Source organism: Providencia sp. PROV269 (genome assembly GCF_028477785.1).
GTDB classification, from domain to species: Bacteria; Pseudomonadota; Gammaproteobacteria; order Enterobacterales; family Enterobacteriaceae; genus Providencia; species Providencia rettgeri.
In genome coordinates this window covers 230,686-288,356 of sequence record NZ_JAMPLV010000001.1, presented here as the reverse complement: position 1 = coordinate 288,356, position 57,671 = coordinate 230,686, and the positions used below count along the sequence as shown (strand labels likewise).

Genomic DNA, 57,671 nt, shown 5'->3' with positions numbered 1-57,671 from the left:
CGGATATGCTAAAACTTTCACAGCTTTCTCTACCTGGATTAACAATTACAGCAGAAAGTGCTAATAGCGATTATGACTTTGTTTCTCGTTATTTTGCCCCTGCAAAAGGGGTTGATGAAGACCCTGTAACAGGCACTTCACATTGTGCTATTGCACCAATATGGGCAAATCGGCTAAATAAAGTGCAGTTAGTTGGCCATCAAATATCATCACGCGGAGGAGTAGTTCATTGCGAGCTAGCCTCTGGTCGAGTAAAACTAACAGGTAACGCCGTTTTGTTTCTAACAGGCCAAATCCTAATTTAAGTTTTATAAATCAATAAACTAGAATAAAAGCCATTTTTTCCTGCCTGTTTCTCCTACTTCAATTCCGCCAGCGCCATTATTTTTCTTGAAATATTGGCGCCCATTTCATATTAGAAAAAAATTTTTTTTAACATTTAACTAAAAATTTTAATTCCAACTCAATTTAGTTTACAATCATAATCATTATTAAAGATATAATTACAATTATAAATATTTCTAATTGAAGCTTTGGTCAATAGTGAAAAACTCATTCGATATAAGGAACTTTATAAGATGGCTATTACTAGAAGAAAATTTTTGATTGGTGGTGGCGTTGTTGCCGTTGCTGCAGGGGCCGGAATTTTAACTCCAATGTTAACTCGTGAAGGTCGATTTGTTCCTGGTAAACCGCGACATGGTTTTGTCGCAGGAACAGAAGGTCCTCTACCACAGCAAGCTGACGTCGTTGTTATTGGTGCTGGAATTCTAGGAATTATGACAGCAATTGAGCTGGTTGGGCGCGGTTTAGATGTTGTTATTGTTGAAAAAGGTAATATTGCAGGCGAACAATCATCCCGCTTCTATGGCCAAGTCATCACTTATAAAATGCCAGATGAAACCTTCTTACTCCACCACTTAGGCAAACAACGTTGGAGAGAGATGAACGCGAAAGTCGGTGCAGATACAAGCTATCGTACTCAAGGGCGCGTTGAAGTACCGTTCGATGAAGAAGATCTTGTTAATGTTAGAGAATGGATTGATACTCGCAGTAAAAACGTCGGTTCAGATATTCCATTCAAAACACGCATCATTGAAGGCGCAGAACTCAACCAGCGCTTAAATGGTGCACAATCTAAATGGACTATCGCAGGTTTTGAAGAAGACTCCGGTAGCTTAGATGCTGAAATTGCGACCTTCGTCATGGCAGATTACGCGAAAAAATTAGGTATCAAAATTTACACTAACTGTGCTGCTAGAGGCTTAGAAACACAAGCAGGCGTTATTTCTGATGTCGTCACCGAGAAAGGGCCTATTAAAACCTCGCGTGTTGTTGTTGCAGGTGGTGTCTGGTCAAGACTGTTTATGCAAAACTTAGGCGTTGATGTCCCAACATTACCAGCTTATCAATCTCAGCAACTGATCACCGGTTCACCAACTGCGCCAGGTGGTAACGTTGCTTTACCAGGCAATATTTTCTTCCGTGAACAAGCGGATGGTACCTACGCAACATCTCCTCGCGTGATTGTTGCTCCGGTTGTTAAAGATTCCTTCGTCTATGGCTACAAATACATTCCACTGCTGTCGATGCCAGATTTCCCTGTCCATATTTCATTAAATGAACAGTTAATTAATTCATTTACTGAACCAACAAGCTGGAAAATGGATGAAGTTTCACCATTCGAAAAACACAGAAATATGACTGCATTACCTGACTTGCCTGAGCTGAATGCATCATTTGAAAAATTAAAAACAGAATTCCCTGCATTTAAGGATTCTAAATTGATTGACCAATGGAGTGGTGCTATGGCCATCGCACCAGATGAGCACCCAATCATTTCTCAAGTCAATGAATACCCAGGTCTAGTTATCAATACTGCGACAGGCTGGGGAATGACAGAAAGTCCTGTTTCTTCCGAGCTCACCGCTGACTTGTTATTAGGCAAAGAACCCTCACTGAATGTGAAACCATTTAGTCTATACAGATTTAGTTAATACTTGTTTGTAAAATTTGCTCACAAAAAACCCTTCAATATGAAGGGTTTTTTATTACCTATTGTGGCTCTATTGCTTAGTATTCGAAACTTAAATCAAATGGAGTGATTATGAATAAATCACTATTGGCAATAGCAATTTCACTGTTAAGCGCCAAAGCTTTCGCTGAAAAAAGTTACACCGTAGGGCAATTAGAGGACATGATTGCTGATAACAACAAACCACAAATTGCAGCCCCTGTTTTAGATGGTTCTATCGCAAAAGCTGTTCGTATGAGTGCAGAGTATTTAGATAATTAATTCCATGCCTCATTAGAATTTAAAAGCTCATAATTTGAACTCTGGGCCTTTAATATTCCCTCTTCTGATTTTATCTACAGCTGACATTCTCAAAAATTTCCCTGCCGGAACGATTCACTTCACATTTATTGCTGAATTAGTTTGAAATGAGTATTACACTTAGCTTTTAACATTATTGCTTTTAACAATTACTAGCATACTAAGTAACAATTGTAAGGTAGACCATGAGTTCCATCGCTGACGATGTCATCACACAAAAAATTGAGCAATCCATTTCTCGCGTATCTAAAGTGGTATTTCCAACAACAACTAACCACCACAGCACCCTATTTGGCGGTACTGCTCTCGCTTGGATGGATGAAGTTTCTTTTATTACCGCAACACGTTTTAGCCGTAAGCGCCTTGTTACGGTCTCCACTGAAAAAATTAATTTTACTCATCCAATCCCTTCAGGAACCATTGTTGAGTTGGTGGGTAAAGTCATTCGAGTTGGAAGAACCAGTTTGACGGTCAATGTATCGATTTTTTTAGAAGATATGTATTCAGAAGGTCGTGAAGAAGTGATACATGGCCAGTTTAATTTTGTTGCAATTGATGACAATGGTAAACCTACCCCACTATTTGAGTCATAAGCTTTTTTAAGCCATCAACATAAAGGTTTTTTTTATATTGCTAAAGGTGCGAATTCTGTAAACTTTAATTCACACCTTTCTAATAACACATCAGCCGCCCTTATTTAATTCACTTTTCTCACTTCTGATGTGTTTTATATCGAAAATTTATTCGTATTAAATGTTTTTATAAAATAATCACCCTAACGCCTTAAACCACACTTAAAATATCAATTAATATTCCATTCCCTTATCTTTTCATCTGCCTGGCATGACTTCTTAATCATTTCTCTTATTAATATCTTGTTACAACAAACACATAACGTGGCTAAAAGATAGGAAATCCCATACCCTAATATATTGTATATTTTTATTATATATTGATATTTTTAAATTAAAATCGTAGAGTATAGATGATGCCAATAACTCTAAAAATGCGTAAAGTCCTCAGGCTTATAGCTTATTTTATATTACGTATTTTGATGTAAACTTTTCTTTATGTAATATACTTTGTTGGTAATAAATCTCATTGAGACATTTTATTAAAAATAGAAATAAACAACGCTAAAATAAGATATCAAATTATGCTTAGAATTCTTTCATTTATTATTTTATGTGCCTTTTCAATTAACCTAAGTGTCGCTGCGGTTCCCAAAGAAACTATCAAACGTATCGAGCAAGAAGCGCAAAAAGGCGATATAAAAGCGCAAGTCATGTTAGGAATTGGCTATTACCTTGGTAACGAGCTTAAACAGGACTATGGTAAAGCAAAAAAATGGTTAACGATGGCATCGAATAAGGGCAATTCTGATGCTCAGTTGTTTTTAGGGGACATGTATTTAAATGGTAATGGGGTTGAGGCCAACCTTGAAACAGCCATGGATCTATTCGAAAAATCAGCCAATAAAGGCAATGTTGAAGCCCAAAATTATATGGGCCAGTTTTACTATCAAGGTATTGGTGTAAAACAAAATTATATTACGGCTTTTGAGTGGTTCAAAAAATCTGCTGATAAAAAATTTCCACCCGCACAATACCAAGTCGGTAAAATGCTAGAAAGTGGAGAGGGAATTGAAATCAATGAAAAATCTGCAGCTGAATATCTAGCTCAAGCCTGCAAAGCTGGCTTAAAAGAAGCTTGCGTAAAAAAATAAATCTACCCCAATATTTCCTGCATTTTACCTGATGTTATTCATTATAATGGCATCAGGCTCCCCTCTTTTTTTGATGAAAAATCTTATTACGGCTACTTGCTCACACCCTTCCACCAATAAATTCATTACTATTAATAATCAATTTCACAATGTATGATATTGTTCTAAACTTATAATATAAAAGAGAAAGGGAGATATTATGTACAATACAATCTTAGTTCCGATCGATGTAACCGAAGATGCTCTCACTAACTTATTAGTTCCTCATGTTAATTCGCTACAAAAATTGAATGATGCAACAGTGTACTTTCTTGCCGTAACCGCACCAATTTCAAACTATTTACGCTATGGTGGCACCATCTTACCAGGAGACTTTCCTGACGACGAAAAACAAGCTGAAATTATCCTTACAGAATTAAAAGAAAAAATTAAACTATTTGATATCCCTGCAGATAAAATAAAGGCGAAAGCAACCGTTGGTTCTGTTAAAGACGAAATTTTGGCAACCGCAGAAGATATCAACGCCGATATTATTCTATTAGGTTCACGCCGCCCGAGTATGTCAACCTATTTGCTGGGTTCTAATGCCGCCTCAGTAGTTCGTTATGCAAAAACTAGTGTATTAGTGGTTAGATAATAAAGACTAAAGTGCTATTTGGAGCTTAAGCAAACACATTTTACAAACAAAAGGTTTAGCCTTAATGATTGTTACAAAAAACAGCAAAGACATACACTTTATAGGGCTATTTATGTGTTCATTTAGGGTAAATTAAAGGCTCATAAACATTTTCGTGATTTTCACGCCCTGCTTTTTTAGCGGGGTTTTTTTATGCTATAAAACTGATGAATGGCTTAATCTAAAGCGTTTAAAAGGAATACCATCAAAATCAACAATGCGTTCTTCAGTAAAACCATAACGTAAAATCGCGGATACTTTCTTGCGTGTTAACGGTAAATGTATTGTAACTGACTCAACCTTCAGTGATGTAAAAGCTTTATTAATAATATTCTTAACAATAGATTTTCCCTTTCCCCAAAACTTAGGATGTAACACTAAAGCTAAATCTGCATCACCCGCTTCATTTTGTAACCCTCCCCAGCCGGCAAATTGGTCATCAATCATAATGGCCCATACTCCATAGCCATGTTGCTCCCAATGCAGCTCTTTTCCTGAAACCCACTGCTGGCAGGCCTGTTCATCGAAATGGCTGCTGCCTAGAGGCATATGTTCAAGTACAGCTGGATGAGTATTTAATGCGATAAGATCTGCGGTAGCAATTTGATTTAGCTGAAAAAACTGAATAGGCATAGTGACTATTTTGTCCACATAAGATATTAATAAACCCAATATATAATTTGGCTATCTTCCCAAAAAATGATGCCCCGCTCAAGTTTGTAGGGCATCAATATACCGTGATTACTGTTCTAAGGCTGTCGCCATGACTTTTTGAAAATCTTCCCAAGAACAATAGCCGCTTTTATCAATTGGACACCCTTTTAGCTCTAATGTGACATGTTTAGGCGGTGTTTGTAATGATAAATACGTATTATCTCTAAGCTGGTCTGCAGTTTGGTAAACATATTCGACTTTCATAAAATCTTTATTCGCTTGCTTATCTGTCCAGCGTTGGAACACTAATTTACCTCCAATCGGGGTATGTTCATACTGCTCTGGTAATTGATACGGTTTAAAATCCATTGCTGACATGAGTGACGCAATATTCGAGTCATGACCGACTAAGAATATAAATTTTGCTGTTTCTCCTTTATCGACCGAAACAAAGCCTTTATCGATATAATTGAGTATTGGATGTGCGACATTTTTTGCAATGATTTTTGGCGTAAATAACGTTTCTTGGTAAGCATTTTTTAGCGTATTCAGTTTTTTCCATTTTTCAGGGGTATTCACAAGCCCCCAAGCCACTTCATTAGCAGGAAAACCTTCATAATATTGAAGGTCTATCGCATCCACCGCTGAATTCGCAATTTTTAATGGACCACTGACGCCTGGTTCTTTTTCAGCTTCAATAATAAAGCTGTTTTTTTGGTTATTTAAATTACATAATTTGTCTGTTTTACATTTCTGAGAATCTTTAATATTCAGAACACTATCTAATTCGTCATAACCCGCAGTCAGTGATAACCCTTTAAAATATTGTTCCATCTCAGCGAGTGCCTGCTGTTTAAATTCAGGGGAAGCATTGGTAATAATTGGGTTAAAAACAGGGTCCATTTTACCAATTTCAGGCTGATGATGAATACTTACCTTGCATCCTGGAAATGCGCCTGCAGCAAAGAATTGGGCAGTTGCTATCGTTCTTTGGAGACTATTTGTATAAAGGTATACATCCTCATTACTTGTTGGACACAGTTCATCTGCAAGTAATTTGTTTTGGTCTATCCACTCCCTAAAATAATGCCCCATGTAGACTTCAAGTGCGCCGCCTTTAGTAGTGAGATAACCACTTTGTGCATCCCATGCAGGCCATTTTTTATCAGTCACTTCAGTAAGAATACCGGTATTTACGATAGGTGTACGTAAATTATGGCGGCTAAGGACTAAAACTTGATCTAAAACCATATCTGTTTTGCTATCTGTACTCGCTAATACAGGCGCAATAGGTGTTAATAATGCCGTAGATAAACAGAGAGTTAGCAATTTATATTTCATTAATATACCCCTACAATTAAAGCAACAAAGAAAAATACGTTCATCGCTATATAAAGAACTTAGCGAAAAATCACACCGCAACTTATCTAATAATGACGAAGTTGACTTTTTTTTCTGCGATAAATATCTCAAAAACAATCTTAAGGTAAATTAAAAACAAACGATTGACAGAAGAAAACCAGCAGTTAAGATTTTCCAATCAATACACGGAGATAATATAATGATAGTCCAAAGCGCAACACGTGCACACGATGATGATATTATTCGTGTTTGGGAGTCTTCAGTGAGAGCAACTCACCATTTTTTAACTGAAGAAAAAATTGCTGAACTAAAAATTGCTATCAAAGATATTTATTTGCCGTATTTAGCTGTTTTTGTGACATTCAATAGCGCAGGCAATATGACCGGTTTTCTAGGGTGCGATAAACACCGCCTTGAAATGTTGTTTATTTCCCAAGAAAGTAGAGGCCAAGGTACAGGGAAAAAACTGCTTCAATATGCCATTGATACCTTAGGCATTACTGAGTTGGATGTTAACGAACAAAATCCTCAAGCTATCGGGTTCTATCAACATATGGGTTTTACACAATATGCACGTTCTGAATTAGACGGCGAAGGTAATCCATTCCCTATTCTTCATATGCGTCTTAATAAAAAGTAGCCATGAAAATCATTGAGTTAGAAACAATACGTTTACGGCTACGTGGGTGGCAAGAAGAAGATAAACAGTCATTTTACCAAATGAATAGCCATCCCGATGTCATGCATTATTTTCCTTCTGTGCTTAATGAGCAGCAAAATGCACAATTTATGCAAGCCATCATAGATAAATTTGCTCAACAAGGAGGATGGGGATTATGGGCTGTTGAATTAAAATCCAATAGACAATTCATTGGGTTTATTGGTTTAAATATTCCCGCCTCTAATTTACCTTTTTCCCCTTGTATCGAATTAAGTTGGCGTCTGTTACCGGAATATTGGCACCACGGCTATGCCACTGAAGGAGCGAGTCGTGTCATCGAATATGCTTTTGATAAACTAAATCTGCCCGAACTGGTTGCATTTACGGCAGTGGTTAATTCACCATCAGAATCCGTAATGAAAAGACTAGGAATGATAAAACAACTAAATAACTTTTATCACCCAGCACTCCCTGATGGCCATTGGTTGCAAGAGCATGTGTTGTATCGCATCAAGGCCAGTGACTTTTTAAACAAATCTCATCAATAAGAAACCATATAAGCCCAAATACCCACAAAAAAGCCATCACAATGTGATGGCTCAGATTTGCAGCCAAACATATTATGTTTAGCTGCAAATCTAATAGGTTTTGAAAATAAATTAGGAAAATCAATTTATTGATTTTCGGCTGATAACACAAAGTGGGAAAAACCACGCTTTTATCCCGCTTTGTCAACAACCTAAGCCATCACAATGTGATGGCTTAATGTTATTTAGCACCTACTGCGTAAATTATTTTTTACTTTCAGCTTCGGCTTTGGCTTCTTTCGCTTCTACGTCACGGTACCAACGAGGGTGATGTTTTCGCGCCCAACGGCGGCTAACTTTCCCTTCGATCATTCCGTTGATTGAACCTTTAACCCAGAATGCCATGTACATATGAATTAAAATGGCATGGATCAATACAATCGCAGCAACGGCATGAATCAACAACCCCCACCGCACAACCCACATTGGGAATAAATGTGCAAAATAAGGGCGCCAAATGATAATACCAGTTATCAAGAGCACAAAAATCAGGCTCATGATGCTCCAGAACATCATTTTTTGACCGGCGTTATATTTACCTACATCAGCCACTTCATGTTCATTACCCTTCAATACTTCGACAATATTTTTAATCCAAGGTAAGTCTTTCTTATCTGGAATATTGTGTTTCACAAAGCGAACAAACATAAACATCAGCACAACGAAAATCAACACACCAAAGAAGGGATGTAAAATCCGTCCCATTTGCGGTGTACCAAAGGTTTCCGTCAACCATTTCAATGTTGGGAAAAATAACGCGATCCCCGACAAAGCAACCAAGAAGAAGCTGATGACAACCGTCCAGTGACACGCGCGGTCAATAAACTTTGTCCGCACAATCATTTTGCTTTTCTTACTCATGGTCATCTTTCTCCTCTTCATCACTCACTTCTTTGTTTGGACCAATTCCCACATAGTGGAAAATCAACCCTGCAAAGGTCGCGATAAATCCAACGACAGAAAGTGGTTTCAAGATGCCCTGCCACAGATTGATTGGTGTATCAATTTGCGGGTCTTTAGGCAGGCCATGATACAGTTCAGGTTTGTCAGCATGGTGAAGCACATAAACAACATGCGTACCACCCACACCTTCAGGATCATAAATTCCCGCTTGCGCATACCCCCGATTTTGCAATTTAGTTACGCGCTCTGCACCGTATTCCAACATCTCTTTTTTCGTGCCGAAACGGATAGCCCCCGTTGGACAAGTTTTCACACATGCTGGCTCTTGACCAACACTCACCCTATCAACGCACAAGGTACACTTGTACACTCGATTGTCTTTCGGGTTTAATCGAGGAATGTTGAATGGGCAACCCGCGATACAATAACCACAACCAATACAGTGCTCTGATTGGAAATCCACAATACCATTTGCGTACTGAATGATTGCTCCAGCTGATGGGCAAGATTTCAAACATCCAGGGTCGGTACAGTGCATACAGCCATCTTTACGGATCAACCATTCTAGCTTACCCATTTCAGTGGTTTCGCTAAAACGCATCACCGTCCACGATTTTGCGCTTAAATCCGTTGGGTTATCATAAACCCCAACGCAATGACCAACTTCGTCACGGATATCATTCCACTCAGAACATGCCACTTGACAAGCTTTACAGCCGATACAAGATGACACATCAATGAGCTTACAGACTTCAAGCTTATCATCACGCGCTTGTGGCGGAGGCGTAATGCTATTGGTCGCGGAACGTTTAATAATGTCTTGAGATTGCATGGACATGTTCCCTCCCTTACGCCTTCTCAATGTTAACTAAGAATGCCTTATACTCAGGTGTCTGAGAGTTAGCATCGCCGACAGACGGCGTTAACGTATTGGTGATAAACCCTTTTTGAGTCGCGCCTTCAAAGCCCCAGTGAATAGGTAGTCCAACTGTTTCAATTGGTTTGCCATCCACCATCAGCGTTTGTAATCTAGGAGTGACAACTGCAACAGCCTTGATAAACCCACGTTTACTGCTGACTTTGACCTTATCGCCTAACGCAATTCCTTTGGCTTTTGCTAATGTTTCGCTGATCTCAACAAATTGCTCAGGCTGAGCAATTGCGTTCAAGCGAGCATGCTTAGTCCACGTATGGAAATGCTCTGTTAAACGGTATGTGGTTCCGACATAAGGGAAATCTTTGTGGTCGCCAAGACGTTTCTTGTCTTCATCAAAAATCCGCGCCGCTGGGTTAGAAACCACATTCGGGTGCAACGGGTTAGTGCCAAGTGGTGTTTCAAATGGCTCATAGTGCTCAGGGAATGGCCCTTCAGCCATCTTATCGATAGCAAATAAACGACCTAAACCTTCTGGTTGCATGATGAATGGCCCAGTTCCGACTTCAGGAGCAGAAGCATTGAAGTCAGGAATATCATTACCGACCCATTTTTTACCATTCCACTCGATAAGCACGCGGTCTTTATTCCACGGTTTACCTTGGGTGTCACAAGAAGCACGGTTATAAATCACACGGCGGTTCAGAGGCCATGCCCATGCCCAACCAAGTGTATTACCGATACCGGATGGGTCGCTATTATCACGATTTGCCATCTGGTTGCCTTTCTCAGTCCAGCTACCAGTGTAAATCCAGCAAGAAGATGCCGTTGAACCATCTGCACGCAATAAAGCAAATGAGCTGAGTAGTTCGCCTTTTTTCGCTTGTAAATTGCCATCGGCATCATAAAGATCAACCAGTGCAACACCGTTGTTTTCTTTCGCCACTTCTTCTGATTCCGGATGGAATTGTTGTTTATAATTCCATTTCATTTGCATCAGAGGATCTTGGCCTTGGCCGCCTTCTTTCTCATACAGTTCACGGATTTTATACAGAATACCGGTCAATATTTGGCCATCATTACGCGCTTCACCTGGAGCATCTGCCGCTTGCCAGTGCCATTGTAACCAACGGCCTGAGTTGGCTATCGAACCATCTTCTTCCGCAAAACAAGTGGATGGTAAACGGAACACTTCGGTTTGAATCGAAGCTGTATCAACGTCATTCATCTCACCATGATTTTGCCAGAAATTAGCCGTTTCAGTGACTAACGGGTCGACAACAATCAGGTATTTCAACTTACTAAGGCAGCTAACCACTTTATTTTTATCAGGGAATGACGCTACTGGGTTAAACCCTTGACAGATATAGCCAGTCACTTGGTCTTTGCTCATCATGTCAAAATACTTCATCACATCATAAGCTTGGTCCCATTTAGGTAACCAGTCATAACCCCATTGGTTCTCAGCTTGAGCGGAATCCCCATAGAAAGACTTCATCAAACTCACAAAGAACTTAGGATAGTTGCTCCAGAAATTTACCTGATTTGGCAATGTCGCTTTTGGCGTATTTGCAGTAAGGTAGCTATCAATGTTCTGATGTTTTTCAGAAGGTAGTGTCAAGTAACCCGGTAAACTGGTTGATAGTAACCCTAAATCTGTTAAGCCTTGAATATTCGAGTGCCCACGTAACGCGTTCACACCACCACCAGCAACCCCCATGTTACCTAGCAGTAACTGGATCATGGCCATGGTACGAATATTTTGTGCACCAACAGTATGTTGTGTCCAACCTAACGCATACAGGAAAGTCCCGGCTTTGTCTGCCGCACTTGTTGTCGCTAAGATTTCACAAACCTTCAAGAAGTCTGCTTTTGGTGTTCCACAAATTTGCTCAACAATATCAGGCGTATAGCGTGATACGTGTTTGTGAAGTAAATTCCACACGCAACGTGGGTCTTGTAAAGTGTCATCGCGTAATGCGTGACCATTTTCATCAAACTTATAGTTCCAACTGGTTTTGTCATAACTACGCTTATCAGCGTCATAGCCACTAAATAAGCCATCGTTAAAGTCAAAATCATCTCTAACAATCAATGATGCATTGGTATAGTTCTGAACATATTCAGCATTGATTTTTTGATTTTCAATCAGGTACAGTAAAACGCCCGATAAAAAGGTAATATCGGTACCTGAACGAATTGGGACATAATGGTCAGCAACTGATGCGGTACGCGTAAAACGCGGGTCTATGACAATCAGTGTGGCATCATTATTATTTTTCGCTTCAATTGCCCAACGGAACCCAACAGGATGTGCTTCCGCAGCATTACCGCCCATAACGACGACAACATCGGCATTTTTGATATCAACCCAGTGGTTGGTCATCGCACCGCGACCAAATGTTGGAGCAAGACTTGCTACCGTTGGTCCGTGTCAGACACGCGCTTGGTTGTCAACCGCTAGCATTCCTAGCGATCTGGCGAATTTTTGTGTCAACATTCCCGTTTCGTTACTGGCAGCTGATGCGCAAAGCATTCCTGTTGATAACCAACGGTTTACTGTTGTTCCTTCAGCATTTTTTTCGATGAAATTCGCATCGCGGTCATCTTTCATTAAGCGTGCAATGCGTGTGAAGGCATCATCCCAACTAATGCGCTCCCATTTATCAGAGCCTGGTGCTCTATATTCAGGATAACGTAAACGATTTTCGCTTTGGATATAATCGAGCAGACCAGCCCCTTTAGGGCATAAAGCACCACGGTTTACCGGGTGGTCTGAGTCACCTTCGACATGGAATATCGCGGATTTAGCATTCATGGCGCCATCGCCCATGCTATATATTAGTAATCCACAACCGACAGAACAGTAGGTACAAGTATTACGCGTCTCTTTAGAGCGAAGTAATTTATATTCACGTACATTAGCTATTGCCATTCCAGGCATAAAACCTAACGCAGCTACAGTTGTACCTGCCATCCCGCCAGCGCAGATTTTAAAAAACTTTCTGCGACTAACGTTCATTGCTACCTCTTTATATTTTTTGTATAAATCGGTGAGAGAATAGCAGCCTAATATGATTAGATATTGCCTAAAATCAATGAAAGTGAAAATAAAAGTTTAATTAATATTAACTGAGTAGTTAAACATCAATTAAAATTACTACCAATAGAGTATTTATTGTTAAATTGATTTAGATCAAATGTTACATTTAAACTATTTTAGTTAAATTCCATTTCAATTAACATTTCGTAAAAGAGAATACGTCTATTTTTTAGAAAAAATAAATTTTAAATTTAATTTAAATATAGATTTAGTATTTATCTGATGAAATAAACATAAAGGAATCATTTTGTGATCGCCTTAAATGCACGTCATCTTAAAATAAACAAATATTTTTTTTCAAGGTGACGTGATAACACTATCGTCTATTTCCAACCACTAATTATGATCCCTGCTCCAAGGAGCACAACTAGAGCACCTACCCAGTCAGTCACGGTAAGAGACACACCATCAACCACTTTCAGCCAAACTAATGCGGTGGCAATATATATCCCGCCATAAGTAGCATAAATTCGGCCACTTGCTTCCGGATGCAATGTCAATAACCAGACAAATAGCATTAAACTTAACGCCGCAGGGATCAATAACCAAGCCCCACCTTGCTTTTTCATCCAAAGATAAGGAAAGTAACAGCCTGCAATTTCAGCCAACGCAGTGATAAAGAATAAAGCAATAATTTTTATCGACATAAAAACCCATTCAAAATAGTCCCCATAAATTTCACCTTGATATTAGCAAATTTCATCAACACTGTTATGTGGTTTTCACTAATATCAGTGAAATACGTCTTGCAATCGGTAAGACAAAAAATACATTCTGCAGCGCAATCATCCAAGGAAGCATCCACTAACTCAATCAAGGAGAAAACACGTCCCTAGTAAAGGCTAAGGCTTTTATCGTGCTAATTAGCGAAACATGCAATTCACAAGGAAAATTACACTGAAGCACTAAAAATTCTTTTAAGAAAAGCGATAGGTTATGATTCAATATGATTAGCTTTTAAGCTAATAAAACTCCATTCTCTTAAACTTTTAGTTTAAATTTTAAGACCTATTGCTGTTACTATAATAGTCACCTTTTCTATCATCTTATTGGCTAATAAAATTATTATGAGAGCAACATCTGAAGAAGCCCGTGTATTTATAGAAGTGGTAGAACAAAAAAGCTTTAGTAAAGCGGCTGATAAACTTAATTTAGCAAATTCAGCAGTGAGCCGAATCGTCAAAAAATTGGAAGAAAAACTGGGGGTCAATTTACTTAACCGTACCACCAGGCAAATTGACCTAACTGCAGAGGGCGAAATTTATTTTCAACGCATGAAAATTATCTTGCAAGAAATGCAAGCGGCAGAAGATGAATTATATGACACACAAAGCTCTCCAAAAGGCCTATTACGAATTGATGCAGCAACACCGATTGTATTGCATATATTAATTCCTTTTGTTGCTATTTTTCGCAAACAATATCCAGACATTCACTTGTCGTTAGTTTCATCGGAAACCTTTGTTAATTTAATTGAACGGAAAGTTGATGTTGCTATTCGGGCAGGGCATCTCACCGACTCCAGCTTACGTGCTCGCCCATTATTTAAGAGTTATCGCAAGATTATTGCGTCGCCAAATTATCTGAAACAACATGATGAGCCTAAATCTCCTCAAGATCTTTTGCATCATACATGCCTGACCTTTACTGAACCTGCATCATTAAATATGTGGCCAGTTAAAGGCATTGATGGGCAACTAATGGAAGTTACTGCAGGGATATCATCAAATAGCGGGGAGACACTAAGACAGCTTTGTTTAGCTGGAAATGGGATTGCATGTTTGTCTGACTTTATGGTGAATAAATATATTCAAAATGGCCAATTTGTCGAAGTATTAAAGGATGAATTGCAGCCTGTTCCTTTACCATTCCATGCCGTATATTACAGTGACCGCGTTGTCAGCCAGCGTATTCGGGTTTTTATTGATAGCTTAACTCAATATCTTGCAGAAATTCAGAGGCCATAACAAATCCTAGCCTCTGAGCATATAGAATAATCAATTAGTCCCAGTTTGGCGCTAAACCTTCTGGGCTAACTAAGCGGTCATTACAATCTAATGCTGCAATCGCCGCTTTATCGTCACTATCTAACTGTAATTGAGTTGCTTGCAAGTTACTTAATAAATTTTCACGTTTTGTTGATGATGGAATAACAGAATACCCTTCACCAATCGCCCACGCTAAAATAACCTGAGCGGATGTTGCATTGTGTTTCTGTGCAATACTCGCAATAACCTCATCCTTTAATGCTTTGCCATACGCTAATGTCATATAAGAGGTAATATGGATATTATGTTGTTTTGCCCACTCTACAACTTTTTTGTTTTGCAGATAAGGTGAAAGCTCTATTTGGTTTGTCGCAATATTTTCAACACCGACTGCCGCGATTGCTTTTTCCATTAATGGAATAGTGAAATTAGAAATACCAATTTCACGTGTTAACCCTTGTTTTTTGGCTTCCAATAATGCTTGCATGAACTCTTCAACAGAAACCGCATCATTTGGAGATGGCCAATGCACTAGTGTTAAGTCCACATAATCCATTTGCAAATCACTTAAACTTTGTTTAAGACTTGGGATAAGTTTATCTTTACTTAAATTCTCAATCCAAATTTTTGTTGTGATATAAAGCTCGCTGCGCTCAACGCCACTTTCTGCAATAGCCTGCCCAACCGCAGCTTCATTCTCATAAATTTGTGCTGTATCAACAGCGCGGTACCCAACATCTAATGCATTTTTTACTGAAGCAATCACGACATCATCTTTTAAACGGAATGTACCCACACCAATTACAGGAATCGTCATTATGTTACCTTTCTTAAATTTTTTACATTAAGCTTCACGGGTAATTATCTGGATAGTCCATGTTCATTCGCTACGAACTAACCCATAATTACTGCGACAATTTGAATACGACAAAGAATACGATGGGATAATGCAGAGAAAAATAGCCGTAAGCTCAATAGACTTTTGCTAAAAAATCAATAATCTCTATTATTAATAGTTTTAACTATAAAAATAGTCTTTATAGTGATATTTGACTAAACTTCGCCTAATCAAATCATAAATATAGACAATAAATCCATTAAAGTAACAAACTCTGTTTTATTACTCTACTTTTTATCTTTATTTTAGTTTGTTAGCCTAAATATAACTTAGCAATTAACGAATAAGGCAATACAAATGAAAATTCTTCTTCTCAATGGCGGACAAACATTTGCTCACTCGGCAGGCCAGCTTAATCGTACATTACATGATGTAGCCAAAACCACGCTAAATGAGTTAGGGCACACTATGCAAGAAACCCATATCGAGTCGGGCTACGATATCGATAATGAAGTTAAAAAATTTCTTTGGGCCGATACGATTATTTACCAAATGCCTGGTTGGTGGATGATGATGCCTTGGATGGTAAAAAAATATATGGACGAGGTTTATACCCTCGGTCATGGTCATTTATATACAAGCGATGGTCGTACTCGCCAAGATCCAAGCAAACAATATGGTACTGGAGGCCTACTTCATGGAAGAAAATATATGCTTTCGGTGACTTGGAATGCCCCTCTTGATGCATTTGATGAGTTTGATAATTTTTTTGATGGTCGAGGTGTCGATGGTGTCTATTTTGCCTTTCATAAATCACAACAATTTCTCGGATTGAAAAAATTCCCAACCTTTATGGTAAACGACGTGATCAAAGAACCCAATATTAAAAAATATATTAACGATTACAAAACACATCTCACCGAAATTTTCGGGTAATCAAATTAAAAAGGAATACATTTGTATTCCTTTTTGTTATTTAGCCATTATTAATTAATATTATGCAATTTTGCTTATTAATTTCACATCTAATGAATCAATTTTATCTTCTATCTTCTCAATGAAATCTTTCAAATGTTGTGTTCCATTATGTTTATCTAATGATTTTTGGTCCTTCCAAATCTCAAAGAAAATAAAAATGTTTGGATTAGCATTGTCTTGATGTAATTCATACTGAAGACAACCTTCATCCTTATTGCTTGGCTCAACAATTGATTTAGTTGCTGCTTTCACAAAATCAACTTCATTATCTTTTGCAATTACTGTTGCAACAATTCTTATTTCTGACATAAGCTCACCCTGTTATAAATAGATAATTTTAACTCATCTATTTATATCATAACTCGAAGTTAGAATTTAACTTTTATTATTCTATAAATTAGAAAACACTTTTCTAACTTTAATCATGTTGTTATATTGCAAAAATAGTGTAACTTCAAAATATAATACAATCAATTTTATCGTTTCATTACATCTTATTTTTCCTGACGAGAAAAGGCTGAATTTTAGCACGTCATGAGATGGGAATTTTCAATTTATACTCATTACCATGTTGTGCAACATATTAACAATTCATTCACATTAATGGATTTACTATACAGATAATACTAACCAGCGTAGCATGATGAAATCATCATATATGAATGAGGCCACAATGAAAAATCATATTCAATTGGATATTCAAGACAATGAAGCCATTTTATCTTACCTATCGGATAAAAAAATTTTACCTATTGGCATTAAGAATTTTAATGGCTTTACGTTTCAGCATTCCCCTATTACAGCTTATGAAGCTGAAATGGCAATTGAACATATCGAAAATGCAATTATTCCGATAAAAAAACAGCTCCCTACAGGAGAAATATTGCTTTTTAGTCATGATAAAAAATTAAATTTACTGATAGAAAGTAGGCATATTAATGGTAACTTTATCACGACATCGCAGATTGAAGACGCTTTTAATGAATTGGTCGATGTGATTAATGGCAGCCCCATTCATTCAACACAATTGCCGACAAATAGCGAATTCAGTGCTTTTTTATTAATCATTAGAGAGATTACTCATCATTGGAGTTTGCATGGTATTACATATAATTAACCACAATAGCGAAGGAGGATAAAGACCTCCTTCTTTTTCTATCAACTCTATTAATTTAGTAGCTCTTTCATTAACAATGCTCTTTTTTCTTCTGCAATAAAACTCGCCAGTAATGCATTTACATTACACTCAGTAAAGTCAGCAATACTCCAACCAAATATATCATGCAATAATTGGTACTCTTTATTTAATGTTACATCCGCAACTGTTCGCGCATCTGTATTTATGCTTAATTTAACGCCCTGCTGTTTCAACTTATTAATAGGGTGGTTTTCGATACTATCAAAGACATTGCACACCAAATTGCAACTTGGGCAAACTTCAAGTAATACATTTAACGCTTTGAGCTTTTCAATCGTATTTGAATTTTCAATACTTCTAACCCCATGTCCTATACGAGAAACTTTTAATTTATCTAATGTTTCAATCACACTTTCATAGCCTAAAGCCTCTCCAGCATGTGCGATAACATTGCCGCCATGCTCTCTGACATAGTTAAATGCAATTTCATGATTGTCTAATGAAAAGCGAGCCTCATCGGCAGCTAAATCTAGTGCTACAACACCACGAGATTGATACTCTACAACTAATTTTGCCGTTTCAAGACTTTGAGAGGCAGTAAAATGCCTCAAAGTACACAAAATCAAGCCAGCTTCTATTTCGTACTTTACAACTGCCGAATTCATCGCATCTAATATTATATCGACAACCTCTCGGCTTGAAAGACCATGTTGAGTATGTAATAAAGGAGCAAACCGAATTTCTGTATAAATTACATTATCCATTTTTAATTGCTCAAACAAATCATCAACTGCTAGCCCAATAGCAGATTTTGTCTGTAATATATTAAGTTGCGGTTCAATGCAACGTAGAAAATCGCCAAGATCTTCGCATCTTTCTGGTGCAATAAAGCCTTGTTTAAACTCATTAAACGTTAGTATTGGAATGGTTTGTTTAACATAAGAAAAACTTAAACATGTATCTAAATGTACGTGTAGTTCAACTTTTGGCATTATGTTAATTGCTGCTTTTATGCTTTTAGTAAATACGCTTGACGGTTTTAAAGGGACTTTCATGTTAATATCCTGCGAGTTATTTTTTAATAAGCTAGCAAGGTTATTACCATTTAAAAAAGGACATATGTCCTTTTTTAAATGAAAAAAACGAGTATGATTTAAGTATAATTTCAAGCGAAAAATGGTTATAACAATGAAAGCAATAAACTCTACAATAAAGCGTGCAGAATTTATTACTCATCATCAACTTGATAAAATCATTTCTGACGAAACTCTCAAAAATACAAAACTTATCCACATAAAGGCCAAAGAATATTTAATATTTCAAGATAGCCAAATCAGTCACCTTTACTTCCTTGTTAACGGGAAACTGCAAATTGAACGTTATGAAACTAACGGTTGCAAAGTCATTTTTTCATTTGAAAATACATTTTCTATAATTGGTGATTTAGAACTTTTTCAAAGCAATCTTGAAAATGACTGTATCTATAATACGATCCAAGCAGTTACAGATGCAGACTTACTTGCGCTACCTTTATCTATGATCCGAAAAAAAGAAATTTACTCACCATTATTTTTGCAATTTATCTGTCAGCACCTTAGTAAAAAGCTTTATAACACATCACAGTTACACTCCAGTGCATCATATTCAGTTGAATATAAATTAAGACGCTATCTTACTTTTGCTGAAAAGCAGAATGGAGAAAGTTTTCAATTAGAAAAGCGTGACTCTTTAGCCGCAATGCTAGGAGTCTCCGTTAGGCAATTAAATCGAACACTATCTAAACTTGTCAGTGATAAATTGATTGAAAAAAAAGGCAAGAAAATTAAGATATTAGATACTAGTCAGCTCTTAATTTCATGTCGGAAATAGAAAAGGCGGCCACTTCATTTACAATGGCCGCTTTTTATAAAATAAGAACACCATTACTTTTTGGTTGCTAAAATAACCGAAGAGGCTTTAACTATGGCAGTTACTTTACTGTTCACTGCTAACCCCATTTCAATTGTACTGTTATTCGTTACTACTGCTGATAATAATGTTCCTGCATCCGTTTTTACATTAACGACTGAGTTTACACTGCCTTTTTCAATAGACTCTACTTTGCCATCGAATTGGTTACGTGCTGAAAATTGGTACTCTTGTGCATCAGAAACAAGAACAACCCAAGGTGCTTTAATCACCGCAACTACTTGTTTACCTTTTTCTAACCCTAACTGTTTAGTGCTGTTTTTAGTGATGATTGCAGCAATGCTTTCTCCATTACCTAAATTTAAAATAATTTCATCATTTACTGAGCCGATAACAACCGACTCAACAACACCTGTAAGTTGATTTCTTGCAGAAATAGCCATTAAACATCTCCTATATTTAATAAAAATCGACTTCAGTAATGCTATTTTTTAGTAATTTAATATTATTACCATTCGAATTAAGATTTAAAGTAAAGTTGCATTTATAGGCAATATTTTTAGTATTATAATCGCACTTAGAATTGACTAATAATATCGTTTGTCCCAATGCACGGATATCCATTGTATGATCAAACGGCTTACTCATATCTTTCCCATAAGTGACTATAGTCTCTGAGATGAGTGCATTATCTTTAAAATATTTTATCGTTGTTGGAAGTTTAAATTCATTATAATCATTTTTGCTATATTGTTTTTTCGTGTCAGCAAGCAATGAGCCAGCAATAATGCCATCTTTGTTATATTGGTAGATTAATTCACCATTTGAATCTTTTTTAGATATTATTTGACAGTTATCACCTATCACCATTTCGACAGGACCACTAACATCCCTACCAATCAATTTATTTTTAACTCGTTTTACAAAAAGATAGTTATGAGCACCATTTAAATACTCATCTTTCTTTTGATCAAAAGTAAAACTTTCCACACAGCCATCCTAGCCAATTTTTAACATTGATTCATAATTAATTGATTTATCTTCATTATAAACAACTGATTTTATTTGCTTAACAGCACCTCTAACAGGATTGAAATCATAAAGTTGAGCCAGATTAAACACGACTGGGTTATATTGCTGTTCTTGAAACGCTAATGATACAAAAGAAATAGGGAATAAACTTAAAAAAACGATTCCCAATGGGTATTTTTTACTCATTTCTATCGTCCACCTCTAACAGCTACGGCTTGCTTTGACTTAAAAATAGCCTTTTGTATACATATTATCAGTTTTTCGATAAAAGTCAGGTTATGAACCCATAATATGAGTATAAAAATGAGTCTTAAATTAAATCCAAAGCCATTTTCGGCTAAAGACAAATATAAATATGAAAAAATAATAGAGAATAGCAATGGCTGTAACTCCTTTTTTATAAAATAATAACAAAGGAGTTACTTAAATTGATTATGGCATAATTGGAGCTGGTGTTGGCTCGCGCTCATCGTTAAAAACACGACCAAAACGTGGGTTTCCTTGGTTCCATTCCTCAACTGCGGCATGAATATCGGCTTTAGTTCGACCAATAAAATTCCACCACATTAGTACTGACTCATTTAAAGGCTCACCACCAAGTAATAAAATGTGGCTATCTGAAGCTAGCTCTATAGAAGTTTCTGTTATATTTTTGCCTAAATAAACTAATTCATTACTCTTAATTTGCTGTCCTTCAATAGTAGCACTTCCACTTATGGCAAAAATACCGTATTCAAATTCAGGTCGTAAAGTTAAAACTTGTCGGGCTGTTTTCTTCGCAATAATATCAAGCCCGATCAACGGTGAAAATGTCAATGTTGGTGCTTTATAAGTGCCATATTCCCCAACTAATAAATGGAAATGGATCTCGCCTTCAGCCCAACGAGGTAATGTAGGATAATGGTCAAAGCGTGGGGAAATATCTTTAACTGCTTCGGGTAAAGCAATCCACAGTTGCACAGCATGTAACTGGCGGCTCTCTCCATAGGTATCTTCAGAATGACTGATCCCATAACCTGCTGTCATTAAATTAACCTGCCCTGGTCGAATAACCTGTTCATAGCCAAGGCTATCTCGATGCAATACTTCACCTTCAATCATCCAAGTGAATGTTTGTAAAGCAGTATGAGGATGAGGTGATACCTTCATTCCCTCTGAGTCGCCTTTAAAAACCGTCGGGCCCGCGTGGTCAAGAAAACACCAAGCTCCTATTAACCTACGCTCCCTTGTAGGCAAAACTCGTGCAACAGGAAGCCCACCAACATCCTTCGAACGTGCGGTAATCAACTGTAAATCAGGTATTTTATCATTAAATTGAATACTCATACTTACCTCATCAGTAATTAGCAAATGTTATTGGCGGATATCACTGTATTCAGGTGTTCTATCGAATATTGCTTTTGCAAAAGGGCATAATGGAATAATTTTTCGGCCTTCATTTCTCATTCGATCAACAACCTTAGCAACTAATAACTTTGCAATGCCCTGTCCTTTTAAGCTTTCATCAACCACAGTGTGGTCAATAATCACCAGTTCATCGCCAGTATAAACAAAGGTTATCTCGGCAAGACGAGTTTGCTTGTCATCGGATAAAATAAAAAAGCTATTGTGGTCAGATTGGATATTCATCATAAATAACACCCTCTAAGTTAAATCAATTTAACTTAGAGTATGTGACGTATACTAAAAAGACAATATTATACAATTGTCGATGTGATCCAAATATTTTGAAGTTAGCAAGATAACAACACGAGAAAAGATGCCGAGACAGCGCTTAACTAGAGATTAAATTTAGTTTAACGCTGTTTTTCAATTGGTTAATTAATGCGACATACATTAATTGTCAGAAAAATTGCTTATCACTGTATAGGTTAATGAATTTTCTGAGCTATCAATAACTTTTAATTTTACATTTCGATAAGAAATAATGTCGCTGTTTTTAAGATTATACTGAATCGTATCGCCAAATCCTTGGTTCTCAATATTCGAACCTATTTTCTGATAACTAATATCGACAACCTGGTCATTTATCCCATTGAAAATTAAGGCTTGTTCAAATGAATTACCATCAGAATTATTTAATTTTACCTGTTCGATTTGTGCTTTATCGCTACAAACAGCAACATTGACATCCGTTACGATACAAATGTCATTAGGACTAGACCCTTTTTTAATTAAAAGTGAATTCCAAGGTTGCCCTAAAACCTCAACAACGACCGAACCAGAGTCAATTATTTGGTCTGGCATATAAAAATCGCCTTTATCACTTGAGCCCACTTTTTTGAATACACCCGGAATAATTTTGTATGCCAAATCTATCTGCACAGGGTTTAATACTTTAATTCCGTCTATTTCACTAATATTGCCTTCTCTTACTAAGGGTTGCCCTACTGTAATATGGTTGACCTGACCTATTTTAGGCTCACTGATTTTTTGTGAGTCAGGAACATAATTATACTCAGTCACCGCACATCCTGATAAAGAAGCAATACAAAAAATTGGAACTAATAATTTATTCATCTTGATAAAATCCATGGCATTAAGATATTAAATATTATATTTATAAAACAATTTCAACAAGTTACTATCTTTCTATCCACTGAAATTTTTTGATGAAACTAACCTTGATGATTTACTTATAACCCATGGTATTAATCATTATTTAGTTATGTGGGATGGTAACTCAAAACTGCATGCTATTTACTCTCATGTCTGATTAAGCCAAAAAATACAAATAAAAACGCCATTAGATCAACAAAAAACACCTTATATTATTAACGTTTCGTTAACGTATATTCTGCCTAGCAACCATCATATAAGCATTAGTACAACTGGCTTTATTACCATGATTTTTTCATTTGGTGAGCCCTTTAGTTGATAAAGCCAATTATACATAACCGCCTCGGCTTATGCTTTGGCGGTTTTTTCGTATTTATATTTTTTGATTAAATTTATTGTTATTTGCGTAAGGCATTTTATTATCTAGTAATTTAAAGCTAAAGCTCTCTCTATCTATATATCCAACAACATTGTTTGAGTCATATAGCTGAATGAAGAAATCAGCTAGTTCCTCGCTAGAATGATATGTACCAAAAACTTTATCGTAATCATAATATTCTACTCCGTTAGCAATTCGACCAAAATCTGTTTTGGTCGCTGCAGGAGCCAGTAATTTTACTTTAATCTTAGCATCCAAGTTCAATAATTCATGAGCCAATCCCTCAGTAAAAGAGCTAACAAAGAATTTCGAAGCACAATAGGTAACGGCTGTAGGTACGATAGTATATCCTCCTGCAGAACTTACATTGATCAACTGTGAATCATCAATATTCTGATTATCACGCACGAACATTAACGATAGAACTGCGAGTGTATTGATATTCAAATTTAATAAAGTTTGTGCATCTTTTATTGGCTGAGAGAATGCTTCCCCATAATATCCAACACCGGCGTTATTTACCCATACCCGAATATCAAAAGCTTTCAGTTCCTCATAAAGTGAAATAGCATCATCTGTAATAGATAAATCACATGATTTTGTTACGACCTCAATGTATTGATTAATCTTACGCAATTCGATTTTCAATTGGTTCAACAAGGAATCTCGCCTTGCTACAGCAATAATATTAAATCCACGCTCAGCTAATTTTATTGAAATTGCACGACCAATACCTGAACTCGCACCTGTAATAACCGCATAATGTTTATTTCTCATGACATACCCTCTTTGACAAAAGTTTCAAAAGGGTAAAGGATAGAGTTAACTCTAGGTCAAGAAACTTCTAGGTAATACATGAATTATTCAATCAGTCAGTTTGCACAACTAACCGGATTCACCATATACACCCTTAGATACTATGAAAAAGAAGGAATATTGAAATCATCCAGACAAGCAAACAATCATAGGTACTATTCTGAAGATGATATTGAATGGGTTAAGTTTATCACTCGTTTAAAAGAAACTGGCATGCCTTTAAAAAAGATTAAAGAATACGCAGCACTAAGAAATATAGGAACATCAACTTCATTTGAGAGAATGAATTTGCTTACTGAACACTACGCTAATCTTGAAAAGCAAATTTTATCTCTAAATGAACACTTAAGTAACTTAAAGCTTAAAATTCAGCATTATCAAGAACAATTAAAAATGAATACCAATTAACTTACACGGCTAATTCACAAGCACCATATCTTATGGTGAATTATGGTGCTTAATAAATTCCCCTGCTATTTTTTAGCCCATTCCACCAGCTTTTGTTCTTTGGGTTGTTGGTTTGGGTCAATTCCCTCCACCAGTAATCTCTTTGCATCATCACGCTTTCTTCTGGCATCAGCTAGTATAATGATTAGCTTCATTTGGGGGTACTCAAATCATGGGGTATAAATGTACCACCTAAGGGGGGTAGTTTTTAATAGACGTTAGTAGACATTGGAATAATGGGATTTAGTTGGAATGCTTGATTTACTTGGGATTGGAAGACTTTACTAGAATTGAAGATGGCGGAGGAGGAGAGATTCGAACTCTCGGATGGTTTCCCATCGGCGGTTTTCAAGACCGCTGCCTTCAGCCGCTCGGCCACCCCTCCGCAATGACGTGCACTATAAACATCCTCTCATTGGATGTAAACCCCTAATTTGATCATTCGCTTTAAAAATATACGTCTTTCATACTGTTAGATGAAAATATCGACATTCTAACGACTTTACTTGGGTTATATCCCAATTTTTGCTAAATTTACGTTCTAATTTTATTTGAGTTGAATAAGAGTATGTTGGTTTTTAATAATCAAGAAATAGAAACAGATGCGCAAGGTTACCTGCTTGATAGCCAACAATGGAGTGAAGAATTAATCCCTTTACTCGCGCAGCAAGAAGATATTGAAATTACTAATGAACACCTAGAAATTATCCGTTTCGTCAGGAATTTCTACTTGGAATTTAATACCTCACCGGCTATCCGTATGTTGGTTAAAGCCGTTTCTCAACAATTTGGGGAAGAAAAAGGCAATAGCCGCTATTTATACCGGCTATTTCCAAAAGGCCCAGCTAAGCAAGCCACTAAACTTGCTGGCCTGCCAAAACCGGTGAAATGTATTTAATTTCTTGCTAATAGCGGACACTAAAATCCGCTATTGGCTCAGCTTTCCAATTTTCGGTGAAAAAATGGTCTATCTTTGCTCCCGGAGGACCACCCGCTTTCAGCCAGTCATCAACAAACTCAATATCTTGCTCTGAGCCATAAACAGCTAACTTAACGCTGCCGTCATCCCGGTTACACACAAAGCCTTTTATGCCATTCTGATTAGCCCAATGATAGGTTTGGTAACGAAACCCAACCCCTTGAACACGACCATAAATATAAAAATAACGACCTGATGCAGTCATGTGAGCCTCCATTGTCAGAGCATATTGTATTGATACCTTCTTTTAACAGTTGTTTTTTATTCATTGAACAGATAATCTGCTAAATGAGGCACTGCTTTTGATAGTTACGTATAAAGACAGTGTATTGCGTTATTGATAATTGTCCATATCTTAGCTTGAAAACGCGTAGCACTGCCCATATATAGTTTGAAGTATAAGCAAGGCTTTTAGGAGGTCGCTATGATGATCACCAGTAAATATGGAATCGGGCAACAAGTTAGACACAAACTTCTCGGCTACTTAGGCGTTGTTGTAGATGTAGACGCTGAGTATTCGCTCGAACAACCACATGATGATGATATTGCCGCTAACAGCACACTACGCGATCTACCTTGGTATCATGTTGTTATGGAAGATGACAATGGGGATGCTGTTCATACTTATTTGGCCGAAGCTCAAATTACCTATGAAACCGCAGAAGACCATCCAGAACAACCATCAATGGATGAACTAGCGGAATCAATAAGGTCTCAGTTGCAAGCACCTCGCCTTCGCAACTAACCTGCAAATATCGATATTGTTATTTATGAACGCAACCGTAAAGCAGCTAACTAGCTGCTTTACTTTTTAACGCTAAAATGTAGTTTATTTTTCAAGGCCTAATGCGGGAATTTCTTGTTTTGGGCATTTATCCATAACAAACTGTAAACCTGCCTGCAAAGCGATTTTTTGCGCTTCTTCGCTAATCACGCCTTTTTGTAACCACAAAACTTTAGCTTTTACTTCTACCGCTTCCCTGGCTACTCCTACTGCAGCTTCTGCATTACGAAATACATCGACCATATCAATAGGAACAGGTATATCACTAAGCTTTTCGTATACAAGCTGCCCTAATAAAGTTTGCCCTACCAATTTTGGGCTCACTGGAATAACGGTATAACCTTGGCGCAAAAGATATTCCATAACTTCATAACTCGGCCTATTTGCCTTATCACTCGCCCCGACTAAAGCGATAGTTCGGACACTCTTTAAAATTTCAGCAATTTCTTGATCTCTCATCAAAATATCTCCCAAAATCTATAAACTATTCATTAGCATTATGATATATGTTGTATATCTTTGCTCATTCAATTTTTAAAGATGTCTATCTCGCATCTTATTTAAGGGAATATCATGGAATCAACTACCCGTAAAATTACAGCCTCAAAAAATATTGCTTTGGTTGCCCATGACCACTGTAAACCCTCATTATTATCTTGGACTAAGAAAAACAATGAACGGCTTCAAACTCACAATTTATATGCAACTGGAACAACAGGTAATTTAATCAACCAGCACACTGGATTGCCAGTCACCAGTATGTTAAGCGGCCCAATGGGGGGAGACCAACAAATTGGTTCAATGATTGCGGAACAAAAAATCGACCTATTGATTTTCTTCTGGGACCCTCTTAATGCAGTACCTCATGACCCAGATGTTAAAGCTTTGCTGCGCTTAGCCACAGTATGGAATATTCCTGTCGCAACCAACCCTGCAACTGCTGATTTTTTAATTACTTCCACCTATTTTGATAATGCGATAGACATTGTTATTCCTGATTACCAAAGCTACTTAACTAAACGAACTAACTAATCTATCAATATTAAGCGCCACAGCATTCTGGCGCTTAATATAAAATAAGTTTACCTTACGGTTTCTTTTGCTTTGGAACGCCCAATTGCTTGAGTTCATCAACAAATTCTGACGGCTTTTCTGGGTGATAAAGCAACCAAACTTGCTGCTTAGCCCGTGTTAATGCGACATATAGCAAACGTCTTTCTTCTGCATGGTCAAAATCTTCTGGCTTAGGCAGTAATACTTGCTCAATAATTGATTCGCGGGCAGGAGCAGGGAAACCATCCTTTCCACTATTCAAACCACAAATTATCACATGGTCTGCTTGCTGCCCTTTTGAGGCATGAATAGTCATAAACTGAATATTTAATTTTGGCCAACGGGTCTTGGCTTTACCTAATATATTAGGTTTTAAATAATGATAGCGAGCGAGCACTAATATCGTTTCATCATCAAGAACATAACCACTCATTTTATCCAATAAACGTTCCAGTGCATCTTCATACAGAAGAATAACGGATTTTTTATTTCCTTTAGTTAAGCTATTCAATGGCTTATCTAACTGCATAGGGTTTTGTAAAATAAACTGATTAGCAACCTCACCTATACGCTCATTAAAACGATAAGTTGTGTCTAAAGCGCAAAGTTCTCCAATACCAAAGTTATGTTCAAACGATGTGGTTAAGTCTAATTCTGCGCCACTAAACCGGTAGATAGCTTGCCAATCATCTCCAACAGCAAATAACGTCGTTTGCTTATTCTGCTTGCGTAGTACTTGCAATAACTTAGCGCGAAGAGGAGAAATATCTTGAAACTCATCAACTAAAATATGTTTCCATGGGCTAATAAAACGCCCTTTTTCTAGAATATTGATGGCCTGATGAATTAATCCTGAAAAATCAATTGCACCTTCATCTTTCAATGCGCTTTTCCACGCTTTCAATAACGGCGCCATTAAACGAATACGTTTTTGAAAAAGATCTCTTATTTCTTCCGCCGTATTCTCAATCATGTCCTTTTGGCTACCACCATGCATACGCATTAAGCTTAGCCAACGGTCTAACCGAGTAGCGACTTTAGTGCTAATTTTTTCGTCTTTCCAGAATTCACCGTCTGGAATTTCCCATTGTAACTCTTCAGAAAGCCATTCTCGCCACCCTTTTGCTTGCGCTTTCTTTGCTGAACATTGTTCTCGCCATTCATTTAATAATAATGTTTGCCGTTTTTGAGTATCTGTTTCTAACTCACTAATCACGGGCGATTTTTTGCTACCTTCACGAATAATGTGTAAAGCAAGAGCATGAAAAGTTTTTGCTTCAATATCTTGTTGTAGGCGTGAGTGAATACGCTCGTTCATTTCATCCGCAGCTTTACGACCAAAAGCCAGCAAGAGAATTTGTTTTGGTTTTGCCAAACCTCGCAAGATAAGCCACCCCGCTCTAGCGACTAGGACTGATGTTTTACCACTTCCAGCCCCCGCCAGCACTAATACATTATCCTCACCATTGATCACAGATAAGGACTGAGAATAATTGAGAGGTGATGTTTCTACTTGCTGGAAAAAATCGTGATAACGAACTAAAACAGACTCACACCAATAGTCATTAATTTGTTTTCGACATTCTTGGCTGTTATTTAGCCAATTCAGGCATTCTTGATACTGTGATGCACAATTTTCAAACAATGAAATGCGTGCTAAAGGCATAGGCAATGATGAGAACTTTTGTGATATTTTATCCTTTATTTCAGCCAATTGATGTAATGTCAACCAATGATCTTGCTGAGTCAATTGTTCAATCGTATTAACTAACTCAGTCAATACATGAGCACTGATTTGACTCATTTCAGTGCTCCATTGCTGCCATTTTTCATTTAAATAATGGTAAAAGCGCTGAGTTTGTTTCCATTCCGTGCCATGTAAACGAACAACCTGTTCATTCACAATTTCAAATTCTAACTCCCCCCAAACAATCCCTCTCTTACAACGAAGATCAATGAGTTCATTAAATGGGATAAGATATTGGTGGTTTTCACCACTGACTTCAATACCTGCGTTGAGTAAGCGAACCCGATTGTAGGGATGCTGAGCCAGACGCTGTCCAATCTGTGTTGATTTCAGTTCCATACGTCCTGCACCTGAGAAAATCAATGACAAAAATACGGTTGGCTTGATTCCAAACGGTTTTTTATTCCTTGCAAACAAGCTATCCTATATAGATTAAGGCTTGTCTTACCTTTGAGGTACTTTGTGTTAACACTGCTTACCAGTTATCGTCGTGTGCTATATAACAGCCATATTTTATATTATATCCGAATATTTATAGCCCTGACAGGCGCAACCTTAGTGCCATGGTTGTTAGGTCAAGAGCCTAAAATCACCATCCCACTCACATTGGGTGTCGTTGCTGCAGCACTAACTGACTTAGATGATAGGCTAACTGGTAGAATAAAAAATTTAATTATTACACTTTTTTGTTTTTTTATTGCATCCGTTTCTATTGAACTCCTTTTTCCCTATCCTTTATTTTTCTTTTTTGGCCTCGCATTTTCTACGTGTGGCTTTATTCTTCTTGGTGCTTTAGGACAGCGATACGCTACCATCGCATTTGGTGCACTATTAATTGCCATTTATACCATGCTCGGCGTACCCATTTTTGATACTTGGTACCAACAACCCGCATTATTACTGACAGGGGCAATTTGGTATAATATTTTAACCTTGATTGGGCATATTTTATTTCCTGTAAGGCCATTGCAAGATGCAATAACCCAATGTTATCAGCAACTTTCAGCTTATTTAGACGCAAAAGCTAACTTATTTGATCCTGATTTAGAAGATGACTACCAACGCTCTGTTTATGATTTAGCATTAGTAAACAGCCACTTGGTTAGCACCATGAACCAAGCAAAAATTGCATTATTGAGTCGATTAAAAGGGGATCGGGGACAAAAAGGTACACGAAATTCGCTACAATATTATTTTGTTGCTCAAGACATTCACGAACGAGCAAGTTCATCCCACATACAATATCAACAGCTTAGCCGCACTTTACGTCACTGTGATATTTTATTTCGTTTCCAACGCCTATTAACCATGCAAGCGAGAGCCTGCCAACAAGTTGCTCAATCTGTTTTATGGCGTAAACAATACCAACATAATCCTCGTTTTGAACGTACCTTCGCTTACATTGAAAAATCGCTACAGCTACTAAAACAGCAATCGCCTGAGCTTCATGAAATTAAAGCCCTGTATAACCTACTTAAAAACTTAAAAGGAATTGATGTTCAACTTAAAGGCCTGAGCCTTGAGCAAAGTGCATGGCAGCAAAATAATAAACAGGTAGAGCAGTTATCTGATGAATCGTTATCAGGTATTAGTGATATTATTTCGCGGGTTAAGCACCATTTAACGCCAAAATCATCTTTATTTCGCCATGCAGTAAGAATGTCAATTCTCCTTTGTACTGGCTATATTATTATCCAACTATTTGATATGGAAAGAGGATATTGGATATTACTCACTAGCTTATTTGTATGCCAACCTAACTACAGCGCCACTAAACGCCGCTTAGCCCTTCGCATAATAGGAACTATTGTTGGTATTCTCATTGGTTTACCTTTGCTGAATTTAATCCCCTCAATGGAAGGGCAACTTACGCTAATCGTTATTTCTGGCTTACTGTTTTTTATGTTTCGCAGTAGCCAATATGCCCAAGCAACATTATTCATCACACTTCTCGTTTTGTTTTGTTTTAACCTATTGGGCGAAGGATTTGATGTTGCACTTCCACGGATCATTGACACATTAATTGGTTGTTTTATTGCATTACTTGCCGTTAGCTTTATTTGGCCAGATTGGAAATTCCGCCAACTCCCCCAAGTCATTCAAAAAACCATGGATAGCAACTGCCGTTATTTAGATGCTATTTTGCAGCAGTACTACCAAGGTAAAGACAACCGCCTTGAGTACCGAGTTGCACGTAGAGACGCACACAATAATGATGCAGAGTTTGCATCGATTGTTTCCAATATGGCTTCTGACCCTAAGTCTTATCGAATCACCCAAGAACAAGCTTTTCGCCTTCTTTGCTTAAACCATACTTTACTCAGTTATATTTCAGCATTAGGTGCACATCGTGAAAAAATGCAAAATGAAAGTAATCTTTCATTACTCAACGATGCTATTTGCTATGTTGAATCATCCTTGCAAATCACAACCATTGACCCACTAGTTATCGATGAAAAATCAGATAAACTTCGCCATAGTCTATTACACCGCATAGATTATATTTCAACCAGTGATGACGAAAAAACGTTGCTTATCATGGAGCAAACTAAGTTATTGCTTGAACTAATACCTGAGATACGGCAAATCATTCGCACTATCAGTGCAACATAAATATACCGATGAGCGGGTATAAAATTCTAAATACCCACTCATCTTCATATAGCGTATATGTAATATTGATTATATTAATAGTAAAAGTCGTTTTCAGTGAGTTTAGGCTGACGTCAACTCAAAACTATTATACCAAGCAATTAGCTCTTGTTTGATATCCTTAGGCAAAACAGCACTATGACACCCTTCTATTGCAGCTGCTAAGCCAATCAGTAGCTTGATACTGGGGTTATTCCTACCATGTTTTTTTAGCTTCATAAAACAAGCCTTTGCGCCCATCATGCGCAAATCGTCAACATGAGATACGCCAATTTTCCCTAGAGCACGCTCAACTGACATATTCATATTGGGTAAATCTTTTATACGCATGGTCATTGATTGCTTTTGTTTTAATTCCTCGATAGCTGAACGGTAAGCCAACTCAATATATTGGAGAAACAAAACTTCGTCATGCCAAACTTGTTCCGAAAGTTGATAGTACCGCATTTCCAATGGAATACCTTTTTTACTATAAACTAACCGATTAAACCCTAACGCTTCAAAGTGGCTCCTCGCTACTAAACAACCTCGTAAATAAAAACATTCATCAAGTACCAGCCCCACAATTGCATCATCGACTAGTAAACAAAATCCACCAAAATGATTTTTACGTTTTAATGCGCCAAATTGACTTAACAAACCGGATAAATAAAAAATTTTTTCTTCTTCTAACAACATTACCAAACTCCTTTTTGGGTATGCTCAATTTTCATCCTTTAGAAAATTAATTTTATAATTTCTTTTTTTACAGATAATTACGCGTAACCAATTTTGAGAGTTTCCATAAAAAATGCCAAGAAGAATGCGGAGAAAAACAACAAAGTTGCGAAGCGCTTTGAAAAAATAGTCTTGATATTGGATGGATATACAGTTACTGTATGTTCATACAGCATTGTAACGAGGTAAATTATGAGCATCTATTCTTGGAACAACTCAACAGAACATTCTCTTAATAATTACGCACAATCAATTCCTGCTACAGGGCTTACCAATAGCTCTATACAACAAGGTATGGTGAGCGAACTTGTTTACGATGAAAAACACCCTATTATGGATTATATTTTATTACCAATGCTTCGTCAGTTTGGGGTTCAATCACGCTGGTTACTTTGGCTAACTCCAAATAAAAGGCTAAGTAAACACTGGTTAGAACAATCAGGTATACCTACTCATAAAGTTATGCAATTAAATCATATGGAAGATATCACTACGATTGATGCTATGGAAAAAGCACTAAGAAGTGGTAATTATAGTGTAGTTCTAGGGTGGCTACCGGAAATAAGCGAGCAAGATTTTGTTCGCTTACAATATGCAGCTCAAGAAGGTCGTTCTATCGGTTTAATTATGCGCCCACAAGAAACATATAATATGGTTAGCGCACATGCAGGACAGCCAAACCACTTAAAAATTCACTCAAATCATTATCACTAGCTAAGATTAAGAATTTTCTTACTAAATTTAACCTTTAGAAATATTTATCTCTAAAGTTAAATTAAAAGTATTGTAGATCAATCAGATAGATAAAAAATAATCATTACGAAAAATATACATATCTCTCTGATTTATACACTAAAAAAATACTTTTTTTAACGATTATTGCTCACTCTACTTGTATCTTTTTAAGTTCGTTGTAGACTTTAGCTTGTTCGGCTTATGGCATTATTTTTTTACTTTTATTATTTTTTTGTAGATAATGTCTGCGAAACCTAGCAAGTAAATTAAACCAATGGCATATAATAAGGCTCAGCGAAGCCAAGCCAATATTGGATGATAACGAGGCGTAAAAATGAAAAAAACAGCTATCGCAGTAGCAGTGGCAGTAGCAGCTTTTGCAACCGTTGCACAAGCAGCTCCAAAAGATAACACTTGGTATACCGGTGCTAAATTAGGTTGGTCTCACTATGAAGACACTAGCCTGAACCCAGCAAAAACTGGTACAGACTATGCAGGTTGGGGCACTGTTGGTAACAGCACTGACCGTGACACAATCGGTGCAGGTGCCTACGCTGGTTACCAATATAACCAATACTTAGGCTTTGAGCTAGGCTACGATTGGTTCGGTAAAATGAAATACAAAGGCGCTGGTAACAGCGGTGACCTGAAATCTATGGGTGTTTCATTAACTACCAAATTAAGCTATCCAATCATTGATGACTTAGACGTTTACACTCGTTTAGGTGGTATGGTTTACCGTACTGAAGCTAAAGCTCACCAAAATGGCGAACGTTTCAAAGAAACTGACACTGGCGTTGCACCTGTATACGCATTGGGTCTTGAGTACGCAATCACTCCAGAGTGGGCGACTCGTTTAGACTACCAATGGGTTAGCAACTTAGGTGACAAAGACAATATCGGTACTCGTCCAGACAACGGCATGCTGAGTGTTGGTGTTGCTTACCGTTTCGGTCAAGCTGATGCTCCAGTTGTTGCTCCAGCTCCAGTTGTAGCTCCTGCTCCAGTTGTTGAAAACAAACGTTTTACTCTGCGTTCAGACGTTCTGTTTAACTTCAACAAAGCAAGCCTGAAACCAGAAGGTCAAGAAGCTCTGAATGAGCTGTACAACGAACTTAGCAGCATCGACCCAACTCAAGGTCGCGTACTGGTAGTTGGTTTCACTGACCGTATCGGTTCACAAAACTACAACCTGCCACTGTCACAAAAACGTGCTCAGTCTGTAGTTGACTACTTAGTTGCTAAAGGCGTTCCAGCTAGCGCAATCGCTGCAGAAGGCCGTGGTAAAGAAGATCCAGTAACTGGTAACAAATGTGACGATGTTAAAGGCCGTGCTGCTCTGATCGAGTGTTTAGCACCAGACCGTCGCGTTGAAATCGAAATCCAAGGTACAACTGAAGTTGTAACTCAACCAGGTGCTTAATTCTTAGCCCTAGTTTGAATTTCGAACTGAACATAAAAACCCCAATTAATATTGGGGTTTTTTTTACTATTAGAATAATAGGAACGATATAAAAATTCACTTTAAAATAAATATCTCGTAATAAAAGCATACTACTTGAATACATACAACAGTAATGAGCCGCTAACCTTTGTTAATTATCCTTTTCCTTTGACGTCCCGAGGATCGCTTGTAAATCTTGCTTTAATGAGCTCATCTGGCTTTCGTATTTATCTTTATGTTCTGCATCTTCAATCAACTGAATAATAGTTTCAGACAACGTTTTATTACGCTTCACTGCAAGATTAGACAAACGCTGCCACACCGAAAAATTTAAATCTATTGATTTCTTACGTGTATGGGGATGTTCTGCATTAAAATGACGTTTACGCCTCGCTCGAATACTCTGTTTCATTCGATTATCAAGCTCAGGATTCATATGCAAAGAGATCCACTTTAGTACATCAATCGGTCTATTTTCCATTTTTAGCAGCAAGTCTATCGCTTCTTTTTCTGCGCTTCTTTCTATATAACGGGTAATAGCTTCACCACCTCTTGCTTTATTGACGAGGTATTCCCATTTCCAGCCACATTCAAGATTTTCAAGCTGCTGATATTTCATAATTTTTCCTGAAGAAAATTGAACCTATCTTTATATTAGCAAGATTATAAACAAAATACTCAAGCAGATATTCGATTTAGTAGAATATTCACTTTTTCAGTAAAGAAGACAACCTACCCTTGTGAAAATAGTGTACAATCTGCCCCTATCTGTTAACAAATTAATAAAACTGCATGTCCACATTTGAATACATACTCGTCATCTATGGGATTGGCGGAGTATGCGCAATGCTATTTACCTTACTCGTTACAAAAGACCCTAACTGTTTTATGCGTTTACTGAGCGCCATACTAATTGGTTTAACTTGGCCAATGACACTACCTATTGTGTTTATGTTTTCGTTATTCTAGTCGATAATTCAACAATTATTGCTGCAAGATTGCCTATCAAAGGCTAATATAACAGGCTTGCCCATTGGGTAATGAATTAGCCTGAATTTTGTTTATAAAACAAACAATGTTATTTAGCAAATTTATTAAATAAACCTTGTTCAGGCATATACGCCCAGCTTATTGGCAGGCATTTTATTTATAACCCTATTAATAGCAGATAATTATAGTGATCAGTCAAGAACTAACATGGCAAGGCCTAATTCCTAACTTATCGTCATTTCAGACGAAATTTGTATCTTCAGAAACGTTGCCCCCTGCAATTTTGTCAGACATTCAGCCTAGGCTGTCTGATGGCATACAACATTTTGTTGATGAATTTGCCCAAACACGCTTTATGTTTATCAAGTCTGATGAAAGTGAGACATATCTTAGCCTTTATGTTAATGCAATTACCCCCCTGCTAGCAGAGATCAACACCATTGATGGTGATTATCAGTTATCTGAAGATAACCGACTTTTTCAGTGGAAAAATGGTGTTAAAAGCCGTTTTTCTTCTCGTGAAAAAATCGCTTACCGTAATTGGATAGAACCTGAACAATTATTCGGCTATGTCACCCCGTCCTTGAATTTAGTGCCTGGCTTACTTCATCAAATCAATGGCGGCATATTAGTTATCGCAGCTAGTGCATTAATTAGCCAGCCTTTAATGTGGGCTCGCCTAAAAAATATGGTTAACCGTCAACAACTTGAATGGTTACCTTATTCTGAAAATCAACCTTTACCAATTGAAATTGAGCCACACCCCTTAGAACTTAAAGTTATTATTGTTGGTGACCGACTCGCTTTAGAAGAATTTGAATTTACAGCACCGGAGCTATTTAGCTGCGCTATTTATGGCGAATATGAGCCTATTATGTTCTTCGAGGATGAAGAGCAATTGGCCTTATGGATGCGTTACATAAAATCCATTATTGATTCGAATAAACTACCGAATATTTCGCCTGAAGGTTGGCTTCCTTTTATCCAACAAGCTGTACGTTACTGTGAAGATAAATTTAATCTTCCTCTTGATATTCTTTGGTTAGTTCGATCTCTTGTCGATGCCAGCCATTACCATGTTAACCATTTGCTAACTCAAGAGTCATTTAATCAAGCAAATGAAAATCGCCAATGGCGCCACAGTTTTCTTGCTGAACGTACTCAAGATGATATTTTACAAGAACAAATCTTTGTTAAAACCGAAGGCGAAGTCATCGGGCAAGTTAATGGTTTGTCTGTTTTGCAATACCCGGGGCACCCAGATGCCATTGGCGAACCTTCGCGAATCACCTGTGTTGCGCATTTAGGTGATGGTGAATTTACAGATGTAGAACGTAAAGCCGAACTAGGCGGTAATATTCATGCCAAAGGTATGATGATCATGCAAGCCTATTTAAATTACGAGCTTAAATTAGAACAACCTCAGCCTTTTTCCGCCTCTATCGTCTTTGAGCAATCCTATGGTGAAGTTGATGGTGATAGCGCATCGCTCGCAGAGCTGTGTGCTTTAATTAGTGCATTAGCTCTACAACCTATTGATCAGCAAATTGCCATCACCGGTGCTGTTGACCAATTTGGTTATGTCCAACCTATTGGTGGGGTAAATGAGAAAATTGAAGGCTTCTTCGATATCTGTGAAAAACGAGGATTAACTGGTAGTCAAGGTGTCATCATCCCAATGGCAAATGTGCGCCATTTATGCACCAAGTCGGCTGTCGTTGAAGCGGTACAAAAAGGTCAATTCCATATTTGGCCTGTTGAACATGTTGCCCAAGCCATTACTTTACTCACTAAGCAGCCTTACTTTGAACAACAAGCTGAAGAGGAAAATGTACACCTGTTAGCTTTAATTCAAGAACGAATCAACCAAGCAAACTCACCTGATAAAGCTAGACTCCCTTGGTTCTTAAAATGGATGAGTTGAGTAAAGATTGCGTAAAAAATAGCAGATCGGAGTTGTTCAGCGTACAAGTGTACGCTATCCTGTAGCCCTACACATAATAAAGGCTATCTTAAGAACATGGTTGAGAAACGCGGATCCTACACAAAAGATGATTTAATTGCTTCTGGTAAAGGCGAGTTATTTGGAGAAAATGGTCCTCCATTGCCATCAGGAAACATGTTGATGATGGATCGTATCGTCAGTATGACTGAAGATGGTGGTACATTTAACAAAGGTTATGTGGAAGCTGAACTGGATATTAATCCGGACCTTTGGTTCTTTGGCTGCCACTTTACAAACGACCCTGTCATGCCAGGCTGTTTAGGCCTTGATGCAATGTGGCAGTTAGTTGGCTTCTACCTTGGCTGGCTCGGTGGTGAAGGTAAAGGGCGTGCGTTAGGCGTTGGCGAAGTTAAATTTACTGGCCAAGTTCTCCCTACCGCGAAAAAAGTCACTTATCGCATCAGCTTTAAACGCGTGATCAACCGTAAACTGATTATGGGTTTAGCAGACGGTGAAGTATTAGTTGATGGTAAATTAATTTATACTGCAACAGACTTAAAAGTGGGTCTTTTTAAAGACACGAGCGCATTCTAAGCTTTGAAATGCAAACCTCCGCAATGGCGGAGGTTCTTAAATTGATTGATCTCTTTAACTTGAAAACCCAAAAATACGCAAGAAAATCAGTACAGGCTATTTAACCTAAAGGATCAAAGAATATGGGGATTATACTACCGCTACGGTTCGGTCCTCCATCGCCTTTCGCCAACCACCTAGCCAATGCGACCGAGCATCTACTGCTTGATATGGGCACATCTCTTTAGAACGCCCCGCTAAACCTGCTTGATAACCTCTTGATAAAGCTCTTTCTAAACGGTCTCGCTTCTGTCTTTTCATGCCTTACTTCCCTCATCATTTAAATGGAAAAGAAAACAGCACCTACTATTTTTTAATAGGTACTCTATAGAAATAGCGCCCGTTGATAAAAAAATCAAGTAAAGATTTTCATATATTTGTCATAAATAGCATAAGTGTGACTTGTATGTGACAATTAGCATAACTCATTGATTTAAATTAAAAATAAAAACATTCTTTTATTTATCATAATATTAGCGAATAAAAGAAGTTATTGTTCACTAATATATAAATTAAAAGAATATCTATATTTGATAAAAATAATAATGCACCTGAAATATATAAAACTACATATATTCAAGGTGCATTTAATATAATTTACTTAAATAGTTGCCAATAACTAGTATTTATCTATTTCTTTCGCAATGCTCTCAGCCACTTGCTGCCACCCCATCGATAACGTACGGACTAACTCTGGATAGCCATCTTCATTTTGATCTAACTGTACATCAAAATTACGGCGGATCACGTTGTTATCATGAGAGTAAGTCCAGAAACCTTGCACTAATACTTTCCCGTCATACCGCCCATTAAAGGCCGTTAAAGTGATATCAAGTGTATCCGGTGAGTTCTGTAATGGCTGCAACGATACCAATTTTTCAGGTAATGCTGCAGATAATTCACTCACCATCGACTGCCCAAGTTGTTGCTCTAATGGGCTAGCCCATAAGTGGGTACTTGCATTGGTATAACTGACATCTGTCGTTTGGTAGGTAATACCATTTGACGTCAGTACATCCGATAACATAATACGCTGCAACCATACTTGGCCTTTATCCATCACCTCGGCAGATTGTATCTGAGGAGTTTTCATTGGCAATTGGTAGTACTTTTTCTCTGGGGTACTACTACAAGCCGCCAATAACAAAACAAATATCGATAATAAATATCTCATTATTTTTTCACTCCTTTAGGCTCAACATCCTTCGTGGGTTCAGCTTCAAAAACTAGTGCATTACTCTTATTATTCAAGGTACGTAAAAGTGGCTGAACTTCTCTCAATACTTGGTCTAAACGCTGCATGTTATCCACCATTTTATTATAAGCTGGTGAACCAGGTTGGAAACCTTGCATTGCTCGGTTCATTTCTTGCAGTGTTTTTTGCAAGTCATGAGGTAAATTCTGGAACTCTTTACTCGCCATCACTTTGTTAAGCTGTGCTAACATAGCATTAGCTTCTTTAACAACTTTTTGCCCTTCTGCCAATGTTTGTGTGGTTTGATTAAGCATCGGTTCAATTGGCATATTGTTAATTTTATCTAACACTGCAATGACTTTTTGTTGAATTTGCGCTAACCCTGCACTGGTTGTTGGGATAATTTTATAGCCAGCAACCACCATTGGGCCTTTATAAGGCTCTGCATTTTGCACAAAATCCAAGTCAACAAATAATGCGCCAGTTAGTAAATTTCCTGATTTTAATGATGCTCTCAAGCCATCTTTCAATGCTAAATTTAATTCATTTTTTAAATTAAAATTCTTGCCAACATCTTTAGAGAAACGTTCTGGCTCAATATGAATCAAAACAGGAATTCTAAAGTCATTATCCAGAGATTGGTCTAAACCTTCCGTATAAAAAGGCACTTGTGCAACAGTACCTAAACGAATACCCCGGAACTCGACCGGCGCGCCTGGTTGCAAGCCTCGCACTGAGTCGGAGAAAAATAAGACAAAATCTTGATACTGTGTATACAAAGAGTTTTGAATACTGCTTTGGTTGTCAAACAGTTGAAATTCCGTATTTTCCTTCACATTTGCACCTGGAACCCATCCCGTTGGAACATCAAAACTCACACCACCAGTAAGCAGTGTAGCAATTGAGCCCATTTCAACGTGAACACCTTGGGATGACATATCAAAAGCAATACCACTGTCTTTCCAGAAACGTACATTTGAACTAATTAATTTATCATACGGCGCATTGATAAATAATTGGTAGCGCATATCACGCTTATCCATATCAAAGTTGCTAGTTTCAACAGAACCGACTCGGTAACCACGGAATAATACAGGGTCACCTGGGTTTAATTGCCCTGCTTTATCACTCACCAGTACCACACGAATGCCCTTAGCATCTGGTGATGCAAGAGGAGGGGTATCCAACAGAGTGAACTCGAAATGCTCTTTTGCCGCTAACCCCGGTTGAAGCTCAATATAAGCACCTGAAAGTAATGTGCCCAGCCCAGTGACACCATCACGACCGATTGTCGGTTTTACAATCCAAAACGCGGAATCGGTACGTAGCAACTCTTTCATTTCATTGTTCAAGCGCGCTTTAATGATCACTCGACTAAAATTATCATCGAGTGTCACGCTTTCCACAACGCCAATATCAACGCTGCGACTTTTAATTTTCGTTTTACCCGCTTCTATTCCTTCAGCATTGTAAGTGATTAATGTCACTTCTGGGCCTTGGTTGCTAAAGTGGTAAAATAAGACCCAAGCACCAAGCAAGAGCGTCACTATTGGGATCACCCATACAGGCGACCAACTTTTTAGCTTGCTAATTTTGGCATTGGCCTGTGGTGTTTCTTTATCAGTCACCCGATGACTCCTTCTTGTTCAACAGTATTTACTGCATTTTTTCTTTCACAGCGGTCCCATGTTAATCTAGGGTCAAAGGTCATCGCTGCAAACATTGTGAGAATAACAACCACACCAAAGAAAATAATCCCCATCGCAGGGACAATATTCATCAATTGCCCCATTTGAACCAAAGAGGCTAAAATAGTGATAACAAACACATCTATCATTGACCAACGGCCGACATATTCCACCAGCTCATAAATAAAGTGCATACGATGCGGGTCGCGATTACCGTACCCTTTAGAATCTAGGCAAAGCCACGCAATTCCTATCATTTTCAATGTAGGTACCATGATACTGGCCACAAAAATCACCATGGCAACAGGATATGACCCGTCTTCCCACAACAAAATCACACCATCAATAATGGTTGAATTTAATGCCGTTCCCAACGTATTAGTAGTCATCATTGGCAACACATTAGCAGGGATATACAACATAATTGATGTGACTAAAAGCGCCAAAGTCCATTGTAAACTTTGGTTTTTACGTACACTGCCATGGGAGTGACAACGTGGACATTTTGATTGTTCGGCAGGTAAAATCGCCGTACACACTAGGCATAAACGTACGTCTTGTTTAATACCTGTCTGGCCCACGATTAACCGCCTATCTAGCTTCGGAGCCGCTTCAATTCGGTTCCACAGCCAATGGCGATCTAAGCATTGAAAAGCCCTTACTTGTAGCATGCAATACGCACAATAAGGTAAAAAGCTTAACCCAATGCCAATATCACCGTAAGCTATCAATTTAACAAAGCTGACTAAGACTCCCGCTAAAAAAATCTCAGCCATGCACCACGCTTTCATTTGGAACAAAATGCGGGTTATCACCACTTTGATACTTTTAGGAATATGAACTTGCAACCCTAAAAGAATAATTGTGATCATGCAAAATGCAGGAATAATCAATGAAAAAAATAGAAAAAAGAGTGCCAGACCGCTATAACGTGTGGTTGCTATAATTTCAATTATTTGAAATAACGAGATTTCATTTTCAATCCCTGCGGCCCCCATCTTAACAAAGGGGAATAAGCAGGCAACAAACAACATAATTAATGCACTGAAGGCATATGCTGCTGGCTGCTTATACGGATATCGCCACTTTGAGACCAATGTGGTCTCGCAGCGTGGACACGTTGCCTTGCTCCCTTGCTCCAATTCAGGGACTGCAACCAACATGTCACACTGAGGACAAAGCACATGTTCATGAGACTCATGGTTGCACAAAGTGTATTTGCTCCTTTAATTAAAACGTAATTAGCCGTTTTTCAGCAATTCAAGCTCTTGCCAACGGTCAAACGCTTGCTCTAACTCAGCTTCTTTTGCCGCTAACTGACTCAGCGTTTTTTCTGTTACATCATGTGGTTGGTTGAAAAAATCAGCATCACCAACTTGAGCTTGCAGCGCTTCAATTTCACTTTCAAGTTGTTCCAATTTTGCTGGTAATTGTTCCAATTCACGTAATAAATTGTAACTGAGCTTATTTGAACGTTTTACCGTTTCTTTCGATTTCGTCTGCTTATCTTGGCTAGCCACTTTACCCGTTTGTTCTGCTTTCAAACTCACGGTTTGTGCTTTTTGCTGTTGAGCATCGTAATACCCACCAGCAAAACGGTTAATAACCCCATTACCTTCGAAGATCCAGCACTCTGTCACGCTGTTATCGACAAATTCTCGGTCATGGCTGACCAGTAAAACCGTTCCTTGGTAACCATCAACTAATTCTTCAAGTAACTCTAAAGTTTCGACATCAAGGTCGTTAGTCGGTTCATCGAGGATCAATAAGTTACTTGGTTTTAGGAATAAACGCGCGAGCAGTAACCGGTTACGCTCACCGCCTGAAAGTGCTCGAACAGGTGTCATCGCACGTTTTGGTGGGAACATAAAATCTTGCAAATAGCCTAGAACATGGCGTGGCTTACCATTTACCATGACTTCTTGTTTGCCTTCTGCCAAGTTATCCATCACGGTTTTATCTGGGTCTAATGCCGCACGATGCTGGTCGAAATAAGCAACTTCCAACTTAGTACCACAATGCACTCGTCCGCTGTCTGCTTGTAAATCCCCTAGCATTAAGCGCAACAATGTTGTTTTACCACAACCATTTGGCCCAACTAAAGCGATTTTATCACCACGTAATACTTGAGCTGAAAAATCTTTTACCAGTACTTTATTATCAATCTGGTAATTCACATTTTCCATTTCAAATACAATTTTGCCAGAACGAGCTGCTTCACCGACTTGCATTTTCGCTGTGCCCATCACTTCACGACGCTCTGAACGCTCTACGCGTAGCGCTTTCAGTGCACGAACACGCCCTTCATTACGAGTACGACGCGCTTTAATACCTTGGCGGATCCACGTCTCTTCTTGGGCTAATTTACGGTCGAATTCTGCATTTTGCATCTCTTCTACACGCAAAGCTTCTTCTTTGTTCACCAAGTAGTCATCATAATTACCCGGCCAAGAAGACAATTGCCCACGGTCTAAATCAATAATACGGGTTGCCATATTGCGGATAAATGAACGGTCATGGGAAATAAATACGATACTACCTTGGAAATCTTTTAAGAAATTTTCCAGCCAAAGAATTGTTTCAATATCTAAGTGGTTGGTTGGCTCATCTAAAAATAATACTCTCGGGTTACTCACTAACGCACGGCCCAAAGCCGCTTTACGTAACCAACCACCTGATAATGAAGACAGTTCTGCATCCGCAGGTAAACCGAGTTTTTTCAGGACATCACTGATACGAGAGTCTAATAACCATAAATTACGGTTATCCAACACCTCTTGCAATTCAGCTAATTTATTTAAATTTTTCTCGCTCGGGTCAGTTTCGACCTCTTTCGCAACATGGTGATAATCTTTGAGGTACTGAGCTTGTTCTGCAACGCCTTCAGCCACAAAATCAAAAATAGTGCCTTCAATATTACGCGGTGGATCTTGCTGTAAGCGAGCAACAATCAAGTCTTGCTCGTAAATTAACTGGCCATCATCCAGCGGCTGCTCTTTCGTTAACACTCGCATTAATGTCGATTTACCCGCACCGTTGCGACCAACCAAACACACACGTTCGTTATCTTCGATATGAATTTCGGTATTATCCAGTAATGGGGCATCACTAAACGAAAGGTATGCACCCGACAAATTAATTAAAGCCATTGATTCTATCCTTACTCTGCGTGGCTAATTAACCAGCAGTTATGTATTTGACGGTTACGAGCAAAATCTTCTGACAGTGTTTTAGCTGTGATTTCTTGTGCTTGTAATCCTAATTCTTTAATTGCTTCAAGATCCATTTTGAAACCGCGTTTGTTATTAGAAAACATCACGGTTCCACCACGGCGCAATAACCGTTTTAGATGGGTAATCAATTGGATATGATCCCGTTGTACATCAAATGTACCATCCATGCGTTTTGAATTTGAAAATGTTGGCGGATCAATAAAGATCAAATCAAATTGCTCCCGGCTATTTGCCAGCCAACTCAAGCAATCCGCTTGAATTAAACGATGCTGACGACCTGTTAGCCCATTCGCTTGTAGGTTTTTTTCAGCCCACTCAAGATAAGTACGTGACATATCGACGGAAGTGGTGCTTTTCGCGCCACCAAGCCCTGCATGCACAGTGGCAGTACCGGTATAACAGAACAAGTTTAGGAAATCCGCATCTTTACTCATTTGGCCTAACATTTTACGGGCAATACGATGGTCAAGGAATAACCCCGTATCTAGATAGTCCGTCAAATTCACCAACATTTTTGCATTGTATTCTTGTACTAAAAAGAAATCGTCTTTTTGGGCTAATTTCTCATATTGCTGCTTACCTTTTTGGCGCTGGCGTGTTTTTAACACTAGCTGATTCGATGTCAGTTCTAGCACATTCATTGTTGCAGTGATCACATCAAATAAGCGTTGACGAGCTTTACGTTCATCAACGGTTTTTGGTGGTGCATATTCTTGAATCACCACTTTATCGCCATAAATATCAACCGCAACATTGTATTCCGGTAAATCCGCATCATAAACACGGTAACTATCAATACCTTGTTGTTTTGCCCATTTACTTAATTTTTTGATATTTTTACGTAAACGATTTGCAAAATCAGGTGAAATTTCCGCGATAGTTTCTGACGGTGTAGCCGCTAATTGATAATTCTTTTGAACGCAATCTAAAGGACCATTCTTGGCCTTAAATTCACGCTCTGAACGCAGTTGCAAACAGCTAAGTAACTCAGGAGAAGCACTAAAAATCGATAAACGCCACCCAGGGAAGCGAGCCTTCACGATACGCCCTAATTGGCTATGTAGCGCAATTAAAGCAGGCTCACTTTCTAAACGCTCACCATAAGGCGGGTTACTGATAATTGTTCCTATCGTATCGGTGTTAACTGGGTTTTCCAATGCTGCGGCATCACCTTGCTTAAAGGTGATTAAGTCTTGTAACCCTGCACGACGCGCGTTCGCACGAGCCATTTCAAGTACACGCTTATCAATATCAAAACCATAAAAACGTGATGTCGTCTCTTTCAAACCTTGGCGGAAACGAACTTGCGCTTCTGTGGTTAATTCACGCCAAAGTTCCGCGTTAAATTTCGACCATGCATAAAAGCCCCAATGAGTACGGTGTAATCCCGGGGCTTTATCTGTTGCCATCATTGCAGCTTCAATTAACAGTGTTCCTGAACCGCACATCGGATCGACCAATGGTGTTCCTTGTTGCCAACCAGAACGGTTAATAATTGCTGCTGCCAGTGTCTCTTTTAAGGGCGCTTGGCCTGCCAAATCACGGTAGCCACGTATATGTAGCGAGTCACCACTTAAATCGAGTGCCACACTGGCTCTTTCTTTATTAAGGTAGACGTTGATACGAATATCTGCTTGCTGGCGAGCGACATCAGGGCGCTGATCAAGCTTACGTACGAAGCTGTCTACGATAGCATCTTTAACTTTCAATGCACCGTATTGGCTGTTGCGAATTTCTTCGTTAGTCCCTGTAAAATGAACAACAAAGGTATCATTGACGGAGAAAATCTCACTCCAGTCGATAGCTTGCACACCAAGATACAAATCTAAGTCACTGTAGACGTCAAAATCATTCAGTGGCAATAAAATACGCGATGCCAGCCGACTCCACAGTAGGCTTTGGTACATAACACGTTCGTCGGCCTGAAAATAGACACCCCCCTGGGCCACTTTGCATTGGCTAGCGCCAAGCGATTCTAATTCCGTTTTCAGTAGTTCTTCAAGGCCGCGAGCTGTGCTGGCAAACAGAGAATTCATAGTATTTATTACCAATTTGGATGAAAAATTGTTGCGCATTATAGCTAATCTTATGCAGTTGTCATAAAGTTGCTACGCACAATTATAAGGATTAAAAAATGATAACGCTTTCGCGCCTTTATACACACCCAGTTAAATCTATGCGAGGAGTTCGTTTATCCCACGCCTTCGCTGATATTAGCGGTTTGACTTTTGATCGTAATTTTATGGTAACCACGCTGGAAGGTAAATTTATTACGGCGAGAAAATATCCACAAATGTTACTTTTTACACCGGTAATGCTCAATAATGGTCTTCACTTGCGAGCACCAAATGGCGAAAGTGCAACAGTATTGTATCAGGACTTTGATGAGAAACAGAGCCCTACTGAAGTTTGGGGCAATCATTTTCACGCACTTATTGCCCCTGAAGCGATAAATAGTTGGTTAACTAGCTTTTTTGACGAACCTGTACAACTACGCTGGCTTAGTCCTCAGCTTTCTCGCCGCGTCAAAGAATACCAAGATGTGCCAATGTCTTTTGCTGACGGCTATCCCTTTTTACTGATCAACGAAGCTTCTGTCCAAGACCTGCAACGTCGATGCCCTGCCAGTATTAAATTAGAACAGTTTCGTGGCAACTTAATTATTACTGGCGCCAAGCCGTTTGAAGAAGATACATGGAAAACTATTCAAATTGGTGATGTCGTCTTTACATTAGATAGGCCATGTAGCCGATGCATTTTAACGACTGTTAGCCCAGAAAAAGGGATTAAACACCCCCACAGTGAACCACTTGCAACACTACAAACCTTCCGTTCAGATGAAACCGGCGATGTCGATTTTGGCCAAAATGTGATTATCAAAAATACAGGTGTTATTCGTGTTGGTGATACCCTGACGGTATTAGAAACTAAACCTGCAAAACAATATTTAGTTCAAGAGCGGGAAAATGACCTAGCAGCTAATAAATTAAATACTCAAGCCAATAATGTCAGTTTAGTTTTTGAGGAAACAGAATATACAGGTGATAACCAAAATGTGATCCTTGAACAATTAGAATCCCATGGTTTAACTATCCCTTATTCGTGTCGAGCAGGTATTTGTGGTCGCTGTAAAATTAAGCTTATTTCTGGGGAAGTCACTCCATTAAAACAAAGTGCCATCAAAGAAAACGGTTACATACTCGCCTGCAGCTGTATCCCAAAAACAGCGGTTAAATTAGCGTTTAACTAAATGTTGGTTTTGCTTTTTAACACCATCAGCGGAGTAATTCTCAGATGGTGTTAAACACTCAAAACTAGATTAATTAAATTAGCAAAGAAACCTATTTATTTAACTATTTTTCACTAGATCTTTGCCGATCATTTAAATAGCATTACCATATAATTGACGTTTAACTTTAGATGAATATTCAAGCATGCGATCGTTCATGATCTTAATTGGATCGCAAAACCGTAAAGTTCGATCGGGTAATTCTAAGATTGGTTCTGCTAATAAACATAAACTCGCAGATGGGCCAGCTTCAGCAATAATAAATGTGAAGTACTGGTTTGTATTTTCTAAACACACTTGAATTATTTGCCCCTGCTTAGGTTCATTAATATAGTGAAATGAAGAAAAATACCAACTCTTTGGCATCTGTGGTTTTAAAAAACGAAAAGCAACTAAGCTATTTAAGACTAATTCAGCTCTTTCTTCTTGAGTAATATTTAATCTTTTAGCCTGCTCATCGAATAAATAATATTCACCTGCATCTTCGATACTAAATGGCATCTCATTACGAGCAAAAACCGTTAGCATCTTAGCAGGAAAACATGAACGAAATATCATGCCGTTGGCGAGATCTAACATCACCCTATTATGGTCATGATCAAAATACCAACGCCAATGATCATCAGGTTTAATATTCATAAACGACCCTTTAGCGATTTACCGGTAAATATAGCAGAAATGATCTCTATAGTGATCCTTTCTAAATTTACTCTAGGGCTTATTTTTATATGCTAAAAATTGGATCTACTAAATAAGATACGTTAGAAATACCCGGATAATATTGTTATCTAAATAGCAAATCTACTAAAAATTGAGTTCAATTTGATACAAAAATAGCCACTATTAGCAATATAGTTTAAAAGGGGGAATAAATAAACCCCCTTGATAGGTAAATTTACAATTTATTACTAGATATGATTAACAATATCTTTAATTAATTTTGGCCCATGGTAAATAAAACCAGAATAAATTTGAATTAAAGAGGCACCCGCTTCCATTTTTTCACGTGCTGCAGTAAGGGAATCAATTCCACCCACTCCAATTATTGGCAGTTTGCCATTTAATTCACGCGAAATAATCTTAATAACTTGTGTGCTTTTTAATTGTACAGGACGACCGCTTAATCCACCTGCTTCATTGCAATGATTTATCCCTTGAACCAAAGAACGATCTAACGTGGTATTCGTTGCAATAACGCCATCGATATTATGTCTGACTAGGCTATCTGAAACTTGGATAATTTCCTCTTCAGATAAATCAGGCGCAACCTTTACAGCAACAGGCACATATTTTTGGTACTGTAATTGTAATTCCAGTTGTTTTGCTTTTATGCTACTTAATAAATCATCCAGCGCTTCGCCATATTGTAATGTACGTAACCCTGGCGTATTTGGTGAGGAGATATTAATAGCAATATAACCTGCATGAGCATAGACCTTATCCATGCAAATTAAATAATCATCTTTACCTTGTTCAACAGGCGTATCTTTATTTTTACCTATATTGATTCCAATGACCCCACCGTAATTCGATTTCTTGACGTTCTCGACAAGGTTATCGACACCTTTATTATTAAAGCCCATCCGGTTAATTAAACCTTCAGCTTCTACAAGTCGAAATAACCGCGGTTTATCATTACCAGATTGGGGACGAGGAGTTACTGTACCAATTTCTATAAACCCAAAACCCATTGCGCCAAATGCATCAATACATTCACCGTCTTTATCTAAACCCGCAGCAAGCCCTAGTGGGTTTTTGAAGGAAAGCCCCATACATTGAACGGGCTTAGTGGCAACTGATTGGCGAATAAGACATTGGAAAGGGGAATGATTTAAACGTTGAAGCTGGCGAAAAGTCAATTCATGCGCTTTTTCGGGGTCGAACTGGAATAGTGCCTTGCGGGCAAGGTGATATAGCATATCCAATAACCTATTTTTACTAGTACGTTTCAATAGAGTAGACATCATATCGCACGCTAAAACCCCGCCAAATACAATTTGCCGAGCTTTCATTCATACATGCGATTTTTTCGTCGGATAAAACGCGCTACAGATTACCCTATCTTATTGCCCTTTTACCACGAAAAAATCAATAAAAATGCATTTGTCTGGGTTTTCGAGGGAAAAACAACCATTTTATGAGAGTTATCTCTCATTTAATATTCCACTTTTGTCATAAATAATAATAAGCCGCTAAATTAAATTTTAGCGGCTTATTAAAACCAATAATTGGCTAGCTATATAAATTAGCTTTCTAACGCTTTGGTTATTTTTTCAAATAGATCACCAGAAAGGTTATCAAGCGCTTTTAACTGTTCAAGCACTTTGCGCATCTGTGCTTGGCGCTTTGCATCATAACGTTTTAAACGGATCAACGGCTCAATCAGTCTTGATGCTACCTGTGGATTACGCGTATTCAGATCGACTAAAATTTCATACAAGAATTGATAACCACTGCTATCTTCTGCATGGAAATTAACTGGATTCCCTGCAGTGAAGGCACCAACAAGTGAGCGAACACGGTTAGGATTGCTCATACTAAATGAACGGTGATTCAATAATTCACGTACATTGGTAAGGGCTTCTTTCGCTGGATTTGCGCCTTGTAATGTAAACCACTTATCCATAACTAACCCGTCATGGTGCCAACGCTCATCAAAGTCTGCCATTAACTGCTCTTTACAAGCTAACTGTGATTCATTTGCTGCGGTCAATGCAGCCAACGAATCCGTCATGTTATCCGCTGATTGGTATTGTTCCAGCACTAATTTGTTCGCCAGCTCGCTATCGTCACCCGCGGCTAAGTATTGCAGGCAAATGTTACGCAATGAGCGTTTAGCAATATCTTGGTGATCAACACGATAGCCATCAATATTAATGGAACGATAAACAGAGAGAAGTTCATCATGCATTTCTACCGCTAATTGATGATGGATAAAGTTCACCACTTCATGGATTGCGACAGGGTCGATAACCGTAAATAATTCGGCAAGCTCATTTTCGGAAGGTAATGTTAATATCAATGCGACTAACGCAGGATCAATCGAATCACTTAATAATACCCCACGGAAAGCATCAACCACCGACTCAGGCAAAACTAATGCCTCGCCGTTTTGATAATGAGCCACGTTAATTTTTACATAATTATTAATTAGTTGCTGCGCGGCATCCCAACGAGCAAATTCATTGCTTGCATGCTGCATCAAGAAAGCTAATTGCTCATCCGTGTAGTTGTAATCTAATTTTACAGGGGCTGAAAACTCACGTAATAAGGATGGAACTGGACGTCTTGTCACCTCATCAAATACAAACGTTTGAGTTTCTTGCGTAATGTTTAGCACTGAATTTACAACACTGCCATCACGTTTTAGCGTAATAATTCCACCTTGCTCATCATAGAGCTCAATATCCAATGGGATATGCAATGGTTTCTTTTCAGCTTGATCTGCTGTAGGTGGCGTCATTTGGCTAACATGTAGGGTATATTGCTGTTTTTCTGGTGAATATTCATCACGTACAGTTAAAACTGGTGTCCCTGATTGGCTATACCAACGACGAAATAGTGATAAATCAACATTTGATGCATCTTCCATCGCCTGCACAAAATCGTCACAGGTTGCCGCACTGCCATCATGGCGATGAACATAAAGTTGTATTCCCGCTTGGAACATTTCCTCACCGAGCAGTGTATGAATCATGCGAATAACTTCAGAACCTTTTTCATACACCGTTAAGGTATAGAAATTGTTCATTTCAATGACTTTGTCAGGACGGATCGGGTGCGCCATTGGGCTTGCATCCTCAGCAAACTGGGCTGAACGCATCACTTTGACATTGTTAATACGGTTAACTGAGCGGGAGCCTAAATCAGAGCTAAATTCTTGATCGCGAAAAACGGTTAACCCTTCTTTTAGGCTTAATTGAAACCAGTCACGACAAGTAATGCGGTTTCCTGTCCAATTATGGAAATATTCATGGCCAATCACAGATTCGATATTCAGATAATCTTTATCCGTCGCGGTTTCGCTTTTAGCTAAAACATATTTAGAGTTAAAGACATTCAGCCCTTTATTTTCCATTGCTCCCATGTTGAAGAAATCAACGGCAACAATCATATAGATATCAAGGTCATACTCTAAACCAAAGCGTTCTTCATCCCATTTCATGGCATTTTTCAGGGACTGCATTGCCCAAGGAGCACGGTCTAAATTGCCTTTATCGACAAAAAGTTCTAACGCAACTTCACGGCCACTACGAGTCACAAAGCTGTCTTTTAAAACGTCAAAATCGCCTGCTACTAAGGCAAATAAATAACTTGGTTTCGGGAATGGGTCTTCCCACTTAACCCAATGGCGACCATCTTCTAACTCACCTTCTGCGATACGGTTACCATTTGACAGTAAATAAGGATAACGTGATTTATCTGCTGTAATTGTGGTGGTATAACGAGCCAGCACATCTGGTCGGTCTTGGTAATAGGTAATATGGCGAAAACCTTCCGCTTCACATTGTGTGCATAGCGCCTCACCTGAAACATATAGCCCTTCTAGCGCTGTATTTTTTTCAGGACTAATTTCATTCACAATCCGTAGTGTGAATGATTCAGGTAATGACTCAATAATCAATTTACCTTCAGATTCTTTATAGTCCTGCCATGCTTTGCCATCGACTTCGAGGCTGACTAACGATAAATCTTCGCCATTGAGTTCAAGCGTTGAAGATTGCGGATTAAGGCGTTTTACCTTGCTTACTGCGGTAACCACTGTCTTCACTGGGTCAAGATTAAAATCGAGGTCAATTTCTGTAATTGTGTAATCAGGTGCTTGATAATCCTGACGATATTTCGCTTGTCTTAACTGGGTCATAAGTAACCTTTTAATTCGTTATATTCAATATCGTACTGCTTTAATACTTATACAATACTATAAGCCACAATAATGTGAATGGATTTGAGAAACATTTTCATCAAAAAATGTTATCTATTTTTATGGCTATGTTAGCTTTGTATGTCTCACCCTACTTAACTTTGTTAAAAATTCGTTTGTTTGTTGGTGCTATAGCACTATTAAATATTTTATGGCGTGTTAGTATCTTTTCGTGATTAATGCTTTTGTCTGTTTCTATGGGCAGAATATACATAAAACGTATTTATTTGATTTCATAGTAATACAGAAAGGCAATACGCGAATTTAGGTTGCCGTGCTCCTTGAAAACAAGAGATAGAATAACACTTCTATCTTTTGCTAAAGTGGGTATACTTTTGCAACTTTAACGATTTAGCTAACGACTATTGCTGCTTTTATCTCATTGTGACTTTTTGGAAAACAAGAGTAAAAATGAATAGCATTAGTGGTAAAGATAAGCTCCGCGAGGATGTCTGCGTGCCATGAATTTAGACGCTACACCAATTATTACATCACTGCTTGATACCGATGCTTACAAGCTTCATATGCAGCAGGCCGTTTTCCACCGTTACCACCAGGTACCGGTTGTCGCTGAGTTCCGCTGTCGTAGCAGTGAGATCTTAGGTGCTTACGCCGATGAAATTAGGCAACAAATTCAGTTAATGGCTAAATTGTCACTTTCTGATGATGAGCTGAATTTTCTCCGCCGCTTACCTTTCTTCCAAGAAGACTATCTTATGTGGTTAAAGTCATTCCGCTTTAACCCAGAACAAGTCGTTGTCAGTACCACAAATGAAGGTCAGTTAGCGATCCGCATCAGTGGGCCTTGGCGTGAAGTGATTATGTGGGAGGTACCGCTCCTTGCATTGGTCAGTGAAATCATCCAAAAAGATAGGCACCCAAACATTCATCCTGATGATGCTGTTCAGCAACTCAAAAAGCTGCTAAATGTTTTCTATCAACAAGCCGATGAACACCAACTTGATTTGTCTAACTTTAAGCTCATGGACTTTGGCACGCGCCGCCGTTTCTCCTACGACGTACAATCCGCCATTGTTTCAATGCTTAAACAAGAGTTTCCTTATCTTGTTGGGACGAGCAATTACAAACTTGCACACGAATTAGATTTATCCCCTGTTGGCACACAAGCCCATGAATGGTTCCAAGCCCATCAACAAATCAGCCCTGAGTTAGCAAATAGCCAACGTGAGGCATTGCAGAGCTGGCTTGATGAATACCCTAATCACCTAGGTGTGGCATTAACTGACTGTATCACCATGGATGCCTTTTTGCGTGATTTTGATGCTAACTTTGCAAACCGCTACCAAGGGTTGCGTCATGACTCAGGGGACCCAATCGAATGGGGTGAAAAAGCCATCGCTCATTACCAAAAATTGGGTATTGACCCGATGAGCAAAACGTTAGTGTTCTCTGACAGCTTAGACTTACAAAAAGCACTTGAGTTATATCGTTATTTTCATCAGCGGATTAACCTTGTTTTTGGTATCGGTACTCGTCTAACCTGCAATATTCCACATGTAACCCCGTTGAATATTGTGATTAAGCTCGTCGAGTGCAATGGTAAGCCTGTCGCTAAGCTCTCAGATAGCCCAGGCAAAACCATTTGTGAAGATGATGAGTTCGTCAACCAACTCAGAAAAGCGTTTGACCTACCTAAAATGGAAAAAGCCAGCTAATTAAGTCGCTTTTCCCTAGCTCTGAGTAAGAATTTGCACTTTTCTTGCCCAGAGCTTCAAAACCCCCTTTTTCTTTTATTCACTTACTATTACTATAGCTTTTAAGCTCAATAACCATGCTTCGCTTCAACAGAAATGTTTTATCGCGATTTTTTACTTGTTTCCTAACAAATGGCAAGTAACATAGAGCTTTGGCCCCTGAAAAATGGGTTTAATATTGAAGAAGCCTTATTAATCTGCTTCATCCGCCATTCGCATAATAACAATGTTGTTGTGCCTTTGAACTCGGTGTTGAATATTCCTATTACGAAAGTTGGAATACACCCTAAATAATTCGAGTTGTAGGAAGGCGGCTAGCAAATTGAGCCCTAGGAGCATACATAAGTATGTGACTAGGGTCAGTTTGTGAAGCCAACACACCTACAGCTCGAAGTATGACGGGTTGCAGATGCATAAGATTAACCATTATATAGAAGAGAGTGAATTATATGATAGTAGCGCCTGTAGTCGACGTACTGCAAGGCCGAGTGGCGGTAGGCACAGAAGTCACCGTTCAAGGCTGGGTACGTACAAGGAGAGATTCAAATGCTGGTTTTTCTTTCCTCGCCGTTTATGACGGTTCTTGCTTTAATCCGTTACAGGCTATCATTAATAATAATTTACCTAATTATAATGACGAAGTCCTGCATCTCACAACGGGTTGTTCGGTTGAAGTTACGGGTACCGTAAAAGAATCCCCAGGCCAAGGTCAATCATTTGAACTTGAAGCCACAAACGTTAAAGTGGTTGGTTGGGTTGAAGACCCTGACACCTACCCAATGGCAGCAAAACGCCACAGCGTTGAGTTCTTACGTGAAGCAGCCCACTTGCGCCCGCGCACTAACTTAATTGGTGCCGTTGCGCGCGTGCGCCACACTTTAGCGCAAGCTATCCACCGTTTCTTTGATGAACAAGGCTACTTCTGGGTTTCAACTCCAGTGATCACTGCGTCAGACACCGAAGGCGCGGGTGAAATGTTCCGTGTTTCCACGCTGGATTACAACAACCTGCCACGTAATGACAAAGGTGAAGTTGACTTTAGCGAAGATTTCTTTGGCCGCGAAGCTTTCTTGACTGTTTCAGGCCAACTGAACGGTGAAGCCTACGCAACAGCAATTAGCAAAGTCTACACTTTCGGCCCAACCTTCCGTGCTGAAAACTCAAATACTAGCCGTCACTTAGCTGAATTCTGGATGGTCGAACCTGAAGTTGCTTTTGCTTCTTTAGACGATGTCGCAGGCCTTGCAGAAAAAATGCTGAAATTCGCCTTCAAAGCCGCTCTTGAAGAACGCCGTGATGACTTAGAATTCTTTGCACAACGTGTTGATAAAGACGTTATCAACCGCTTAGAAAGCTTTGTTAACTCAGACTTTGCACAAGTTGATTATACGGATGCCATTAAAATCCTAGAAACTTGTGGTCAAAAATTCGAAAACCCAGTTTATTGGGGTGTCGATATGTCGTCTGAGCATGAGCGTTACCTTGCTGAGCAACACTTTAAAGCCCCTGTGGTTGTGAAAAACTACCCGAAAGACATCAAAGCGTTCTATATGCGCCTCAATGAAGATGGCAAAACCGTTGCTGCGATGGATGTATTAGCACCGGGTATTGGCGAAATCATCGGTGGATCACAGCGTGAAGAACGTCTTGATATGCTCGATGCCCGCCTTGAAGAAATGGGCATGAATAAAGAAGATTACTGGTGGTACCGTGATCTGCGCCGTTATGGCACCGTTCCTCACTCAGGTTTCGGCCTTGGTTTTGAGCGTTTAGTGGCTTATGTCACTGGTGTCGGTAACGTGCGTGAAGTAATTCCATTCCCACGTACCCCAAGAAATGCAGCGTTCTAATAACGGCTTTTCTGTATTAACACCCTAATTTACGGGCCAGCTGATGTTGGCCCGTTACTTTTCAGCCCTAATATACTTTCGCTGTACAACTATCTCATCTCGTTACATCGAATTGCAGCCACATGATAACCAGATCACAATTTTTACGTTATCACCTTATTATTCTCCGTAAACAGCCAGCAATCTGCTAGTGCTAAGAATAATCTGCTTTTTAATCTCGCTATTCTCTTTTTACTAGTGATAAATAACCGCTTTACACTCGCTAAACTGCTCAAAAAAAACTCAATTTGTCTTTTGAAAAAGTTCCCTAATTTTTGTAATATTTTTTAAACTGGTACGATGAGTGGTTATTTTTTGATCTATTTTTTACATTTTGAAACATCTAGTTACCATTTGTTTCAGAATCTTTGATTTTGTAGCACTTTGAGGGTAGATAATTTTATTTAGCAATGGAACACTGGTCGCCGACATAGACGACACTAATCTCTCACAAATAGTTCCAATTATTTTTTGCGAATTATTTTTGGCAGTGGCAGGTGTCCGAATAACACCAATGAGGGTAATAATAATGATGAAACGCAATATTCTTGCAATGGTTATCCCAGCTCTGTTAGCTGCTGGTGCAGCAAACGCAGCTGAAGTATACAACAAAGACGGCAACAAATTAGATGTTTATGGTAAAGTTGACGTTCGTCACTACTTTGCAGATGGCAAAGGCAGCGAAAACGCTGGTAGCCAAGACGGTGATGATTCACGTGTTCGTTTAGGTGTTAAAGGTGATACTCAAATCACTGATCAACTGACTGGTTTTGGTCGTTTCGAGTGGGAAACTAAAACTAACAAAGCAGAGAACGAAGGCGAAAACAAAAACCGTTTAGCATACGCTGGTTTAAAATTTGCTGATTTCGGTTCAATCGACTACGGCCGTAACTACGGTGTTATCTATGACACGAACGCATGGACCGACGTATTCCCATTATGGGGTGCGGACACTATGGCTCAGGCAGATAACTTCATGACTAGCCGTAACCGTAACCTGTTAACTTACCGTAACAGCGACATGTTCGGCTATGTTGATGGCCTGAGCTTCGCTCTGCAATATCAAGGTAAAAACGGCGACGATAACCTGTCTGG

The 57,671-nt window shown here is 38.5% G+C and carries 56 protein-coding genes and 1 tRNA gene (2 of these 57 only partly in view); 26 read left to right on the top strand and 31 right to left on the bottom strand.

Annotated features, from left to right (window positions below; translation table 11 throughout):
• The 6 genes from PR683_RS01235 to PR683_RS01210 all read left to right on the top strand — a co-directional run.
• Window positions 1–305, top strand: the final stretch of a protein-coding gene (locus tag PR683_RS01235; protein ID WP_004909753.1) for a PhzF family phenazine biosynthesis protein. 484 nt of this gene lie to the left of the window's left edge; 305 of the gene's 789 nt are visible here — the last part of the coding sequence; the start codon falls outside the window, past its left edge; its stop codon occupies window positions 303–305.
• 273 nt (window positions 306–578) lie between these two features.
• The gene (locus tag PR683_RS01230) at window positions 579–1,997 is read left to right on the top strand and encodes an NAD(P)/FAD-dependent oxidoreductase (protein ID WP_004909751.1); all 1,419 of its coding nucleotides are present in this window, start codon (window positions 579–581) and stop codon (window positions 1,995–1,997) included.
• A 110-nt stretch (window positions 1,998–2,107) separates the two neighbouring features.
• Complete coding sequence (locus PR683_RS01225; protein ID WP_115167471.1) at window positions 2,108–2,296, top strand: hypothetical protein; 189 nt, start codon at window positions 2,108–2,110, stop codon at window positions 2,294–2,296.
• Window positions 2,297–2,520: 224 nt separating this feature from the next.
• The gene (locus PR683_RS01220; RefSeq protein ID WP_004909747.1) at window positions 2,521–2,928 is read left to right on the top strand and encodes an acyl-CoA thioesterase; all 408 of its coding nucleotides are present in this window, start codon (window positions 2,521–2,523) and stop codon (window positions 2,926–2,928) included.
• Window positions 2,929–3,491: 563 nt separating this feature from the next.
• A complete protein-coding gene (locus PR683_RS01215) occupies window positions 3,492–4,061 on the top strand; it encodes a tetratricopeptide repeat protein (RefSeq protein ID WP_004255883.1) in 570 nt (189 codons plus the stop codon).
• A gap of 199 nt (window positions 4,062–4,260) precedes the next feature.
• Window positions 4,261–4,698, top strand: coding sequence for a universal stress protein (locus PR683_RS01210; protein ID WP_109911083.1), 438 nt, complete (start codon window positions 4,261–4,263; stop codon window positions 4,696–4,698).
• Between the two features lie 195 nt (window positions 4,699–4,893).
• Here the strand turns inward: PR683_RS01210 and PR683_RS01205 are convergent, their stop codons facing one another.
• Both PR683_RS01205 and agp read right to left on the bottom strand, forming a co-directional pair.
• On the bottom strand, window positions 4,894–5,370 hold the full coding sequence (locus tag PR683_RS01205) for a GNAT family N-acetyltransferase (RefSeq protein WP_109911082.1): 477 nt from the start codon (window positions 5,368–5,370) through the stop codon (window positions 4,894–4,896).
• A 108-nt stretch (window positions 5,371–5,478) separates the two neighbouring features.
• Entirely contained in the window at window positions 5,479–6,732 is a 1,254-nt protein-coding gene (agp, locus tag PR683_RS01200; RefSeq protein ID WP_109911081.1) for a bifunctional glucose-1-phosphatase/inositol phosphatase, read from the bottom strand.
• Between the two features lie 220 nt (window positions 6,733–6,952).
• Here agp and PR683_RS01195 point away from each other — a divergent pair, with 220 nt between their 5' ends.
• Window positions 6,953–7,393, top strand: a complete 441-nt coding sequence (locus PR683_RS01195; protein ID WP_004909731.1) for a GNAT family N-acetyltransferase — start codon at window positions 6,953–6,955, stop codon at window positions 7,391–7,393.
• A 2-nt stretch (window positions 7,394–7,395) separates the two neighbouring features.
• Window positions 7,396–7,962, top strand: coding sequence for a GNAT family N-acetyltransferase (locus PR683_RS01190; RefSeq protein ID WP_109911080.1), 567 nt, complete (start codon window positions 7,396–7,398; stop codon window positions 7,960–7,962).
• 243 nt (window positions 7,963–8,205) lie between these two features.
• On the opposite strand, the gene fdnI is transcribed toward PR683_RS01190, so the two are convergent.
• From fdnI to PR683_RS01170, 4 genes are all read right to left on the bottom strand, one after another.
• On the bottom strand, window positions 8,206–8,862 hold the full coding sequence (fdnI, locus tag PR683_RS01185; protein ID WP_110732274.1) for a formate dehydrogenase-N subunit gamma: 657 nt from the start codon (window positions 8,860–8,862) through the stop codon (window positions 8,206–8,208).
• Window positions 8,855–9,742 (bottom strand): formate dehydrogenase subunit beta, encoded by an 888-nt coding sequence (gene fdxH / locus PR683_RS01180; RefSeq protein WP_004909723.1) that lies wholly within the window; start codon window positions 9,740–9,742, stop codon window positions 8,855–8,857. Before fdxH ends, fdnI begins: the two co-directional genes overlap by 8 nt.
• Window positions 9,743–9,752: 10 nt before the next feature.
• Window positions 9,753–12,800, bottom strand: a complete 3,048-nt coding sequence (gene fdnG / locus PR683_RS01175) for a formate dehydrogenase-N subunit alpha (protein WP_117162065.1) — start codon at window positions 12,798–12,800, stop codon at window positions 9,753–9,755.
• A 404-nt stretch (window positions 12,801–13,204) separates the two neighbouring features.
• Window positions 13,205–13,528 carry a YnfA family protein gene (locus PR683_RS01170; RefSeq protein ID WP_004909715.1) on the bottom strand — a complete coding sequence of 108 codons (324 nt, stop codon included), beginning with the start codon at window positions 13,526–13,528 and terminating at the stop codon, window positions 13,205–13,207.
• 420 nt (window positions 13,529–13,948) lie between these two features.
• On the opposite strand from PR683_RS01170, the gene yafC reads away from it, so the two are divergent.
• Window positions 13,949–14,848: a DNA-binding transcriptional regulator YafC gene (yafC, locus tag PR683_RS01165; protein ID WP_272581626.1), complete on the top strand. Its 900-nt coding sequence runs from the start codon at window positions 13,949–13,951 to the stop codon at window positions 14,846–14,848.
• 34 nt (window positions 14,849–14,882) lie between these two features.
• Here yafC and dkgB read toward each other — a convergent pair whose 3' ends face one another.
• Entirely contained in the window at window positions 14,883–15,686 is an 804-nt protein-coding gene (gene dkgB, locus PR683_RS01160; RefSeq protein ID WP_109911079.1) for a 2,5-didehydrogluconate reductase DkgB, read from the bottom strand.
• A 378-nt stretch (window positions 15,687–16,064) separates the two neighbouring features.
• Between dkgB and PR683_RS01155 the strand changes: the two genes are divergently transcribed.
• Window positions 16,065–16,643, top strand: a complete 579-nt coding sequence (locus PR683_RS01155) for an NAD(P)H-dependent oxidoreductase (RefSeq protein WP_004909707.1) — start codon at window positions 16,065–16,067, stop codon at window positions 16,641–16,643.
• A 60-nt stretch (window positions 16,644–16,703) separates the two neighbouring features.
• Here the strand turns inward: PR683_RS01155 and PR683_RS01150 are convergent, their stop codons facing one another.
• A complete protein-coding gene (locus PR683_RS01150) occupies window positions 16,704–16,994 on the bottom strand; it encodes a putative quinol monooxygenase (RefSeq protein ID WP_004909705.1) in 291 nt (96 codons plus the stop codon).
• Window positions 16,995–17,358: 364 nt separating this feature from the next.
• Here PR683_RS01150 and PR683_RS01145 point away from each other — a divergent pair, with 364 nt between their 5' ends.
• Window positions 17,359–17,802, top strand: coding sequence for a hypothetical protein (locus tag PR683_RS01145; protein WP_110731836.1), 444 nt, complete (start codon window positions 17,359–17,361; stop codon window positions 17,800–17,802).
• Window positions 17,803–17,852: 50 nt separating this feature from the next.
• Here PR683_RS01145 and add read toward each other — a convergent pair whose 3' ends face one another.
• The gene (gene add, locus PR683_RS01140; protein WP_272581625.1) at window positions 17,853–18,878 is read right to left on the bottom strand and encodes an adenosine deaminase; all 1,026 of its coding nucleotides are present in this window, start codon (window positions 18,876–18,878) and stop codon (window positions 17,853–17,855) included.
• A gap of 133 nt (window positions 18,879–19,011) precedes the next feature.
• On the opposite strand from add, the gene PR683_RS01135 reads away from it, so the two are divergent.
• Window positions 19,012–19,692: a Crp/Fnr family transcriptional regulator gene (locus tag PR683_RS01135; RefSeq protein ID WP_272581624.1), complete on the top strand. Its 681-nt coding sequence runs from the start codon at window positions 19,012–19,014 to the stop codon at window positions 19,690–19,692.
• Window positions 19,693–19,745: 53 nt separating this feature from the next.
• Here PR683_RS01135 and PR683_RS01130 read toward each other — a convergent pair whose 3' ends face one another.
• The 7 genes from PR683_RS01130 to PR683_RS01100 all read right to left on the bottom strand — a co-directional run bounded on the left by PR683_RS01130 (window position 19,746) and on the right by PR683_RS01100 (window position 24,478).
• Window positions 19,746–20,174, bottom strand: coding sequence for a TOBE domain-containing protein (locus PR683_RS01130; RefSeq protein ID WP_109911076.1), 429 nt, complete (start codon window positions 20,172–20,174; stop codon window positions 19,746–19,748).
• Window positions 20,175–20,190: 16 nt separating this feature from the next.
• The gene (locus PR683_RS01125) at window positions 20,191–20,721 is read right to left on the bottom strand and encodes a hypothetical protein (RefSeq protein WP_272520669.1); all 531 of its coding nucleotides are present in this window, start codon (window positions 20,719–20,721) and stop codon (window positions 20,191–20,193) included.
• Window positions 20,722–20,730: 9 nt separating this feature from the next.
• Window positions 20,731–20,949 carry a hypothetical protein gene (locus tag PR683_RS01120; RefSeq protein ID WP_272520671.1) on the bottom strand — a complete coding sequence of 73 codons (219 nt, stop codon included), beginning with the start codon at window positions 20,947–20,949 and terminating at the stop codon, window positions 20,731–20,733.
• 246 nt (window positions 20,950–21,195) lie between these two features.
• Window positions 21,196–22,089: a pirin family protein gene (locus tag PR683_RS01115; protein ID WP_272520672.1), complete on the bottom strand. Its 894-nt coding sequence runs from the start codon at window positions 22,087–22,089 to the stop codon at window positions 21,196–21,198.
• Window positions 22,090–22,116: 27 nt separating this feature from the next.
• Window positions 22,117–22,392: a GNAT family N-acetyltransferase gene (locus tag PR683_RS01110; protein WP_272520687.1), complete on the bottom strand. Its 276-nt coding sequence runs from the start codon at window positions 22,390–22,392 to the stop codon at window positions 22,117–22,119.
• A gap of 207 nt (window positions 22,393–22,599) precedes the next feature.
• A complete protein-coding gene (locus PR683_RS01105; protein ID WP_272520673.1) occupies window positions 22,600–23,283 on the bottom strand; it encodes a hypothetical protein in 684 nt (227 codons plus the stop codon).
• 412 nt (window positions 23,284–23,695) lie between these two features.
• Window positions 23,696–24,478, bottom strand: a complete 783-nt coding sequence (locus PR683_RS01100) for an SDR family NAD(P)-dependent oxidoreductase (protein ID WP_272520674.1) — start codon at window positions 24,476–24,478, stop codon at window positions 23,696–23,698.
• Between the two features lie 78 nt (window positions 24,479–24,556).
• On the opposite strand from PR683_RS01100, the gene PR683_RS01095 reads away from it, so the two are divergent.
• Window positions 24,557–24,925, top strand: coding sequence for a MerR family transcriptional regulator (locus PR683_RS01095; protein WP_004909678.1), 369 nt, complete (start codon window positions 24,557–24,559; stop codon window positions 24,923–24,925).
• 336 nt (window positions 24,926–25,261) lie between these two features.
• Here PR683_RS01095 and PR683_RS01090 read toward each other — a convergent pair.
• Window positions 25,262–25,349: transfer RNA gene (locus PR683_RS01090), tRNA-Ser, on the bottom strand.
• Between the two features lie 183 nt (window positions 25,350–25,532).
• On the opposite strand from PR683_RS01090, the gene PR683_RS01085 reads away from it, so the two are divergent.
• Entirely contained in the window at window positions 25,533–25,862 is a 330-nt protein-coding gene (locus PR683_RS01085; RefSeq protein WP_004256090.1) for a TusE/DsrC/DsvC family sulfur relay protein, read from the top strand.
• 7 nt (window positions 25,863–25,869) lie between these two features.
• Here the strand turns inward: PR683_RS01085 and PR683_RS01080 are convergent, their stop codons facing one another.
• A complete protein-coding gene (locus PR683_RS01080; RefSeq protein WP_184957450.1) occupies window positions 25,870–26,148 on the bottom strand; it encodes an acylphosphatase in 279 nt (92 codons plus the stop codon).
• A gap of 219 nt (window positions 26,149–26,367) precedes the next feature.
• Between PR683_RS01080 and hspQ the strand changes: the two genes are divergently transcribed.
• The gene (gene hspQ / locus PR683_RS01075) at window positions 26,368–26,688 is read left to right on the top strand and encodes a heat shock protein HspQ (protein WP_181937016.1); all 321 of its coding nucleotides are present in this window, start codon (window positions 26,368–26,370) and stop codon (window positions 26,686–26,688) included.
• A gap of 84 nt (window positions 26,689–26,772) precedes the next feature.
• Here the strand turns inward: hspQ and PR683_RS01070 are convergent, their stop codons facing one another.
• Entirely contained in the window at window positions 26,773–27,186 is a 414-nt protein-coding gene (locus PR683_RS01070) for a CoA-binding protein (RefSeq protein WP_196719737.1), read from the bottom strand.
• 114 nt (window positions 27,187–27,300) lie between these two features.
• Between PR683_RS01070 and PR683_RS01065 the strand changes: the two genes are divergently transcribed.
• On the top strand, window positions 27,301–27,759 hold the full coding sequence (locus PR683_RS01065) for a methylglyoxal synthase (protein WP_109911069.1): 459 nt from the start codon (window positions 27,301–27,303) through the stop codon (window positions 27,757–27,759).
• 55 nt (window positions 27,760–27,814) lie between these two features.
• On the opposite strand, the gene helD is transcribed toward PR683_RS01065, so the two are convergent.
• The gene (gene helD, locus PR683_RS01060; RefSeq protein WP_272517305.1) at window positions 27,815–29,866 is read right to left on the bottom strand and encodes a DNA helicase IV; all 2,052 of its coding nucleotides are present in this window, start codon (window positions 29,864–29,866) and stop codon (window positions 27,815–27,817) included.
• Between the two features lie 123 nt (window positions 29,867–29,989).
• Between helD and yccS the strand changes: the two genes are divergently transcribed.
• Window positions 29,990–32,140, top strand: coding sequence for a YccS family putative transporter (yccS, locus tag PR683_RS01055; RefSeq protein ID WP_004909659.1), 2,151 nt, complete (start codon window positions 29,990–29,992; stop codon window positions 32,138–32,140).
• A gap of 102 nt (window positions 32,141–32,242) precedes the next feature.
• Here yccS and PR683_RS01050 read toward each other — a convergent pair whose 3' ends face one another.
• Window positions 32,243–32,857 carry a TfoX/Sxy family DNA transformation protein gene (locus tag PR683_RS01050; RefSeq protein WP_004909656.1) on the bottom strand — a complete coding sequence of 205 codons (615 nt, stop codon included), beginning with the start codon at window positions 32,855–32,857 and terminating at the stop codon, window positions 32,243–32,245.
• Between the two features lie 231 nt (window positions 32,858–33,088).
• On the opposite strand from PR683_RS01050, the gene sulA reads away from it, so the two are divergent.
• Entirely contained in the window at window positions 33,089–33,610 is a 522-nt protein-coding gene (sulA, locus tag PR683_RS01045; RefSeq protein ID WP_196718675.1) for an SOS-induced cell division inhibitor SulA, read from the top strand.
• A gap of 355 nt (window positions 33,611–33,965) precedes the next feature.
• A complete protein-coding gene (gene ompA / locus PR683_RS01040; RefSeq protein ID WP_109911065.1) occupies window positions 33,966–35,054 on the top strand; it encodes a porin OmpA in 1,089 nt (362 codons plus the stop codon).
• Window positions 35,055–35,226: 172 nt separating this feature from the next.
• On the opposite strand, the gene matP is transcribed toward ompA, so the two are convergent.
• Complete coding sequence (gene matP, locus PR683_RS01035; protein WP_109911064.1) at window positions 35,227–35,694, bottom strand: macrodomain Ter protein MatP; 468 nt, start codon at window positions 35,692–35,694, stop codon at window positions 35,227–35,229.
• Window positions 35,695–35,867: 173 nt separating this feature from the next.
• Between matP and PR683_RS01030 the strand changes: the two genes are divergently transcribed.
• The 3 genes from PR683_RS01030 to fabA all read left to right on the top strand — a co-directional run bounded on the left by PR683_RS01030 (window position 35,868) and on the right by fabA (window position 38,604).
• Complete coding sequence (locus PR683_RS01030; RefSeq protein ID WP_004909646.1) at window positions 35,868–36,044, top strand: GhoT/OrtT family toxin; 177 nt, start codon at window positions 35,868–35,870, stop codon at window positions 36,042–36,044.
• Between the two features lie 208 nt (window positions 36,045–36,252).
• Window positions 36,253–37,989: a Lon protease family protein gene (locus tag PR683_RS01025; protein WP_272571641.1), complete on the top strand. Its 1,737-nt coding sequence runs from the start codon at window positions 36,253–36,255 to the stop codon at window positions 37,987–37,989.
• Between the two features lie 96 nt (window positions 37,990–38,085).
• Window positions 38,086–38,604, top strand: a complete 519-nt coding sequence (gene fabA / locus PR683_RS01020; protein ID WP_004909641.1) for a bifunctional 3-hydroxydecanoyl-ACP dehydratase/trans-2-decenoyl-ACP isomerase — start codon at window positions 38,086–38,088, stop codon at window positions 38,602–38,604.
• A 129-nt stretch (window positions 38,605–38,733) separates the two neighbouring features.
• Here fabA and rmf read toward each other — a convergent pair whose 3' ends face one another.
• The 6 genes from rmf to rlmKL form a co-directional block, all read right to left on the bottom strand.
• Window positions 38,734–38,904 (bottom strand): ribosome modulation factor, encoded by a 171-nt coding sequence (gene rmf / locus PR683_RS01015; protein ID WP_109911062.1) that lies wholly within the window; start codon window positions 38,902–38,904, stop codon window positions 38,734–38,736.
• Between the two features lie 358 nt (window positions 38,905–39,262).
• Window positions 39,263–39,817, bottom strand: coding sequence for a membrane integrity-associated transporter subunit PqiC (gene pqiC, locus PR683_RS01010; RefSeq protein ID WP_109911061.1), 555 nt, complete (start codon window positions 39,815–39,817; stop codon window positions 39,263–39,265).
• Entirely contained in the window at window positions 39,817–41,466 is a 1,650-nt protein-coding gene (gene pqiB, locus PR683_RS01005) for an intermembrane transport protein PqiB (protein WP_004909634.1), read from the bottom strand. The genes pqiC and pqiB overlap by 1 nt, the downstream gene beginning before the upstream one ends.
• The gene (gene pqiA, locus PR683_RS01000; RefSeq protein WP_004909631.1) at window positions 41,463–42,737 is read right to left on the bottom strand and encodes a membrane integrity-associated transporter subunit PqiA; all 1,275 of its coding nucleotides are present in this window, start codon (window positions 42,735–42,737) and stop codon (window positions 41,463–41,465) included. The genes pqiB and pqiA overlap by 4 nt, the downstream gene beginning before the upstream one ends.
• A gap of 30 nt (window positions 42,738–42,767) precedes the next feature.
• Window positions 42,768–44,675: an ABC transporter ATP-binding protein gene (locus PR683_RS00995; protein WP_109911058.1), complete on the bottom strand. Its 1,908-nt coding sequence runs from the start codon at window positions 44,673–44,675 to the stop codon at window positions 42,768–42,770.
• 11 nt (window positions 44,676–44,686) lie between these two features.
• Window positions 44,687–46,795, bottom strand: a complete 2,109-nt coding sequence (gene rlmKL, locus PR683_RS00990) for a bifunctional 23S rRNA (guanine(2069)-N(7))-methyltransferase RlmK/23S rRNA (guanine(2445)-N(2))-methyltransferase RlmL (RefSeq protein ID WP_109911057.1) — start codon at window positions 46,793–46,795, stop codon at window positions 44,687–44,689.
• 98 nt (window positions 46,796–46,893) lie between these two features.
• Between rlmKL and PR683_RS00985 the strand changes: the two genes are divergently transcribed.
• The gene (locus PR683_RS00985; protein WP_164528972.1) at window positions 46,894–48,009 is read left to right on the top strand and encodes a YcbX family protein; all 1,116 of its coding nucleotides are present in this window, start codon (window positions 46,894–46,896) and stop codon (window positions 48,007–48,009) included.
• Window positions 48,010–48,141: 132 nt separating this feature from the next.
• Here the strand turns inward: PR683_RS00985 and PR683_RS00980 are convergent, their stop codons facing one another.
• From PR683_RS00980 to pepN, 3 genes are all read right to left on the bottom strand, one after another.
• Window positions 48,142–48,687, bottom strand: a complete 546-nt coding sequence (locus PR683_RS00980) for a cell division protein ZapC (RefSeq protein ID WP_004909622.1) — start codon at window positions 48,685–48,687, stop codon at window positions 48,142–48,144.
• Window positions 48,688–48,956: 269 nt separating this feature from the next.
• Window positions 48,957–49,967, bottom strand: coding sequence for a quinone-dependent dihydroorotate dehydrogenase (gene pyrD / locus PR683_RS00975; RefSeq protein ID WP_109911326.1), 1,011 nt, complete (start codon window positions 49,965–49,967; stop codon window positions 48,957–48,959).
• A 326-nt stretch (window positions 49,968–50,293) separates the two neighbouring features.
• Window positions 50,294–52,912 (bottom strand): aminopeptidase N, encoded by a 2,619-nt coding sequence (gene pepN, locus PR683_RS00970; protein WP_110731831.1) that lies wholly within the window; start codon window positions 52,910–52,912, stop codon window positions 50,294–50,296.
• Between the two features lie 521 nt (window positions 52,913–53,433).
• Between pepN and pncB the strand changes: the two genes are divergently transcribed.
• The 3 genes from pncB to ompC all read left to right on the top strand — a co-directional run.
• Window positions 53,434–54,648, top strand: a complete 1,215-nt coding sequence (gene pncB, locus PR683_RS00965; protein ID WP_004909615.1) for a nicotinate phosphoribosyltransferase — start codon at window positions 53,434–53,436, stop codon at window positions 54,646–54,648.
• 488 nt (window positions 54,649–55,136) lie between these two features.
• Window positions 55,137–56,537: an asparagine--tRNA ligase gene (gene asnS / locus PR683_RS00960; RefSeq protein ID WP_115167629.1), complete on the top strand. Its 1,401-nt coding sequence runs from the start codon at window positions 55,137–55,139 to the stop codon at window positions 56,535–56,537.
• 568 nt (window positions 56,538–57,105) lie between these two features.
• On the top strand, window positions 57,106–57,671 hold the 5' portion of the coding sequence (ompC, locus tag PR683_RS00955; protein ID WP_269204334.1) for a porin OmpC. It continues 550 nt past the right edge of the window; the window shows 566 of its 1,116 coding nt (coding positions 1–566); the start codon lies at window positions 57,106–57,108; its stop codon lies off the right edge, out of view.

Bases quoted from the DNA above. Each gene is read 5' to 3' on its own strand.
- PR683_RS01230 (WP_004909751.1), top strand. From the start codon at position 579: ATGGCTATTACTAGAAGAAAATTTTTGATTGGTGGTGGCGTTGTTGCC.
- PR683_RS01225 (WP_115167471.1), top strand. From the start codon at position 2,108: ATGAATAAATCACTATTGGCAATAGCAATTTCACTGTTAAGCGCCAAA.
- PR683_RS01220 (WP_004909747.1), top strand. From the start codon at position 2,521: ATGAGTTCCATCGCTGACGATGTCATCACACAAAAAATTGAGCAATCC.
- PR683_RS01215 (WP_004255883.1), top strand. From the start codon at position 3,492: ATGCTTAGAATTCTTTCATTTATTATTTTATGTGCCTTTTCAATTAAC.
- PR683_RS01210 (WP_109911083.1), top strand. From the start codon at position 4,261: ATGTACAATACAATCTTAGTTCCGATCGATGTAACCGAAGATGCTCTC.
- PR683_RS01205 (WP_109911082.1), bottom strand. From the start codon at position 5,370: ATGCCTATTCAGTTTTTTCAGCTAAATCAAATTGCTACCGCAGATCTT.
- agp (WP_109911081.1), bottom strand. From the start codon at position 6,732: ATGAAATATAAATTGCTAACTCTCTGTTTATCTACGGCATTATTAACA.
- PR683_RS01195 (WP_004909731.1), top strand. From the start codon at position 6,953: ATGATAGTCCAAAGCGCAACACGTGCACACGATGATGATATTATTCGT.
- PR683_RS01190 (WP_109911080.1), top strand. From the start codon at position 7,396: ATGAAAATCATTGAGTTAGAAACAATACGTTTACGGCTACGTGGGTGG.
- fdnI (WP_110732274.1), bottom strand. From the start codon at position 8,862: ATGAGTAAGAAAAGCAAAATGATTGTGCGGACAAAGTTTATTGACCGC.
- fdxH (WP_004909723.1), bottom strand. From the start codon at position 9,742: ATGTCCATGCAATCTCAAGACATTATTAAACGTTCCGCGACCAATAGC.
- PR683_RS01170 (WP_004909715.1), bottom strand. From the start codon at position 13,528: ATGTCGATAAAAATTATTGCTTTATTCTTTATCACTGCGTTGGCTGAA.
- yafC (WP_272581626.1), top strand. From the start codon at position 13,949: ATGAGAGCAACATCTGAAGAAGCCCGTGTATTTATAGAAGTGGTAGAA.
- dkgB (WP_109911079.1), bottom strand. From the start codon at position 15,686: ATGACGATTCCTGTAATTGGTGTGGGTACATTCCGTTTAAAAGATGAT.
- PR683_RS01155 (WP_004909707.1), top strand. From the start codon at position 16,065: ATGAAAATTCTTCTTCTCAATGGCGGACAAACATTTGCTCACTCGGCA.
- PR683_RS01150 (WP_004909705.1), bottom strand. From the start codon at position 16,994: ATGTCAGAAATAAGAATTGTTGCAACAGTAATTGCAAAAGATAATGAA.
- PR683_RS01145 (WP_110731836.1), top strand. From the start codon at position 17,359: ATGAAAAATCATATTCAATTGGATATTCAAGACAATGAAGCCATTTTA.
- add (WP_272581625.1), bottom strand. From the start codon at position 18,878: ATGAAAGTCCCTTTAAAACCGTCAAGCGTATTTACTAAAAGCATAAAA.
- PR683_RS01135 (WP_272581624.1), top strand. From the start codon at position 19,012: ATGAAAGCAATAAACTCTACAATAAAGCGTGCAGAATTTATTACTCAT.
- PR683_RS01130 (WP_109911076.1), bottom strand. From the start codon at position 20,174: ATGGCTATTTCTGCAAGAAATCAACTTACAGGTGTTGTTGAGTCGGTT.
- PR683_RS01120 (WP_272520671.1), bottom strand. From the start codon at position 20,949: ATGAGTAAAAAATACCCATTGGGAATCGTTTTTTTAAGTTTATTCCCT.
- PR683_RS01115 (WP_272520672.1), bottom strand. From the start codon at position 22,089: ATGAGTATTCAATTTAATGATAAAATACCTGATTTACAGTTGATTACC.
- PR683_RS01110 (WP_272520687.1), bottom strand. From the start codon at position 22,392: ATGAATATCCAATCTGACCACAATAGCTTTTTTATTTTATCCGATGAC.
- PR683_RS01105 (WP_272520673.1), bottom strand. From the start codon at position 23,283: ATGAATAAATTATTAGTTCCAATTTTTTGTATTGCTTCTTTATCAGGA.
- PR683_RS01100 (WP_272520674.1), bottom strand. From the start codon at position 24,478: ATGAGAAATAAACATTATGCGGTTATTACAGGTGCGAGTTCAGGTATT.
- PR683_RS01095 (WP_004909678.1), top strand. From the start codon at position 24,557: ATGAATTATTCAATCAGTCAGTTTGCACAACTAACCGGATTCACCATA.
- PR683_RS01085 (WP_004256090.1), top strand. From the start codon at position 25,533: ATGTTGGTTTTTAATAATCAAGAAATAGAAACAGATGCGCAAGGTTAC.
- PR683_RS01080 (WP_184957450.1), bottom strand. From the start codon at position 26,148: ATGACTGCATCAGGTCGTTATTTTTATATTTATGGTCGTGTTCAAGGG.
- hspQ (WP_181937016.1), top strand. From the start codon at position 26,368: ATGATGATCACCAGTAAATATGGAATCGGGCAACAAGTTAGACACAAA.
- PR683_RS01070 (WP_196719737.1), bottom strand. From the start codon at position 27,186: ATGAGAGATCAAGAAATTGCTGAAATTTTAAAGAGTGTCCGAACTATC.
- PR683_RS01065 (WP_109911069.1), top strand. From the start codon at position 27,301: ATGGAATCAACTACCCGTAAAATTACAGCCTCAAAAAATATTGCTTTG.
- helD (WP_272517305.1), bottom strand. From the start codon at position 29,866: ATGGAACTGAAATCAACACAGATTGGACAGCGTCTGGCTCAGCATCCC.
- PR683_RS01050 (WP_004909656.1), bottom strand. From the start codon at position 32,857: ATGTTGTTAGAAGAAGAAAAAATTTTTTATTTATCCGGTTTGTTAAGT.
- sulA (WP_196718675.1), top strand. From the start codon at position 33,089: ATGAGCATCTATTCTTGGAACAACTCAACAGAACATTCTCTTAATAAT.
- ompA (WP_109911065.1), top strand. From the start codon at position 33,966: ATGAAAAAAACAGCTATCGCAGTAGCAGTGGCAGTAGCAGCTTTTGCA.
- matP (WP_109911064.1), bottom strand. From the start codon at position 35,694: ATGAAATATCAGCAGCTTGAAAATCTTGAATGTGGCTGGAAATGGGAA.
- PR683_RS01030 (WP_004909646.1), top strand. From the start codon at position 35,868: ATGTCCACATTTGAATACATACTCGTCATCTATGGGATTGGCGGAGTA.
- fabA (WP_004909641.1), top strand. From the start codon at position 38,086: ATGGTTGAGAAACGCGGATCCTACACAAAAGATGATTTAATTGCTTCT.
- rmf (WP_109911062.1), bottom strand. From the start codon at position 38,904: ATGAAAAGACAGAAGCGAGACCGTTTAGAAAGAGCTTTATCAAGAGGT.
- pqiC (WP_109911061.1), bottom strand. From the start codon at position 39,817: ATGAGATATTTATTATCGATATTTGTTTTGTTATTGGCGGCTTGTAGT.
- PR683_RS00995 (WP_109911058.1), bottom strand. From the start codon at position 44,675: ATGGCTTTAATTAATTTGTCGGGTGCATACCTTTCGTTTAGTGATGCC.
- rlmKL (WP_109911057.1), bottom strand. From the start codon at position 46,795: ATGAATTCTCTGTTTGCCAGCACAGCTCGCGGCCTTGAAGAACTACTG.
- PR683_RS00985 (WP_164528972.1), top strand. From the start codon at position 46,894: ATGATAACGCTTTCGCGCCTTTATACACACCCAGTTAAATCTATGCGA.
- PR683_RS00980 (WP_004909622.1), bottom strand. From the start codon at position 48,687: ATGAATATTAAACCTGATGATCATTGGCGTTGGTATTTTGATCATGAC.
- pyrD (WP_109911326.1), bottom strand. From the start codon at position 49,967: ATGCTATATCACCTTGCCCGCAAGGCACTATTCCAGTTCGACCCCGAA.
- pepN (WP_110731831.1), bottom strand. From the start codon at position 52,912: ATGACCCAGTTAAGACAAGCGAAATATCGTCAGGATTATCAAGCACCT.
- pncB (WP_004909615.1), top strand. From the start codon at position 53,434: ATGAATTTAGACGCTACACCAATTATTACATCACTGCTTGATACCGAT.
- asnS (WP_115167629.1), top strand. From the start codon at position 55,137: ATGATAGTAGCGCCTGTAGTCGACGTACTGCAAGGCCGAGTGGCGGTA.